Genomic DNA, 57,671 nt, shown 5'->3' on the forward strand with positions numbered 1-57,671 from the left:
TTTCTCAAGGAAAGCTTTTGCAATTTCCCAGGCCACCACATGCTCCATAACGACACTCGCTGCCGGAACAGCACATGCATCAGAACGCTCGACCTGAGCAGTAAATGCTTCTTTAGTATCGATATCCACACTTTGAAGCGGTTTGTACAACGTAGGAATAGGTTTCATAACTCCACGTACCACTACTGGCATACCGTTAGTCATTCCGCCCTCGAATCCGCCCAAACGGTTGGTAGCTCGATGATAACCACGCTCTTCACTATGCACGATTTCATCATGCACTTGAGAACCACGAATCGTTCCAGCTTCGAACCCAATACCAATTTCCACACCCTTGAATGCGTTAATGGACATCACACCCTGAGCAATCCGTGCATCGAGTTTCCGGTCATACTGTACGTGGCTACCAAGCCCTACAGGCACCCCTTCAACGATGCATTCCACGATTCCTCCGATGGAGTCGCCTTCCTGCTTGATCTGATCAATGTAGGCTTCCATCTTTTTCTCAGTTTCGGCATCAGTTACACGTACGGAGGAAGCTTCTGTCACTTCGATCAGTTCATCGATCGGCAGATCCTGATAAGGAGCTTCGATTTCTCCGATACGCAACACACGTCCAGCTACTTTGATTCCGAATTCAGCAAGGAATTGACGTGCAATAGCACCACATGCTACACGCACCGTTGTTTCACGGGCACTGGAACGTTCCAGTACATTACGCAAATCTTTCAGGTTATATTTGAGCCCACCATTCAAGTCGGCATGTCCCGGACGTGGACGATGAACGCGACGTTTCTCTTCGTCACTGCCTTCAATCGGCTCAATATTCATAATATTCTGCCAGTGTTTCCAGTCATTATTTTGAACAACCAACGCTACGGGAGCACCCGTTGTATATCCGTGACGGATACCACCAACGAAATTGGCCTGATCCTTCTCAATTTGCATGCGGCGTCCACGGCCGTATCCCTTCTGGCGGCGGTGAAGCTGAAAATTCAGTTCTTCAAAATCAATATTCAGATTGCTTGGCAATCCTTCAATAATTGCGGTTAATTGGGGTCCGTGCGTCTCCCCTGCGGTTAAATAGCGTAAACTCATAATACGTTCCCCCTTTAAACTGTTAAACTTCACATTGCTAAAATCCCATAATTTCTTTGCTTATTATAGTATAGCTGACCGGCTTTGACAAGAAAGCGGGTCGTTTCTTGTCCGAAATGGATAGGACTCGATTGGGGAGTGATTGAGATTCTGACGTGTCTGAGAAATATCCATTCATCCATTATGCAAATAACCGCCTGGACACATTCACATGTGCATGCCAGACGGTTATGAAATAATTGAAATTATTTTTTGCGATAAAAGAATGTTTCCGCTGTCTCCAGACCATATTGTCCCGGGGAGAAAATTTGTTCCGTACTGCCCACGAACAAAATACCACCTGGACGCAAACTTGTTGCAAACTTGTGATACAACAGGTTTTTGGCTTCCTCAGTAAAATAGATCATGACATTTCGGCACACAATCAGATCATACCCTTCGTCAAAACGATCCAGCAACAGATTTTGCTTCATGAACTTGACTGAACTTTTCAGTTGTTCATCAATACGGTACACCAAGCCATCCTGCTTGAAGTAACGATTGGCCGTTTCCTTCGGAACATCTTTGAGCGAGCGTTCCATATAACGCCCTTCCTTGGCTTTGGCGAGAGCGCCTTCATCCAAGTCACTTGCCGTAATGGAGCTTCCTTTCAGAATGCCCATCGTGTCCAGAATCATCGCCAGAGTGTAAGGTTCTTCGCCTGTGGAACAAGCGGCACTCCACACTTTAACGCCACGCTTCGAACCCAATAACTCAGGCAGGATTTCATCCCGCAGTACTTCCCAGCGATTAGGGTTACGCCAAAATTCCGAGACGTTAATGGTCATTCGGTCCAGAAACTCGTAAAACAGGGACTTGTCCTTTTGCATGGCATCAAAAAAGATAGAAAACGTATGAAATCCGTTTTTGTTACGAAGTGTGGTCAGCCGTCTTTTCATCTGGCCTTCCTTGTATTGAGCAAGATCAATGCCTGTGCTCTCTTTGATTTTCCGAATAAATCCGGCGTAATCCGGGTCTAGTAGTTGTTCCTGCTCCAGCATCGTATCACCCTTCTGGCTAAAAAATTACAACCAGGCTGCGATGCTCTTGTCGTACGTTACCAGCTCATCCGGAGTAAAGAAGTTTGCTGCTTCACGAGTGGCGCTTTCCGGTGAATCCGCCCCATGAATCAGATTATGCGGTGTGTGGCTGGCGAAATCTCCGCGAATTGTACCCGGAGCCGCTTCCTTCACATTGGTTTTCCCGATTACGATGCGCGCAAGTGCCACGATGTCGTCACCTTCCCAGACCATAGCAAATACAGGTCCAGATGTGATAAAACGAACCAGATCATCGAAGAACGGTTTCCCCTCATGTTCAGCATAATGGCGTTTGGCCTGATCTTCAGACATCTGCACCAGTTTGCCTGCCACCAACTTAAATCCTTTATCTTCCAGACGGCTAACGATACGCCCTATCAATCCACGCTGCACACCATCCGGTTTCACCATCAAAAATGTACGATCCATAGACTCACTCCTCACTCACGGTTCAAAGTTATTTCATTATGTAAACGTAATCCCTTTGATTGTAACATACATGTCCAAATCCTCCCAATGAGGAATATCACATGAATGTTATTTTTTTTGAGTGAGAACAGCTAAACGAGGAACTCCATTCAAGAATGACTCCACCCATAGCAGAGTAATGCCCAAACATATTAATGCGTACGTTTGACCACAAAATGAGCGATATCACGCAAGTTTTTGGTGGTCTTGATGTTAGGCAGTTGATCCAGAGCATCGAGCGCTTTCTTCATATATCGGTCGGCCAGGGCTTCTGCTTTAGCAATTCCTTGACTTTGGCGAATCATTCCAATCGCATCGGATGCACTCGCCCGTCCCTCCTCGTGCTGAACGCGGGTTATCTCCTCCAGCAAAGGCTCACGCAAGTCGGCTTCCTGCAATGCATACAGTACAGGCAGCGTAATATTTCCCTGCTTCATATCACTGCCTGGAGGCTTACCAAGCTGCTTCTCAGTCCCAACCAGATCAAGGACATCGTCCTGAATCTGGAATGCCATACCCACATTATAACCGTAGGTGTACAGCAACGAAGATACATGTTCCGGCGCACGAGTAGCAAGCGCCCCCAGCTGGCAGCTGACAGCAATAAGAAGTGCCGTTTTGCGTCGAATTCGCAAGAGATAGTTACGTACACTTTGCCCCGTATTGAAAAAGTCACGAATTTGTTCCATTTCACCAATGGACATCTGCACCATCGCTTTGGCCAGAATACGGTGTATCGCCGGATCGGACAGGCCCGCAGTCATCTCAAGTGCCTTGCCGTAAATGTAATCTCCGGTGTACATGGCAATCCGATTATCCCATTTGGACTTCACCGTTGGTTTACCTCTCCGCGTTGCAGCATTATCAATAACATCATCGTGAACCAGAGAAGCCGAATGAATCAGTTCCAGCGGAACCGCTACCAGCTTCAGTCGTTCAATGTCGTATGTACCAAATTTCCCACCGAGTAACACAAATACCGGACGCAAACGCTTACCCCCTGCCTTGAGCAGGTGAAGCGACGTTTCACTTAGCAGCTTCTGTTCTCCCTGAACACTGCGATACAACTCTTTTTCAATGTAGTCCATGTCTTTTTTTAACAACCCGAAAATATCCAATAGTTTCATTCGTTCACCCGTGTCAGCGTATTGTCAGTCCATAAATCCATGCTTACCTTCCCCTCCAGCAAGTCGGGCCTGCAGGCATAACGAAAAACCAGGGCTTGCCTTTCCTGCTTGTGTTCTTCTAGACGTACTAATCTTCTTCGAATGTCAAGGCCGACATCCGGGAATTAAACTCTGCGACTTGTTCTGAAACATAAGTACAGAAGTTGCCGGAGCATGGGTCAAGGCTGTGGTTCATCCAAACATCACCATCAGCGCTCACCAATACCCCGGGATTGGGGGACGGCAAATTCCCCCTGCAATTCGGTCAGCAGATTCAAAATTGCAGGAAGCTAGGAAGCTATCCCCGTTCATCCGGTTCTCCCCATCTGGTAAACAGTTGATGCGGGATGCGCAGACTATCAAGCACTTTGCCCACCAGAAACAGAATCAACTCATCCATCGTTTGGGGTTTGTAATAAAAAGCAGGCATGGCCGGTATCATCCGGACACCAAGCCGTGAGAGCTTCAGCATGTTTTCCAGATGGATGGCATGCAGTGGCGTCTCACGTGGCACCAAAATCAGCGTTCTTCCCTCTTTCATCATGACATCAGCAGCCCGGGACATCAGATTGTCCGACGACCCTTGTGCAATCGATGAAAGAGTGCCCATGGAGCAAGGCATTATAATCATGCCTTCTGCCAAGAAAGAACCACTTGCGATGGAAGCACCAATATCACTAACGGGATGATAGAGCAGGGAACCCGCACGGTTGCCGAATTTTTCTTCCAGCACGCGGTCCCGATTCGTAACATCCCAGTCCATTTCTTCTTTTAATACACGCCACCCGGCATTGGAGATCACCAGATGCACGGTGTACTCAAGATCAAGCAGCGTTTCAATTAATCTAATGCCATATATACTTCCACTGGCCCCGGTAATTCCGACAACTAGTCGTTTATTGTCCGGCTGCTGCATCTTTATTTCACCGCCAGATCAATTAAAGTAAACGTAAATACAACCAGGCTGAGCACACTGTTCATTGTAAAGAATGCGGTTTGTACCCGGCTCATGTCATTTGGCGATACAATATAGTGTTCATAGAAGAGAATACCATAAGTAATCAACATTCCGGCTCCATACCACCAGCTCAGATCGGTCAACAATAACAAAGCAAGAAAACCGATTGCGGTAATCACGTGAAAGAACTTTGCGATCTGCAATGATTTGTTAAGACCAAAACGGGAAGGTATGGAATGAAGTCCCTCGCCCTGATCAAAATCCAGATCCTGACATGCATAGATGATATCGAATCCTGCAGTCCAGAACACAATCGTAACGTACAGTACAATCGCTGTCCAATCCATCGTACCCGTTACCGCTACCCAACCCCCAAGTGGAGCCAGACCAATGGTCATACCCAGAACTACGTGGCACAACCAGGTGAAACGTTTGGTATATGAATACAATACCAGCATAAATACAGCTATCGGCAGCAGCTGCATGGATAACACGTTAAGGTTGGATGAGGCCCAGAACAAGAGCACAAATGATACTATGATAAAAATAACGACCTCACCGTTTTTCAACAAACCGGCCGGAATTGCTCTCATCGCGGTACGTGGATTTTTCTTGTCTATGGCCTGGTCAATCATGCGGTTCAAGCCAAAAGCAGCGCTTCTTGCACCAATCATAGCCAGTAATACCCACATAATCTGCATCCAGGTCGGGAATGTATCATTCACTACCATGGAACCGAGAATGGCCCCCATAAATGCAAAAGGTAATGCAAAAAGCGTATGTTCAATCTTAATCATTTCTAAAAAGATGCGAATTTTCCTAAACATGCTGATTCTCCTTGGTTCCAATATGCAATGCCGCAATACCTCCGGTCAGAGGATAGGCCTGCACTTGCTTTAATCCGGTTTCTGCAAAAATGTCGGCCAGTTCCTTCCTACCTGGAAAAAGTGCCAGTGAGTCCGGCAGCCATTTATACTGCTCATAACGTTTGGCAAACAATTTGGCAATGTTCGGTAATAGTTGTTCGAAATAAAAATAATAAATAGCTTTGAATGGTTGCCATGTCGGCTTAGACAACTCCAGACAAACTACCATGCCTCCCGGCTTCACTACACGCTTCATCTCTGACAGAACCTGTCTGAGATCCGGTACATTGCGCAGACCAAATCCAATGGTGACATAATCAAATGAATTGTCTTCAAAGGGAAGTGACATCGCATTGCCTTGAACCAGCGTGATCTGTTTCTGACGGTTTACAGCATCAACTTTGGTCTGTCCAACTTCCAGCATATTGCTGCTAAAATCAAGTCCATGCATGTGACCCGTTTCACTTGCCTGAGCCATGGCAAGTGTCCAGTCACACGTGCCGCAGCACAAATCGAGACCGGTATCGCCTTTGGACATATTCATTTTCTTCATGGTAAATTTACGCCAAGCCTTGTGTCTGCGGAAACTCAGAATATCATTCATGACGTCATATTTACCAGCTATACTCTGAAAAACAGAATGGACAAATTCTTCTTTAGGTTTGGTCTCTCCGCTCCCCATTCGTCTGTCTCCCCCTCAATCTTCCCTAACTGCCGCATGTGAAGGCTGCAAATACGTCAGGTAAGGTTCCAGGATTGCATTGATCTCATGCAGACCCAGTTGATCTTCCTCGTCTTGCAGCAACAGTTGTATACGGTGTGTACACTCACGAAGCTTGTCCAGCAAAAACTCGCCGATCCGATACTTCAGCACCATACCGCTCCATGCTCTTGTATCCGGCTCGGACTGACGCAGCATTTTCCGCTCATCGTCATTACCGTACTCGTAAATATGCCAGAAAGCATAACTGTGATAAAAACTCTGTTCGTCATTCATCCGACGCAGCTCTACCATAATTGCCTCGCAGTAGCTGAATTCGGCCAACAGATCGTTCCATAGCGAAGCTTCGTTATCGCGGATCATGCCTGTAAAAGAAAGAAACAGCTGCATCTTCAGCTGTACTGTTTCACGCAAGTATTCTTCAGCCGAAACGAGAAGCTTTTTCATCCGTTCATACAGCGTCATCTTGCGTGCATTCACTTCGGATACAGCACCACTAAGTTTACCGATCATTTCAATTTTGCCTGCATGGGCAAGCAACTGATAGAAACGGCTACTGAAATAATCTCCGGCAAGCACGTTCAGCTGGCGTGAGCGCATCTCCAGTTCTCTACGCTCTCCGGATATCGTATCGATTCGATCATGCGTATCCATGGCCAACTGAACGAGCGAGGTTGCAAGAGCGTATAGCTCATCATGAACCTTTTCGTCTGTGCGGCCCACAAATACCTGCAGCAGACGAGCCCGGCTATCCGGAAATGATGGGATTTCCGTATGTTGTCGAATCATGTCGTAATCCGTATATTTCTTTGCTAGTTGGGGTACGCGATATGAATTCATTCTCAGCCTCCGAGCCTTTGCATTGTTAAACCATTTCTGCACTACAATCTTATATATTATAGCATATGTTTATCGGGCACGCACTGAATCATGCTATTCTATTACCCCTGACTTGACATTTCGAATTGCTTCTTCCAAAGTTCGGTCTCCATCATGTGAAACCAGTCCTTCAATTCGTCCGAGAGGATCGGACTATTCCAGTCTCGAAGCGTTTCGATTGCATACATCGGCCATTCCCCACGTCGAAAATCGGCAGCGAGCAACAGATGTCTTTTGTGAAGCCATTCATCCTCTGCCATAACACGCAGCATCACCTGTTCCACGTTATCGAGACTTCGAAAGCCCAGATCTGCCACAGCGGCCATATTGCCATAGATTTCAGTGTAACTTGTGCTGGTTCCGGTAACCTTTAGATCAAGCGTCAAAATGGATTGTTTCCACTCCACCCTGGCAATGGGTGTCGATAATTTCATGGTGCTCAGCACATCCACCAGATTGTCTTCTGTCAGCTGGACAGGATGCTGCGCCGCAGAAACGGGTTGTACGTTTTCACCGCCCCAGGTACGCATATGTAAGGTTTGTATGGCAACAAGCAGAAGGACCGCCGCAACCGTTGCCAGCAGTGAAGCAGTCACGATCATCCGCGGTTTCATAAATGCCTCCCTGCCCTTACCTGTTAGTGTAGTCTGTCCGGTAAAGGCTCATACCTCATTGTACAATGAAAAAAAGCAGGCTATGCCTGCAATTTTCATTATTCCGACTGAATCTGGCCATGCTTTGTAATCAGGGTAGCTTTTCCACGGATTTTAATGGCGGAAGTATGATTGGTAAACTGGGCAAACATGACTTCTCCCTTATCCAGTTTCTCCGTATGGTGGAAGCGGGTATCCTGACCCCGGGTTAAGCCAATCACCTGAACACCGTTCTCCTCCGCCTTAATTACGATATAATCACTGCCGGTTGGATGATCCATCACGCACATCCCCTCTCCTTGTTCAATAGCGTTAATGATGATAAATATTGTTTCATTTGTCAACCAGCCCTTATGTGAATGGAGCGCAATAATCTGTTACTCCCAGGTCATACTACAAGTGATCCAGCCACAGAAAGGAGAGTCTCTATGAAGTACATTCCCGCAGCACTGACAGACGAGCATATTCACCAGTTAAAAGAAACCGAACAGCATCTGTCCGCAGCCGCTGGAGAAGAACTTATTCTGATTGCCTATGCCCAGCAACCGGATGATCCGGAATCGCAAGATGGCAGGAAGAAAATTAATTAAAGGACAAAAGAAAAGGCCGTGAACAAGTCACGGTCTTTTTGTCGACATATGGAATATGTAGAAATCTTATTTAATTCCGTCTTTGAGCGCTTTACCTGGTTTGAATGCAGGAATTTTGCTCGCAGGAATTTCGATTTCTTCACCTGTTTGCGGGTTGCGTCCTTTACGTGCAGAGCGCTCGCGAACTTCGAAGTTCCCAAAACCAACCAATTGTACTTTGTCTCCGCTTTGAAGAGCCTCAGAGATTGCTTCGAATACGGCATCAACCGCTTTCGTTACATCCTTTTTGGACAATTCAGTCGCTTCGGACACGTGTGTAATCAAGTCTGATTTGTTCATTTGTTTTTTCACCTCCTGAATCAATGTCCTGAATGTTATACTGTGTTTCCGTTTTATAGCGAAATATACGTTCATACACAAAAAATCTACGTACATCTTGAGCGTGATGAACAGAAATCTCGGCCTTCGGTCAACAGTCATTTCTGGCAGAATGTCGCCTGAAACAAAGGTTGTTTCAGACGCCGAACAAATTTTATACTAATACAGACAGCACACAATTTCAAGTGCGGTTGCGGTTTAACACGTAAAATGTAACCGCCAGGGCAAGCACGAGTACCCCACCTTTTACAATATCATGAGTGAAATATTGAACATTCATCATAGTCAAACCGTTCACCAGTACACCAATTAGAACCGAGCCTATGAATGTTCCGATCACGTTTGGTTTACCTGCACCAAATACGGAGAATCCGACAAACACAGCGGCCACGGATTCCATTAACAACGGTGAACCCGCATCAATTTGCCCAGAACCCACTTTAGATGCATAGATAATACCGCCAATTGCAGCAAACACTCCAGCAGCTACATAGGCGAGTGTACGCACCTTTTTCACCTTGATACCGGATAGGCGTGCCGCTTCTTCATTGCCCCCCGTAACGTACATCTGGCGCCCATACTTCGTATACGTCAAAAAGATATGCACACCGATAACTGCAATGAGCAGCAGGATGACGGAAATCGGCATTCCCAGCCATTTTCCCTGCCCAAGCTGCAGAAATGTGGGGTCCATTTCTCCGGCAGCCTTGCTTCCGTCTGGAAACTGCATATGGTTATAGATCGTGTATCCTTGAGCATACGTTTTGTGAATTCCACCGATAATGTACATCGTGGCAAGTGTAGCCAGCAGATCCGGAATACGGAGTTTCACAATTAGCAAGGAATTAAGCCATCCAATTACAGCCCCAATGATCAGTGGGACGATAATGACAACTGCAAGCGGCTGCTGATACCAAATCATTAATGAAGCGGTAACGACAGTAGTCAGCGAGACGGTTGCCCCCACCGAAAGATCAAATCCATCTACAATGAGAGATAAGGTAACACCAATCGCCACAAATGTCACGATAGAGATTGAACCCAAAATATCGGTCAAGTTACTGTACGTAAAGAAATAAGGCAACTTAATACCGAAAAATGCTATAACACCAATAATTACGATAATCGCGCCATAACGGAACGCAAAATCCAATGATTTATCCTTCATGCTTCCACCTCTTGTCCACCGCTTGCATAGTATAGCAGCTGTTCTTGGTTAGTCTCGCCCCGTTTGAATTCCTTTACAATTGTCCCTTCACACATGACTGCAATCCGATCGCCAATGCCCAGTCCTTCATCCAGTTCACACGTGAAATAGATAACAGCTTTACCCGCCAAAGCCAGTTCGTTAATGATGCGAAAGATGTCACTTTTGGCGCCGATATCCACACCTTTTGTCGGCTCATCAAAGATAAAGACGTCTGCATCCGCATTCAGCCATTTGCCAATGGCCACCTTTTGCTGATTGCCACCGCTTAAATACTTCACTTCCTGCCGTACTGACGATGTTTTGATACCGAGCTGCTGCACTAAAGACTCCGCATTCTCTCGCTCTCGCTTTCGACTTACAAAGCCCAATCTACTAAGATGTCCAAGCAAAGGCAGGCTCAAATTCCGTTCCACGTTTTCCTCAATCAGAATCCCTTGTTTCCGCCGTTCCTCAGGTACGGAGACAATGCCCAGAGCCGCAGCATCAGCAGGTTGGGAAAGACGAATTTCACGATTGTTAAGCCGAATCTCTCCACTTTCCAGCCGATCTGCACCAATCAACAAGCGGGAACATTCCGTTTTCCCTGCACCTACAAGCCCTACGACAGCAAGCACTTCACCTCGACGAAGAGAGAGATCCACACCCTTGACACGGACTCCACGCCGAAGTCCTCTTGCTTCCAGCAGCACTTCACCTACCGGTGCTTCTGTCTTGGGGAACTCTTCCTCAAACGGTTTTCCGAGCATCTGCGTCACCAAATCATTAATCGTAAGCTCTTTTGCCTCACGCGTGAACACATGTTGTCCATCTCTCATAACGGTAACGCGGTCACAGTGACTTGTAACTTCAGGAAGACGGTGCGTAATAAAAATACATGCCACTCCACGTTCTTTCAATAAATGAACGATTCGGAAAAAGGCATCTGTTTCTTCCTGGCTCAGCGGTGCAGTTGGTTCATCAAAAATAATGACCTTGGCATCCTGAATCAGGATACGTGCGAGCAGAATCATCTGTTTCTCCGCGAGTGTCAGGTCGGCTACTTTTTTGTGAGCGGATATATCCGCTCCTAATTGCTGCAAAGCTTCAGCCGCACGCTGTTGCAATTTCCGCGGACTTTTCCACCAACCTCCGCCAGGCGACGCCAATTGATCCAGCATAATGTTCTCGGCCGCTGTCAATTGGGGAACCAGCGCAGCATCCACCTCCTGGTACACACAGTGAATTCCACTCGCTTTGGCATCTCCTGGTGAATTCAGATGAAGCGTTTGCCCATTTAATTGGATGGTGCCCTGGTCCAGTTGATAGGCACCAGACAGAATTTTCATCAATGTGCTCTTGCCAGCACCATTCGCACCAAGCAGCGCATGAATTTCCCCGCCTTTGACGGAGAACTCCACATCTTTCAGTGCAGGAATGCCTGCAAACTGCTTGTGGACATGTTTCATTTGAAGCAGAATCGATGCAGTACTCATGACGCCAACCTCCAATCGCTCCCCTCTGGGAGTATCACTTTTCTCATGTAGTTTTTTCATCATGGTTGGAAAAAGCGCGCCTTGCGGCGCGCCTCCGTTACGCTGTTTTATTTGGCAGTAACTCCGTATTCCGACATCCAATCCTTAATTCCCTGTGTACTTCCTCCCCAGCCCTCAACATACTCGGACAGCTCTGAGGTGGAGATTTGTTTGTCAGGCAGTGCATCACGCTGTACATAAACCGGGTTGAGAACCACTTGATCCTCTGTCTCGTCCCCGTTCAGCTTCTGGTATGCATATCGAACCTGAACACGTCCAATGTCTGTTGGATCAACCGCTGCAGAAGCTACCCATGGGTTTTTCGGATCCTGGATCATCTGCAAATCTTCATCACTCATATCAATACCATATACCTTGATCTCGTCACGTCCAGCTTGCTGGATGGCACGCGCTGCACCTTTAGCGAACTCATCCCATGCAGTCCATACCGCCGTGATTTCACCTTTTGGATATTGTTTCAGGATCGCTTCCATTTTGGCTTGTGTATCCAGCGCCGGGTTCTGTGCTGAACCAAACGTTGCAATCTCCTTAATGTCCGGATTCTCTTTCAGGAACTTGCCATAGGCAACTTGACGACGTTCCATTGGTGCAAACCCGGCAACCCATACTTTTACGATATTGCCTTGTCCGTTAATATCTTTTTTCATTTGCTCCAGCGTAAGTTCAGCCATCTTCTGATCATCTTGGGACAACACTGTTGCTCCTGGAACACTAATGTCTGCATCGAACACAACAACCGGGATATTTTGTTCTACTGCTTTTTTCACACCAGGCTCCAGTAGGGAATCCCCGTGATCCGTCAGAATGGCATCGAATTTCTGATTAATTGCGCTATCGAGCAGCGATACCATTTTGGCTTTATCATTATCGGCGACAAACGTAGTCAGTTGTCCTCCGAATTTTTCGATTTCTTCTTTAACGCCTTGAACGTATTGTTGTGAGAACGTACCTGTGTTAAATTCCATAATCAGTGCAATTCGTTTTCCGCTAAGTGGACCTGTTACTGCTTCGGTTTGAGGCTTGTCCTCTGCTGCGCCGGAAGCTGTAGTTGAAGCAGGTTCTTTTTTAATTCCGCAAGCGGACAGCGCTAGTGTAAATACAAGCAACACACTCAACCATACCCATTTTGTATTTTTCCCTCTCATCTCTTTCTCCCCCTGTTCACACTCTCTGTGATCTCGATCACAATAGTTGAATATTAATATAACGGCTAATCCCTAGTATGTAAATGGGTTTTAGCAATTTAAAGCTAAAACTCACTAAGTTTTTATTCGAAACTAAAGCATCTTATCCAGTTCATCCAGAATCATGAAAATAAAACAAGAAAAAGACCGCGAGGGTTACCCCTACGGCCTTTTGGACTTACAGAATTATGGCAATTAATCCACCTGAACCTTCGTTAATGATGCGTCCCAGTGTCTCTTGCAATTTGTATCGTGCGTTATCTGGCATCATTGCAATTTTACCCTGAATGCCTTCTCTCACGATGGAATGCAGCGAACGACCGAACATATCTGAATCCCATACCTTGATTGGATCGTTCTCGAAGTCCTGCATCAAGTACCTCACAAGTTCCTCACTCTGTTTCTCCGTTCCGATAATCGGTGCAAACTCCGATTCCACATCGACACGGATCATGTGAATGGATGGTGCGGTTGCTTTCAGGCGGACGCCGAATTTGGTACCCTGCCGGATGAGTTCTGGTTCATCCAGTGCCATTTCAGCGAGGGATGGAGCCGCAATGCCGTAGCCAGTCGTTTTGACCATCTCCAGGGCCTCAGCAAAGCGATCATACTCCCTCTTCGCATGGGAGAATTCCTGCATCAGTTGCAGCAGATGATCCTTGCCTCGAATCTCAATACCAACAACTTCCACGAGGATCTGATCATATAATTCATCCGGTGCATACAGATCAATTTCTGCCACACCTTGCCCCATGTTCATGCCACTCAGACCGGCTCGGTCGATGAATTCATATTCCATGAACTGAGCAACAACCCGATCCACGTCACGCAGCCTGCGGATATCCTTAACCGTGTCGCGAACGGAATTTTCATAGTTGCTGCGCAGCCAGTGATTTTCATTCAGCACCATCACCCAGCTCGGCAAATTCACATTCACTTCATGTACTGGGAACTCATACAGCACTTCGCGAAGTACACCTGTCACATCATCTTCGGTCATTGTAGCTGCACTGAGTGTCATAACCGGAATGTCATACTTGGCAGCAAGCTCACTGCGCAATTGCAGCGCTTCTTCACTGCGAGGGCGAGTCGAGTTGATCACTAATACAAACGGTTTGCCTACTTCCTTCAGTTCGGCTATGACGCGTTCCTCTGATTCCACATAGGAACTCCGGGCAATCTCAGCGATCGTGCCATCTGTTGTCACCACCACACCCAATGTGGAATGCTCCTGAATGACTTTGCGTGTACCAATTTCGGCAGCTTCCTGGAAAGGAATCGGTTCTTCGAACCAAGGCGTAGAGATCATGCGTGGTCCATTCTCATCCTCGTATCCCTTGGCACCTTCCACTGCGTAACCTACACAATCCACAAGGCGCACATTGACATCAAGTCCCTCGGCGACCTTGATTTGAACCGCGTTATTCGGTACGAATTTGGGCTCCGTAGTCATGATTGTTTTGCCAGCTGCGCTCTGTGGCAGTTCATCTACTGCCCTTCCGCGGTCTGCCTCGTTTGTGATGTTTGGCAGTACAATCGTTTCCATGAAACGTTTGATAAATGTTGATTTACCTGTCCGGACTGCGCCGACAACCCCGAGATAGATATCCCCTCCGGTCCGCTCGGCAATGTCCTTAAAAATGTCCACTTTCTCCAATGAAATCCCCTCCCTAAATTACTCCGAAGGAAAAATGCTAAAGAGCATCCGCTTCGTTTTTTCAATCAGAAGACTGAAATCCCTGCAACGGTAGAGCCGCCTTTGTGAGTGCCCGGAAGTCGTCCGCCGCCGAACGTTGCATTCTGATGAAACCGGCGAAAGCGGCGTTAACTCGTACATGCAATTGGACTAGTATCATCTTATGTATCCGTATGCAGCATTATGACGCGTATTTTTGTTTTTTTCTCAAGGTAGCTGCCTTAAGAGAATCGCCCCGCTCTCGGACTGCGCGTCTTTATTACAATCTACTTTATGAGCGTGCTGAGGCTTTTATGCCGGTTCGTTGATTTGGTTTTCGCGGTACCGCTCAAGCCGTACAGAAGGTATACTGTGAGGGTAAGGTATTATTAGCAGAGAAGAGCATAGATAATGAGCTGAGAAAGGTGAGATGAGCGTGGCACAAATCAAAGTATATGGACTAGGCGAGCACTTGAACCCGTTGAAAGCGGAGCTTTCGCAAGTCATACACTCCGTTATGGTAGATGTTGTGGGGTTACCGGAGAACAAAAAGTTTCATCGTTACTTTCCCATGGAGACGGATGATTTTCTTTTTCCCTCTGATCGTTCAGCCGATTATACTATTATTGAAATCAGCATGTTCGAAGGCCGAACAGATCAAGTTAAAAAAGAACTCATTCATCAATTATTCATACGAATAAATGAACAGTTGAAATTGTCGCCTAATGATGTGGAGATAACCATATTTGAAACACCGCGCAGTCATTGGGGTATTCGGGGATTACCCGGAGATGAACTTGAATTGAGTTATAAAGTCGAGGTCTGAATAAAGTGATCTCAATATAGCTCATGGACGATATACTGTGAACTATAAACAAACATACAAGAAGAGATATCCCGTGATGCGGAATATCTCTTCTTTACCTTAAAGACAATCATTGGATTGCATGCATTCGAATCAAATTAACGCTTATTATTACTTTGTTGCAACCGGGATGTTATTCTGCCAGGTGTAGGCGATCGATTTTACAGGAACAAAATAAGAATGCTCCAGCAAGAATTCACGCATATCTTCCACTTTTGTCGGAGCATTATCGGACTTCTCAACAGCCTGCATAATGTCAAAAGCATAATCCACATAGACATTGCCCTCGTCATCCATCATGAAAGGAAGTTCCTGACCCGAATATACACTATTCAGTGTAACCGCTGGGGCACCAGCCTGTGCGGCTTGTTCCATATCTACAGCGTATAGACCCGGATACAATTCTTCTCCACTTGGTAGTTGATTGTTATGTACGGACTTGTACTGGTTGACCATTCGCTGCACATCATTTACTTTCTGCACGGTTTGAAGATCCATAACTTTGACAGTTGGTTTCACTTCTTCATCCTGAATGAGAAAGTAAGCGCTCCCACCGCTTTCAAACGCAGTGCCGGGTATTTCATCCAGATACCCCTGCTGTTTCAGCTTGGACAGATCTACTCTGAATTTTTCGTATTTCGGTGTTTCTATATCTGCATTAACCATGGGCAAAATCCCCTGATCCTGTTGGAATGCTTCTACCGCAGTTTGAATACGGCTTACGCTTTCCCTATAAGCTATTTTGGGGTCGGGATTACTCTGGGATTGATACATACACCCCGTTGCTGTAAAAGCAAACAATAGGAATAAGAGTAGACAGGACATCTTCTGCAAGTGACGCCTCTGCCCTCTTGGTTTCACGTTCTTCGTCTTATTCTCGTTCATCCGTATCCTCCTTGAAATCGTTCCACTCAGGTATTCTTAGAACCAGTCGTCCTCATCCTGCTGCTGACGCTCCAATTGTTTACGAATCGCTGCTTTCAGCGGGTCCTCCGGAACATGAACTGTCACCGATCCCCGCACCTTCGCCTGACATGACAACCGCGTTCCTGCATCCAGCAGCGAACCTAGCTTACGCTTCTCTGCATCTGTTGGTGGATGCAGCGCTGCAAGATGTTCCGGATCTACTTTCACCTTACACATCAGGCAGGCTGCCTTTCCATCACATCGCGTTGCTATTTTCACGCCTGCACGGCGTGCAGCATTTAGCAGCGTTACCCCTGGCTTTAACCGAATCGTTTTATTTTGCGGTAAAAATGTAATATTGTAATCCATCATTATTCCTCCCAACCTACTGAGGCCATTCGAAGCCAACAAGCTCTTCCACTTCTGCTCTGAATCGGCTTGTCCATATATTTTGCTTCCCCAATAAAGTCATTAGAGGTTGATGTGATTCGGGCATCTGCCGAATCTGTCTTGCAATGGGTTCATAACGATCAGCACGGCCTCTCATTAGATTGAACAACAGCTCATGAGCTAACGGCATTAGACGCAATGTATAAGAACCCACTTTGGCTTCAGGGGCATACTTGGCCAATACATGCTCAATTTCAATGCGGTACCAACTCTTACGTGACCACACTTCGAAACCACCAACCAGCTCCAACGCACAAGTCCCTACCTGATAATGACTGAGCAGCGAGGCATAAGGTCCCGTTTTATCTACGACAGGCTCATCCAGCACCATTCCAGGCGCAGATTTATGAAGAACCTTCGCGGCGGTGATATCAGCGTAAACGTCAATATCTCTGGGAGCCTGCTGTAATTCTACCTGTTGGAGCAACAACCCACAGCTTCCCCCAAGCAGCCACGTATAAGGCTCTGTGTCCCAGGCTTTTGCCGTTTCCAGCAAAGCCGCGTGTAATTCCGGATAACGCTCTGTCCGATCCTCCGTTTCATGCGGCCTCATCGGCTCACCTTCCCTTCATCCGTTTTCGTTGTGTCAGTTCTTATGATGTGTTTATGCGGATGTTATCTATCAGGCGAGAAAGATCAGGTCAGAGAAGCTATTCCGCCGAAAAAGCCAATCAGCATAATGAGAAAAGCAATTAAAGAAAGAATCCCCCGTACAATACCTTTCGTTTTGGATCGAGCAAACGTAATCAGGAATACAGATAGTCCCATAATAAGGATTGCGACTAATGAAAGCCACATCTTGTCCATCGCGTTCATAATCCAGAGTTCTCCCCTTCAGTCCGTTATTCATCACTGACACTGTGACAATTGCAACTATTATAACACGAAACATTGCTCAGCTTTCCAAAAAAAAGACAAAAAGCAAGCCGGCAGATGCCGACTCGACTTTTTGTCTTGCTTGATCGCCTGCACGCAGGCGCGATCTATTATTTTTTCATCATCATTTTCATTAATGATTCCATACTGTTTGGGTTTAACCCGCTTTTTTTGACGGCACTCACGATATCCTGAACTGTATCCTCAGATACCGGCACTTTTGCCATGGCGGATACTTGCTTGATCAGTTGGCGCAATTGAGCTTCATTCTGCATGGTGGACGGTTTTACTGTACTCGCCAATTTCTTGACGGCACCTTCCGTAATCGATTTCCCTGTTTTTTTGTTGATCGCTTTCAGCGCTTCCTTGGAAATGTTGTTAGCCATTCGTCTCCCCTCCTCCGGCAATACTCATGTGTATCATATGAGTGCACCGCAAAAAAGGTGAAGAAGCTTCTCATTTCGGGAAAGCTGCCTACGCTACCATCAGGAATGCCACTGCTCCCAGGTTTCAAGCGTCATGACTTCCATTTCGGTCTTGGGATCACGTCCCATCAAAGCTTCAACCGCATCCCGCGGCTGTCTCTCTTGAAAAAGAACGTGATAAAGCTGATCTGCAATCGGCATTTGCACACCGTATTTCTGAGAAATAAAGTGGGCGGCCTGTGTGGTCCGAATACCTTCCACAACCATGCCCATGGAATTCAAAACATCGTCCAGCTTCTGTCCTTTGCCCAGCAAGGAACCTGCTCTCCAATTACGGCTGTGCTGACTGGTCGCAGTCACAACCAAATCGCCGATCCCTGCGAGTCCGGAGAACGTGAGCGGATTAGCTCCCATCTCCACACCGATGCGTGTGATCTCGGCCAGCCCGCGTGTTAACAAGGCTGCTTTGGCATTGTCACCAAAGTTAAGCCCGTCTGACATCCCTGCTCCCAGCGCGATAATATTTTTGAACGCTCCCGCCAGTTCTACACCGATCATATCTCGATTCGTATACACACGGAAATAAGCATTCATAAATAAACCTTGAGCTGCCTCTGCAGAAGCTTTATCCAGTGATGCCACAACAACCGTCGTCGGGCAACGCTTAACCACTTCTTCCGCATGGCTTGGACCAGAAAGTACAACGACACGGCCTTCTTCACATTCGAGTTCTTCCGAAATGACCGTGGACATACGTTTCAGACTTTCTGTCTCGAATCCCTTGGTTGCATGAATGATTAACATTTCCGGTTTGTAATAGGCCTTAAGCTGATGAGCAACCGAACGCATCGCCGATGAAGGAGCAACAATTAACACAGCAGAAGCCCCTTCAACTGCCGTCGCCATATCCGTGGTTGCCTGAATACGGGGTGACAGCTCTGCATCGGGAAGGAAGCGTTGGTTTGTATGTTTATTATTGATCTCTGCGGCCTGGTCTTCACCACGTGTCCACATGATCACATCCAGATGATTGGCAGCCAATACACTGGCAAGTGCAGTACCCCAACTGCCCGCAACCAGAACAGCAACTTTTTTAGACAACGCGTTTTCCCCCTCCAGGGTTTTTCGATCCCAATTTATTTTCCTGTCCTTTGGCGAGCTTCGCAATATTGGTACGATGTCTCCAGAACGCAAACAGACAAATAATCAGACTTCCCCAGAAGATACTCATCGAATATCCGGGTAACACAAGGATGAAGAGCGGTGTCAAAGCTACAAAAATAAGGGAGCCCAATGAAACATATCGTGTCAATACGATGGACAGGATCGCAAATACCCCGGCGCATAGCGCAGGAATAAGTGCAAGAGTCACGAGCACACCAATCGCTGTCGCAATTCCTTTACCTCCACGGAAACGGAAGTACAGCGGCCAGTTATGGCCTGCAATAGCAGCTATACCACTAAGAGCAGGAATCCAATCGGAACCATTGCTGAACCAGACCCCAATCCAAACGGCCGCAATACCTTTGAGTACATCCAACAGCAGTACCAGAATTGCCGGTCCTTTACCCAATATCCGCAAAGTATTGGTAGCCCCTGCATTTCCGCTTCCGTGTTGACGGATATCGATCCCCCGTAGTGCTTTTGCAAGGAGGACACTAAAGCTGATTGAACCGAGCAGATAGCTCAGTACAATCGCTGCGATTTGTAAAATCACAAACTTCTCCCCTAACCTTCGTCGGACTTCCTCCGAGTAAATATGCGAATTGGCGTCCCTTCAAAATCAAACGCTGAACGAATTTTATTCTCCAGGTAACGTTCATAAGAAAAGTGCATCAATTCCGGATCGTTCACAAAAATAACCATGGTCGGAGGTTTAACTGCAACCTGAGTCACATAATTGATTCTCATTCTGCGTCCTTTATCTGTTGGTGGCGGATTAATCGCCACTGCATCAGACACTACATCGTTAAGCAGATGCGTCTGAACACGCATAGAGTGCTGCTGGGCCACACGTTGCACCACAGGCAACAATTTTTGTAAGCGTTGTTTTGTCTTGGCTGACAAAAATACAACCGGAGCGTAAGTCATAAACAGGAAATGATCCCGAATTTTTTTCTCAAACTCATTCATTGTTTTATCAGACTTCTCTACAACGTCCCATTTGTTCACAACAAACATGGAGGCTTTGCCTGCTTCAAATGCATAACCTGCAATATGCTTGTCCTGCTCGATAATGCCTTCTTCACCATTAATTACAATCAGAACAACATCTGCACGCTCAATGGCACGCATCGCACGCATCACGCTGTATTTCTCCGTGGTTTCATAGACTTTACCACGTTTACGCATACCTGCTGTATCAATCAGCACATAGCGCTGACCGTCTTTTTCAAACGGTGTATCGATCGCATCCCGCGTCGTACCAGCAACATCACTTACAATAACACGTTCTTCGCCTAAAATGGCATTCACCAATGAAGATTTACCCACGTTCGGACGTCCGATCAGGGCTACACGGATGACATCGTCATCGTAAGTCTCTTCCTCAAGTTCAGGCAATTTCTCTACGATGGCATCGAGCAAATCACCTACACCTGTACCATGACTCCCCGATACTCCGATTGGATCACCAAATCCAAATCCATAAAACTCATAAATGAGCTCACTGCGCCCGATATTATCCACTTTGTTAACGGCTACAACGATAGGCTTACCTGAGCGGTACAACATCTCTGCGACTTCTTCATCAGATTGCGTAATCCCTGCTTTTGCATCACACATGAATACAATAACATCCGCTTCTTCAATGGCGAGCTCTGCCTGCATCCGGATTGATTTTAGAATGACGTCCTCGCCGTCGATTTCGATACCACCTGTATCGATAATGCTAAATGGTTTACCGTTCCATTCGCCGATTCCGTAGATACGGTCACGGGTAATGCCCGGCTTGTCTTCCACAATGGCCAATCTGTCGCCGATGATCCGATTAAAAATGGTGGATTTGCCCACATTCGGTCGCCCGACAATTGCCACAACGGGTCTTGCCATACATTCCACTCCTCCTGTCCATACTTACGATACTCATCATAGCAAAAAACGCCTGTCTTGGCTAACGTTTCATGCCGTTATACTCGCAATAAAAACAATCGGCGAACCCGCTGGGGCTCGCCGATCTTGCTTTTATTGTTCAGCAAAATATGCAGTATATAACTAAGAACCATGCATGTATAACTTATTTGAATTTGCTGAGTTTGTCACCGAAGCGTTCGCCGAGCGTAATGCTCAGACCTTGATTGCTCAAGGAAACGTTCGGGTTGTTGATTTCTTCACGTGGAGCGTTGTTTCTTGCTGGACGCTCTGATTTTTGTGGTTGAGCAGGAGCTTCTTCAGTTTCCTTGATGCTCAGGCTCACACGTTGCTCAGAAGGATTCATGTCCAAGATTTTAACTTGAACTTCTTGTCCTTCTTTCAATACTTCGTGCGGAGTGCCAATATGTTTGTGGGAGATTTGCGAGATATGCACAAGTCCCTCAACACCAGGAGCGATTTCAACAAAAGCACCGAAGTCAACCAGACGTTTTACAACACCTGTTACGATATCGCTGGAGTTGAATTTGTCGCCAGCTGTTTCCCAAGGACCTGGTTGAACAGCTTTCATGCTCAGGCTGATCTTACCTTTTTCAGGATCAACTTTCAGCACTTTTACGTTTACTTTATCGCCTTCAGACAGAACGTCCGATGGTTTGTCAACGTGTGTCCAAGCCAGCTCGGATACGTGAACCAATCCGTCTACTCCGCCAACATCAACGAAAGCACCGAATTGAGTCAAACGTTGTACCGTACCTTCGATAACTTGACCTTCTTGCAAACCAGCCATAACAGTAGCTTTGTTTGCTTCGAATTCTTGCTCAAGTACGTCTTTTTGGGAAAGGATCACTTTGTTGTTCTCACGGTCGATCTCTTTCACTTTAACACGCAATGTGCGTCCTTTGTAATCGCTGAAATCTTCAACGAAATGGCGCTCTACCATGGAAGCCGGGATAAATCCGCGTACGCCCACGTCTGCTACCAGACCGCCTTTAACAACGTCAGCTACAACAACTTCGAATACGTCTTGGTCTTCAAAATGCTTTTGCAATTGATCCCAAGCGTTTTCGCTGTCGATTGCACGTTTGGACAGAACGAGTTTTTCTTTCTCGTCGTCGATGCTAAGTACTTTAGCTTCAACTTCTTGTCCAACTTCAACTGCATCAGACGCGCTGTCCACGTGCAGGGAAGACAGTTCACGAATTGGAATTACACCGTCATATTTATATCCAATGCTCACATAGGCTTGGTTATCTTCCAATTTGACGATGGTTCCTTTTACGGTATCTCCTTTTTTCAAGGAAACGAATTGATCCAACTCATCTTGGGTTGCTTCTTGATTTTTCATTTCTTCCGACATGTCAAATACCCTCCTCAATTCAAAAACCCCATTATATTCAAACCTGCCTGTAGCAGAGTTCAAAACACTTTCAGAACTAAATGCATAGCTTAGCTTCCCTCAAAAAAATGGAAACATGCACTCAGTTGTCCGACGTTACCTCACTTACTTGCTCGGCACGCCTGTTTGCACCATTTCATTAATTTTGGACATAATCTTCTCCGTCGCTCTCTCCAGCGCATCGCCAGATGGATCTTCCTTGAACTCGTCCAAATTCACCGGTGCTCCATAAACAACTTTCATCTTACGAAAAACCTTGTAGTTACCGATAATAGCAGTAGGAATAACTGTAGCACCACTTCGGAGAGCGAAGCTCGCTGCCCCTTTTTTACCGATGCCTCCATCATTGTGTCTACTTCCCGAAGGGAAAATACCAAGCACTTCACCGTCACGCAAAATGTTGAGTGAGGTCTTGATGGATTCCTTGCTGACGCCTCCACGTTTAACCGGAAAAGCGCCTACGGCTTTGATAATTCGGCCAAAGACCGGGATATCAAACAATTCGCTTTTGGCCATGAAGCGCACCTGACGACGAATCTTGATACCAACCGTTGGAGGATCAAAGTTACTGATATGATTAGAACATAAAAGTACGCCGCCTTCTTTCGGGATGTTCTCCCGTCCAACTGCCTCCAGGCGAAAAAGAATGGTGTAAATGATCCGCAGTAATGTGCTGCAAAATGTGTAAATCATAGACCGATCTCTCCTCTGACCATTGTGCAATAAGACACGATTTTGTCAACCACTTCATGGATGCTCATCTCGGTTGTGTCAAGCACAGTAGCGTCTTCAGCACAACGAAGCGGGGATATTTCCCTACTTTCATCCAATTTGTCACGGGTGGCAATGTCTCGCTCAAGTTGCTGCAACGTCAGTCCTTCTGAGGGGTCCAGTTCTTTGAAGCGGCGAAGTGCACGCTCTTCCACACTGGCAGTCATGAAGATTTTCACTTCCGCGTCGGGCAATACTGTCGTTCCGATATCGCGTCCATCCATGACGACGCCCTTGCGCAAAGCCATTTGCCGCTGTGTATTCACCATTTGCGTACGCAGCCCCTCGATTTGCGCATATCGGGACACGATTCCCGTCACTTCACGGGAGCGGATTTCCGAGGTTACATCCTCCCCATTACAGAACACTTTCTGTCCGTCGGGATCCGGTTGTAAATCAATGACCAGCTTTTGGGTTTCCTGAAGCACCTCTGGCACATCTTCCGGTGAAATACCTTTTCGAAGCATATGCAGGGTTACCGCACGGTACATCGCGCCAGTATCAACGTATATGTACGCGAGCGCCTCTGCAACCAATCGGGCCACCGTGCTTTTCCCGGCACCGGCAGGTCCGTCAATTGCAACGTTCATCTTCCCGTTCTCTGATGTGTTCTGGCTTGCCAACGGGGCATTCCTCCTCAAACGATAAGCCTCAATAAAAAAACAGGCATTGCCTGCATCGTCAAAATTATACCACACTATACACATGGATGCAAAAACAGACAAATCAGTGACGCTATTGTTCGTGTACCGATTGCATCTGAATTGGTGTTCCTTCCATACGATCAATGGAGGTCATATTCTTTTTCATATCAGGCACAAGAAGTAATAACTGATAGATCACAAGCAGAACAAGAAGAGCCGTAATTAGCATCAGAGCCCTTCTTTCCATTCGCTTGGATAAAACATAATATAGGCGCTCGTATCTGCGGGATGCATGGCGGTTGTTCACAACTTGAACCTCCGTTTTTCCATTACAGTGCCCAGCGCTGTCTCCTTTTATCCCGTAAAATCTCTAATTCTTTATTTCGTTCGATAATCCAATTGCCGTTCAAAACAAAACTTGATGATCTTCTGCCGTTCTGAATCCGTAATCTGCACAAACTTTAACATACACAGCTGTCTGCCTGTTTCCAGTGATTTGATCCGTACCACTTCCGCTTCAAAATTAGCATGCTCAATCGCTGCATTCCGATAAGGAATAAGCAACCAGCATTTCAGCTTCTGTCCTTCAACAATAGCAAAATCAGGTTCACCATAAATGGATAATCCCCCGCCGCCAATATCTTCAGTCAAGCCCACGGCTCGGGTCAGGTCCTCGCTCTGGATGGCCATTTCAAGATTTGCATGAACACGCAGAAAACTGCGACGCTGGATTTTGGTAATGTCGTCCGGCAATGGCTTACGAATTCGTACTAGCCGAACTACATCTTCTTCAAATCCGGTCACATATGTATTGAAATAATGACGAACCCCGTCTTCCGTGATATACGAAATGGACAATTCCTCACCAAAAAACAACCGTTTCAACCGGCTACTTCCCTGCTGCATCGGAACTTCAATCAGAAAACTGTTCTCATCGACATCTGCTATGCGTGATTTATATTCTTTGCTTTCCTCTTTTTCATCTGCAGAGGCAATCTGGATGTATAAAACTTCATTTATTTTGGGAAACAAGCTGTTCACCGCCACCTTAACTTTTTATCTTCGTAAACGTATGTACAAGGACTATTATACCATGACCTTTCTCATAGTGGACAATAAAAAACAGACCACTAGGTGGTCTGTTCAGTAATTTATTTGCAATTTAACAGCATACCGGTTTCTTGATGTTATGTGGTCTCATTCACCGGTTTGATTTCCTCAACGGCTTCTTCCATACCTGTATCAGCGTTGATGTAAATTTTATATTTTGTACCATTGATTCGTCCGCCGAATTCGTAACACAGAACTTCTTTGCTGTAATCATTCTTAATGAGTGATTTGCGAGCGTAGCTCTCCTTGAATTCCGGATTCAGCTTTTTGCGGGCCTGTTCAATCGTAAGTGCAGCTTTCGGAACCTCCCGCTTCTTCTGATGCTCATATACAAAATCACTTGCCTGGAAGCCGGTAACATCCCCATTATCAAGACCTACCCGAACAGACATCTTTTCCGGGTAAATCAATGTATCACCTTGTTTACGGACATAGGTCAGGTTACCGAGATTGCCAAACTCGTCATAATTGACTGCCTTCATATCTTTATAACCCTTATTGGAAAGGAAATGGTCTGCTTTGGCCATTGCTTCCTTACGTGTAACTTTCTTTGTTCCGATTGGACGAGTGTCACTGTAAGAGATGAGCAGACCGCCATTACGCGTAAAGTCCATACTCAATTTACTGTCTTTGGATTGATCAATCGTGGCTGTGTACGATTCCCAATCTGTACCTTTACCATTTTCCTGTATTTGAATCTTGCCCTGTTCAGCATTGGAAAACTTTGCAGCTTTAGTTTGGATCTGCTCTTTGGTCATCGGTAAGCCATCCAGCTTTTTCACCGAACGTTTGGCATAAATGCTGGAGACTGAAGGACCCCAATCAAGTTCAGGATACTCCTGTACCTTTTTGTTCACTGTACGGAATCCATCCACGATGGTATTATCCATCGTTTGCTCTTCCGTTGCCATGGCTGATTCTGCATCCATCCAGCGTAAACGGTCAGAAATGACTTTCTGCTGTACATCCTGCAAATTTTTGGTTATCTCGGATGAATTCGCATACAGCTTTTTCAGGTTGCCCATTTCCTTTTCACTTAAAGGTTCATTCGTCAGATCACGCATGGACGCTTGGTAAGCAAAATTGGAAATGCGGGAGAGAAATTCCTCCGTTTCACTGAATGGCAGCATCGTCAGCGGCAATTGGTTAATCTCATTCTGCGCTTCACTGGTGAGTCTCCATACGTTCATAAGACCTTTTCGATGCATCCCTTGGGACGTAGCATGAACTGCGAGTGTATTCCCAATCTCCGAATGCAATTTGTCCATATGAAAAGATAAATCGTGAAAGGCACGCTGATATTGATTCTCTGCTTTGATCAGAATTGCATTTTTCTCCTGGTTCTCTTGGTAACCCCATACGAGAGCACCGATTAACAGAACTGCAAATATCGGAAACATAACTGAACTTAAACGTTTATACATCGGTAGAGTCTCCTTTCTTCTAAGCCACTACCTCTATTGTGGATCGAAGAAAGACCTCTTATGCATGCGATTTCCAGTCTGTCCAATGACGGGCTTATCTCGCATGGTCCCAAACCATTTGTTTAATTCAACTGTACCCAGGTTGTGCCGCCATCTTCCTCAATTTCGAACTGGTCCCGATTATCACACAAACACTGTTTAAAACCGGTCTCAATTCTCCCTCGTTCCTTCTTGCCTCGCAGCGTAAAACGTTCTCCACATTGTTTGCATCTGATTTTAATTTTGATTCTCATCACGCTTATCCCCGTTTCTATTTGTCTTCCCCCGGGAATTTTTATTTATTTCAACAAAAAAACACACCGGGGCAGGCGCAGGTTGCGCTCCATGTCCACCAGTGTGTCCGTATTTTTTATAATTTAATCTCTTCCTCACGCTTCACAAAACGAAAAGGAGAACGATTGTTGGCCCTTGTAATCTTGCCCATCGCACCGTACCATAGTCCCGCCATCAATGGCGCAATGAACCATAACCAATGATTCACCATCGTATTCATAATGACATCGTATAGAGCATGCCAGAAGAACGGTAAAACAAGTGAGAGCATAAGAAACCAACGTTTTTTCTTGCCATCCGAGAACTTGGCCCGCCCCATGTAATAACCCATAATTACCGCAAACATGGCGTGACCCGATACAGGTAGCAATGCACGAATGAACATAGCTGAGACGGAAGCATTCCCCGCAAAGGCATACAACACATTCTCAACTGTAGCAAATCCGAGTGAAACAGCAACGGAGTATAGAATCCCATCGTAAGGCTCGTCAAATTCGGTATGATTATAAATAATATGGTATATCACAAACCATTTGACGAACTCTTCAACCCCACCTGAAATCAGGATGGCTTCAACATAAGGATTATCTCCAAGCCAGATCATCATGCCGCGCTGAATAATCATCACAGGCAATACCATCAAAATCCCCATGAGGAAGACTCGAAATACCATATGAAGAGGTTCAGAGTCATAACGGTCTTTCAGATAAAAGTATGTTAACAAGGCGAGACCCGGAGCTACTGCTGCCGCTAAAACCGAAAACAAAAGCACCGAAATTCCCTCCTCTGACTTAAGACGCGATTACAACTAGAGCTTACTCCTGACGCTTGAAGTGGGTGCAAATAACCTCAACCGCTTGTTCAGGCATAACAACCTTTCCGTACTCTTCCATGACGGCAGGGGTAACGGAAGAACCTTCACCGAATTCAGCAAGCAAGGCAATCAATGCTGCATGTTTGGTGGAATCCAAGTCATCCGGTTCAAAATGCAAAAACCATTTGTCTTTATAGGAATAAAGTCTTCCAGCATCCGTTACGTGCTGATGCAACATATGTGCAGCCTCAATAAGCACTTCAAAATCTTTGAATGCATAGACGATGGAATCGCTCTGCTCAAGTGTAACTTCCATCTCATATACTTCTTCAGGCAGATCATCCTCATTACCTGAACCATATTGTTGCGGATCATATTTCCCCCGGGTGACAATGACAACCATCCCTTGAGCGGGAAGTGCGAATACTTCGACAGCAAGAGGACCTGTAGCATCAAATCCAAGTTCGGAATAGGCCTGGTCCATCATTTCAGTGAACAGTTCATGAACTTTAGGTATTTCCTGCCACATATCTTCTTTTTGTATTCCGCGCTCGCTCAGATCGTCAAAGGTCAGGAAAATCCGTATCTTATCGTGACTTAATCGTTCTATTTTCATACAGGATCTCCCCTTTATAAGCAAGTCTTATAACAGATTATGAAGCACAAAACAATATGTGCTGAAAATAAATCTATGTAGTTATGTTATCATTTTATACCTGCAAATGCACGAAGTAAAATCGACAAAAAAAGAATCATTCCACATCAAAACAGGACTGTGGATGATTCTAATGGGAGGTTTCTGTTTATAAACCCGGTACTGTTGTGTTTGTTTGAGTTAAAATTTGCTCAACTTCATGTTTAACATCCGGATTGGTGCGAATAAAATCTTTGAGCATGTTCATGTTCTCTTCTTTTTCCTGCGGAGTGATCGGCTTTGCAATTTTTTTATGCGTGCTTTTGTGGGAATCTCCGCTCTGTTCGTTTGGCTTGGAGCTGAATCCGTCCATGCCCGGGAACGTCATCTCCATCATTTTGTGTTTGGCCTGATTCATCATATTGCGGGATGAACCGGAAGACAGCATTGACATTTTACCTTTGGACAGCCAAGAGCTGGCTGCTACGCCAATTACAACACCCCAGAAAAAGGATGACGCCTTCATTACACCAACCTCCTTTTAATGTTAAAATCACAACTAGTGTTTGCGGGAGGGCGACATCTCATTCCGCATAAATACAGGAAAGCGAGTTGAAATCATGATTAGACACACCACCGCCTTAATTATGATCGCATGCATGCTGTTGTCAGCTTGTGGAACCAATGTCGAAACAACACCTGAATCCACGAAGTCCAGCAACGAATCGGTTACTTCCACACAGGAGCAGCAGAACGAACCAACTGGCACCGGCACAGATGAAAGGCCATCCACTGATTCTCCGTCCTCAACGGACTCCAATTCTGATCAACAATCAACAAGTGATGACGAAACATCTTCGACCGAAAAAGAAGGAACTGATAACAGTCCCATGTCACAATCAGCCGAAGATAATATCGAAAAAACGTATCACATGAACGCCAATTACTACATCAAACCCAACGATAAGACGAGCGAAAGCAAGGTTGTATTATTGACATTTGATGATGGGCCCAAAGAAGAAAAAATGATTAATGGATTAATCGACACATTGGATAAACATAGCGCGAAAGCAATATTTTTTGTTAACGGATACCGAGTAAAAAGTCATCCCGAGTTGCTCGAGATCATTCATGAACGCGGTCAAGTTGTTGGAAATCATGCGTGGGATCATGAGGATCTAAAAAAAATGTCCACCACAGCAGCCGCCAAACAGGTAACTGATGTGCAAAAGATTGTGAAAGACACGATTGGAATTGAACCTCAATTCTTTCGCCCTCCGTTTGGTTCTGGAAATGATGCACTAAAGGCCACAGTCAAGAAAAATGGCATGTTATACATGACATGGTCCAATGGTTCACTGGATTGGGATAAGAGCACCAAAAACAAACCGGAGAAGGTCATCCGGAATGTGCTGGATCAATTAAATCCCGGCAGTAATATTTTGATGCATGAGTTGCCATGGACAGTTGAAGCGTTGGATGAGTTGTTAACCAAACTTGAACAGAAAGGCTATACATTTGTCGACCCTCGCTCCATTGAACTGAAGGCCCGCTAAACTTCGACTATTTGCCCAGCATTCAGGTTGAAATCAAAATTGATGAGTTGGAACTGACACGAAGGAGCTAATAAAGTTATAACAAACAGCCTTGATCCTATGCGGATCAAGGCTGTTTGTTTGAGAGCATTCGCAAAGTAATGATATGCATCTCTGCGGGACAACAAAGTCTGAGCGGCAAATGATTTGTTCCGTATCCTTTGCTAACCAATATTTTTCCTTGTTGCTCGGTATCATTATTATCCTTTTTCAAAGAAAACCATCCGCTAGACACGGAGCGGTACGTTTTGTTAAGAAAGACAGGGCCTAAGCCAGGAATTACTAATTGTCCGCCGTGTGTGTGACCACTCAATATCAGATCAACAGGTGCATTCAAGTGAAGAGCTTCTAATGGATCATGGACAATAGCAATCTTGCAATCTTTGCTTTCCAATTCTGCAAGCAGCGAATCGCCTTGCCGTGAACGATAATCAATTCCAACCAGGCATAACATGCTATTCCCTTTACGAAGGTAAGTGGTAGAATCCTGTAAGAGTTGAACGCCCGTATCTCGAAATATACGTTCGAGATGCACAGTTCCTGCTCTTTTGTCATGGTTCCCATACACTGTGAAGGTAGGGGCAATATAAGCTAACAAGTTCATATTATGTCTGACGATAGACCATGAAATCCCTTTTTCTGCCACATCTCCCCCAATGATAACCCAGTCCACCTGATTGCGAAGATGTTCCAAATCATTCTTTTTCAACATACGTTTATGAATATCAGATAAATACAGGATTTTGCTGCCATCAAAAGAAGAGGGCAAATTGGGCACTTCAACCTCATCTGAAACAATATGATGAAGATGCGCCTCACGCCACATATGAACCAGTAACATAATCCCAGCCAAAATAACGGCAACGATCCACGCCAGCACTACCATGGCCATGGAAGGAAAGTATCCAATGAAGGCGCTCCTTTTATCCCCCACCATACCAGACTGATTGTGAGCAATACAAATATAAATATGAGCGAGTTAACAAATCGTTTACTGAGACGTAAACGACGAGAAGGATGAAGTTCAGTCCTTGTAGGAAGTGTACCCGCTTCGGAAACGACTTCTTCTGATGGTTTTTGTGCTTTGTTGGCACGTGCTGGCGCCCGCCGGGGAAGTACCGGACTTTCCAGCGATGATGTATAAGACTTACGTTGTGATCTTGGTATGGAGACCGAGGTAATTGGTGTGAGTCCTCCCACCTCTGAGGCAGCAGCTGGTTCAACAACCAGATTTACTGGAGAAGCTTCAGGACGCTCAGATGTCTCTGTTTTATCCGAGTGACGATGGCGCTGACTGCCGTAAGTCTTCATTCTACTTAATTGCTGATTCATGATCCCCTCCGAAAACGTATCGCTAATCCAGACACCAAATCAATGATAAAATGACATAATATAGGCGCCCATAATGTGCCGGATTGCATATAAATCCAACCCAATCCATAACTCGAAACAAATACCCAGCCAGTCGGAATCCAGTGCCGCAAATAGCGTATATGGATAACTGCAAATAAAATACTTGTCCAGTAAGGACCTAACACATGCTGTATGGCTCCACGAAATAACAATTCTTCACAAACAGCAACGATGGCTGCTATGCATACAATGTGCCAGATTGGACGATTTCGAAACAGCATTTCGTTAATTCCCCCATCGTCCATGCTTTCTTGAGGAATAACATAAGAAAGAACCAAGTCCATAACAAGCATAATGCCAGCAAGACCAAGCCCCCACCATATAAACTGGTAACTGTCTGGCCACGCAAGCACATCAAAGAGATTTCTCTTCTGCAATAAAATCCATACAACCCCAATGATCAAAGTTAACCCTTGTGTAAAGTATAGATTGATCAGAAGCAAACGCTCGGTTAGTTGCTGTGGTTCAGCCTTCTGAATCTTGAACTTGGGAAACTTTAATTTTTTCATCGCCTGTGTCTGTCCTCTTGACTTATATTTGATGGATAACAAATTCGTTGTCCAATCGGATAGTATACTAAATGATAGCCAAAAAACCAAATAGGTTCAAGGCCTGCCCCAAGTCCCGGTTTTTCAGTAGAGCCTTATCCAATGAATTCGTTTCATTAATGTGTTAAAATCCGATTCATAAAACAGCTTGTAATCGAGCTATTTTAATCAACCAAGGAAGTCAATTTTTATCATCTGTACGCTTTCTCCTCCACTTAAGAAAATCACATTAGCAAATCGAATTAAAACATTTAAGCCTATTGACATGCTCATGTCAGCCATGATACATTATGAAAAAATTAGTCACGTTAAACACGATGATGGAAAAAAGACGTTGCTTTGTCTTACAGAGAGCCGATGGATGGTGTAAATCGGTGGCAGGCAGATGATCTTGAGCGCTCCTGAGTTATTGCATTGAAACTGGAGTAGGTGCAATCGGTTTAGACCCGTTATCCTCTTCGGTCTTTATTGACCGCTAAGACTGTCGTTGCGAAACGGCGGTGAATTAGGGTGGTACCACGACAACTCTCGTCCCTTATTGCGCAAGCAGTATGTGGATTGAGAGTTTTTTGATTTATTTTAGAGTACAGACGTGGGAATCGCCCTATTTGCTACACCCTCCTCCTCTACTGCGACACCGCGTTGTTGGAAGGAAGAGTTTCACTGGTTTTAAGGAATGCCTCTTTCGTGAGGTGAAACCTTGACGATATAGATACACATACCTAAGGAGGAAGAAACCATGTACAAAGTGTTAGTGTCGGACCCCATTAGTGATCTGGGAATCCAGCAACTGGTGGATGCAAATGATGTTGTAGTTGAGAAGAAAACAGGTCTTAGCGAAGATGAGCTTGTTGCAATTATCGGCGATTATGACGCCCTTCTAGTTCGAAGTCAAACTCGTGTAACAGATCGAATTATGACGGCAGGTACAAACCTTAAAGTCATCGGACGTGCTGGCGTAGGTGTAGATAACATTGATTTGGAAGCTGCTACCCAACGCGGTATCATTGTTATTAACGCCCCTGACGGTAATACGATTACGACATGTGAGCATACATTTGCCATGATGATGGCACTGGCACGACATATTCCTCAGGCATATGCCAAAACCATTCAAGGTACTTGGGATCGTAAAACCTTCCTGGGTGTGGAGTTAAGAAATAAAACGCTGGGTGTGCTCGGTATGGGACGAATCGGTAGCGAAGTAGCTAAGCGTGCAAAAGCATTCGGAATGGATATTCTGGCTTACGATCCGTTCCTCACTCAAGATCGCGCGGAGAAACTTCAAGTTAAGCTGGCTAGTGTGGATGACATCATTCGCAATGCCGATTTCATGACTGTTCACACACCATTAACACCTGAGACACGCCATATGATTTCCCGCCCACAATTCGAAGTAATGAAAAAAGGTATGCGTATTATCAACTGTGCCCGTGGTGGAGTCGTTGACGAAATGGCACTTGTAGAAGCGATTGATGAAGGTATCGTTGCTGGTGCAGCATTCGACGTATTCGAGAGCGAACCACCGGCTGCTGATCACCCGTTCCTGAATCACCCTAGCATTATTGTGACGCCTCATCTTGGTGCATCCACAGTAGAAGCACAAGAAAATGTAGCAATCGACGTATCCGAGCAAGTCCTGCATATTCTGCGCAATGAACCGTTCAAAAACGCTGTTAACATGCCTGCTGTAGCTCCAACTGTAATGAACAAACTGCAGCCGTACTTTAAACTGGGTGAAACATTGGGCAGCTTTGCAGCTCAGATCACTCAAAATGCAGTTCAGGAAATCCGGATCGACTACGCTGGAGATCTGTCGGAAGTGGATACTTCTCCTTTAACTCGTTACATTGTAAAAGGTATTCTCGCAAGGCATTTAGGCGGAGAAGCCAATATTGTCAACTCCATGCATTTGGCTAAAGTGCGGGATCTCAACGTAGTGGTTAGCCAAACTTCGGCGACGAAAGGATTTACAAATCTGATTACCGTCACACTTGTAACGAATCAGGATGCCGAGGAGCGTCGTGTTGCGGGCACACTGCTTGCAGGTTATGGAGAGCGTATCGTGCGTCTGGACAAATTCCCAGTGGATATTGCTCCGGAAAGTCACCAAGTTCTGATTTCGCATAATGATAAACCGGGGATTATCGGACGTGTTGGAACTTTGCTTGGAGAGAATGAAGTTAACATCGCCTCCATGCAGGTCGGACGTAAAATCATTGGTGGGGCAGCGATCATGATTCTAACTGTAGATAAGGAAGTTCCAAAAGATGTACTTGTGCAACTTGCAGCTCTTCAGGAAATAAATACAGCCGTTGAAATAGTTCTGAATTAATTATTGTCGGACTATTCACTTATTACTTATAAGACAAAAAGAGGCGAACCTTTATCAGGTTCGTCTCTTTTTATAAACTCAAAATTCCTTTTTAAGAGTGTAATTCATGCATTAGGCTAATTGAATAATGTTTATTGTCGCTCCTGGAGGGGAGAGAACAGCTGTAGCAGCTAGCCCAAATAATTGGAACTGGATTGTTGATCCAGCAGTTACCGTCACAATAAAGTCAGACTGCAACTGACTGAGGGAAAGTAATGGCGAAACTACACTCGCCGGAATTGCTGTTCCGTTTAGTAAAATACGGGATTGAATAGCAAGTGCGGCTGTTAGATTTATTTTATAAGAGATATAGTAACGCCCTGCATTGGCAAGAGTGAAAGTATCATTCGCTCCATTGATGGTTATGCCAGTGCCGATATTTTGGTTATTCGGCAATGGAATCAGTGTTCCACCCAAAAGTACAAGAATGGTACCACTTGTGTTCTCACTATATGCCGAGTTAGATGTTACAGAGGTTCCTGTGGCTCCTGTTGCACCAGTTCCCCCGGTGGCTCCTGTCGCGCCTGTGGCTCCTGTGACGCTCACTCCGGTAGCACCTGTTGCTCCTGTTACTCCAGTAGCTCCTGTGGCTCCACTAAATCCAGTCGATCCTGTGCTTCCAGTTACACTAGCTCCTGTTGCTCCTGTTGCCCCTGTAGTACCAGTTCCTCCGCTTGCTCCTGTCGCGCCTGTTCCTCCAGTTACACTGGCCCCTGTAGCTCCTGTAACCCCAGTTGTTCCACTAACTCCTGTAGTCCCTGTAATTCCAGTCACACCCGTGGCTCCAGTGATTCCAATCGCAACGCCCGTTGCACCCGTTAATCCCGTTACCCCGGTGGCTCCTGTCGATCCCGTAACACCGACTCCTGTCGATCCCGTTATTCCCGTTACTCCGGTGGCTCCTGTCGATCCCGTGACACTGACACCCGTGGCTCCCGTTATTCCTGTAACCCCGGTTATTCCGGTCTCTCCCGTCACTCCCGTTATTCCAGTAGCTCCTGTCGATCCCGTAACACCGATTCCTGTGGCTCCCGTTATTCCTGTAACCCCGGTTATTCCGGTCTGTCCTATCACTCCTGTTATTCCAGTAGCTCCTGTCGATCCCGTAACACCGATTCCTGTGGCTCCCGTTATTCCTGTAACCCCGGTTATTCCTGTCTGTCCTGTCACTCCTGTTATTCCAGTAGCTCCTGTCGATCCCGTAACACCGATTCCTGTGGCTCCCGTTATTCCCGTAACCCCGGTTACTCCTGTCTCTCCTGTCACTCCTGTTATTCCAGTAGCTCCTGTCGATCCCGTAACACCGATTCCTGTGGCTCCCGTTATTCCCGTAACCCCGGTTACTCCTGTCTCTCCCGTCACTCCTGAAATTCCAGTAGCTCCTGTCGATCCCGTAACACCGATTCCTGTGGCTCCCGTTATTCCTGTAACCCCGGTTACTCCTGTCTCTCCCGTTATTCCGGTTATTCCTGTTATTCCAGTAGCTCCTGTCGATCCCGTAACACCGATTCCTGTGGCTCCCGTTATTCCTGTAACCCCGGTTATTCCGGTCTCTCCCGTCACCCCTGTTATTCCGGTGGCTCCTGTCGGTCCCGTAACACCGATTCCTGTGGCTCCCGTTATTCCTGTAACCCCGGTGGTTCCGGTTATTCCCGTTGTTCCAGTGACTCCGGTTGCGCCCGATACACCGACGCCCGTTGCACCTGTTACACCCGTAGCTCCTGCGCCCGCTAATAATGTGTAATCCGGAGATGTTCCCGGGGTGCCTGTTGGCGATGCCACGTTTGCAATATACGTACTGCCATCAAACGTCACGACTTGACCCGCTGGATACGTTGGCGCTACTGCTGGGTCGAATGGGACGACGCCTGTCAGGCCCGCACCGGTGGCGCCCGTTGCACCGGGATCTCCGGTTGCGCCCGTTACACCAATGCCGGTTGCCCCTGTGGCACCCGTGGCTCCTGCACCCGCCAATAATGTGTAATCCGGCGATGTTCCCGGGGTTCCTGTTGGCGATGCCACGTTTGCAATATACGTACTGCCATCAAACGTAACCACTTGACCCGCTGGGTAGGTTGGAGCTACTGCCGGGTCGAATGGGACGACGCCTGTCAGGCCCGCACCGGTGGCTCCTGTTGCACCGGGATCTCCGGTGGCGCCCGTTACGCCTACTCCCGTTGCCCCTGTTACACCCGTAGCACCCGCACCCGCCAATAATGTGTAATCCGGCGATGTTCCCGGTGTGCCTGTTGGCGATGCCACGTTCGCGATATACGTACTGCCATCAAACGTAACCACTTGACCCGCTGGATACGTTGGTGCTACTGCCGGGTCGAATGGGACGACGCCTGTCAGGCCTGCACCAGTGGCTCCCGTTGCACCGGGATCTCCGGTGGCGCCCGTTACACCAATGCCGGTTGCCCCTGTGGCACCCGTGGCTCCTGCACCCGCCAATAATGTGTAATCCGGCGATGTTCCTGGGGTGCCTGTTGGCGATGCCACGTTCGCGATATACGTACTGCCATCAAACGTAACCACTTGACCCGCTGGATACGTTGGTGCTACTGCCGGGTCGAATGGGACGACGCCTGTCAGGCCTGCACCAGTGGCTCCCGTTGCACCGGGATCTCCGGTGGCGCCCGTTACACCAATGCCGGTTGCCCCTGTGGCACCCGTGGCTCCTGCACCCGCCAATAATGTGTAATCCGGCGATGTTCCTGGGGTGCCTGTTGGCGATGCCACGTTTGCAATATACGTACTGCCATCAAACGTAACCACTTGACCCGCTGGATACGTTGGTGCTACTGCCGGGTCGAATGGGACGACGCCTGTCAGGCCTGCACCAGTGGCGCCCGTTGCACCGGGATCTCCGGTGGCGCCCGTTACGCCTACTCCCGTTGCCCCTGTTACACCCGTAGCTCCCGCACCAGCTAATAATGTGTAATCCGGCGATGTTCCTGGGGTGCCTGTTGGCGATGCCACGTTTGCAATATACGTACTGCCATCAAACGTAACCACTTGACCCGCTGGATACGTTGGTGCTACTGCCGGGTCGAATGGGACGACGCCTGTCAGGCCCGCACCGGTGGCGCCCGTTACACCGATGCCCGTTGCCCCTGTTACACCCGTAGCACCCGCACCCGCCAATAATGTGTAATCCGGCGATGTTCCCGGGGTGCCTGTTGGCGATGCCACGTTTGCAATATACGTACTGCCATCAAACGTCACGACTTGACCCGCTGGATACGTTGGGGCTACTGCTGGATCAAACGGTACTACTCCATTCAAGCCTACGCCTGTTGCTCCGGTTGCACCTGTAACACCTGCACCTGCAAGCAAAGTGTAATCTGGGGATGTTCCCGGCGTCCCTGTTGGCGATGCAACATTGGTAATGTACGTACTGCCATCAAACGTCACGACTTGACCCGCTGGATACGTTGGCGCTACTGCTGGATCAAAAGGTACAATCCCGCTCAAACCTACTCCAGTCGCTCCCGTTACACCCGTAGGCCCTGTTGGCCCTGCGCCTGCAATCAACGTATAATCCGGGGATGTTCCCGGCGTTCCCGTTGGCGATGCCACATTTGTTATATACGTACTGCCATCGAAAGTTACAACTTGACCCGCAGGATACGTTGGTGCTACTGCTGGGTCAAACGGAACTGCTCCATTCAAGCCCACGCCTGTTGCTCCGGTTGAACCGGTGGCTCCTGCGCCTGCAAGCAATGTGTAGTCTGGTGATGTACCTGGGGTTCCAGTTGGTGGAGCTACATTAGTAATATAGGTACTACCGTCAAACGTCACTATTTGACCCGCTGGATAGGTTGGTGCTACCGCCGGATCAAACGGTAATATTCCACTTAAACCTATGCCTGTCGCTCCCGTTGCCCCTGAAGGTCCTGCACCTGCCAAGAGTGTATAGTCCGGTGAAGTACCGGGAGTTCCTGTTGGCGATGCCACATTTGTAATATAAGTGCTGCCCTCAAATGTTACGACCTGACCCGCCGGATAAGTTGGTGCAACTGCGGGATCAAACGGAACAGAACCACCGAGTCCCACACCCGTTGCCCCAGTAGCTCCAGTAGCTCCGGCCGCTGCTAGCAAAGTATAATCTGTTGAACTGCCTGGTGTTCCCGTTGGCGATGCCACATTAGTAATGTAGGTACTACCGCCAAAGGTTACAATTTGTCCTGCCGGATAACCTTGTGAGAGCGCCGGATCAAACGGAACAGAGCCTGATAAACCTGCCCCTGTTGCTCCAGTTGTTCCGCCTGACAAAAACAACGTGTAGTCTGGAGAACTTCCCGGCACACCCGTGGGGCTATTGACATCTACAACATAAAGACTGCCATTATACGAAACAACTTGACCTAGCACATAGCTAGGTGCCTGAGCGGGATCAAACACGGAAATATCATATAGTCCAGCTCCTGGCAACCCCTGCGGTCCTGGTACGCCTTGAGGACCTACAGGTCCTACAGGTCCTACGGGTCCAGCTGCTCCTCCTGGCCCGGCTGGACCTGGCACTCCAGGTACACCCGGAACTCCTGGAAATCCAGGGGGACCTGGAGGACCAGGGGCTCCCGATGTACCAAATGAACTGGTAGCACGACTCAATGATACGGATATGGATCGAATCAGCCCGACCAGTTTGTCTTTTTCCGTAGGAGGAACTTCCAAAAGTAACGTCACACTTAATAAATCATCGAGTAAATTTTGCAAGTTGCCTGCTAGATTAATAACAGCTACAGGCAGAACTTCAGAACCTGCAATGGTTAGTTCCAGAACGGATTGCAACTCCGCTTTCACTCCAGCTCGGAAACCAGAGGTATTAACAAAGTTGAGCAAGCTCCGTAAACTGTTTTGCAACGCAATTATATTAGTCGCAGTAGGCTGACTGACAGCTGAAGGAATAGTCACTGCCAACGCTTTTAAAATCGATTCAAACTGCTCCACTTCACTCGATGTTATTGGAATAAAGGGTGATCCTGCCCGAAACGATCTTCCTTCCAGAAAAGCTTTAATATTGACCCGTTTTCTTTCATCAGACATGCGTAATCCAATCCTCCTTTTACTTCCTTGTTTTTCAAGCTTATGTTACATAAGAAGCAAAATTATCTTGGACACATGTTTTGACTCAAAAAAAGTGAACATACTGTTCCACGTTGAACAAGATTAAACGGTACTGTTCAACAAAAAAAGCACCCTCATGTTGAGGGTGCTTTCGCAGTTTTTGTATGAAATCGGGCTATTTCGAGGAATCCACAGGAAATTGTAAAATAAACTCTGTACCTTCGCCAAGGACACTATTAACGATAATGGTACCGTGATGCGCATCTACGATGTTTTTTACAATTGCGAGCCCCAGTCCTGTACCGACACTTTCACCCCGAACACGAGCCTTATCTGCTTTGTAGAATCGTTCAAAGATGAATGGCAGATCAGAAGAAGGAATGCCTACACCTTCATCTTTTACAGTCACTTTGCCTACAGGTGTTCGGATATCAGTTAACAGTTCGGCCGATATGACAACATTTTTCCCTGTTGGAGTATGCCGAAACGCATTATCAAGCAAATTGGTAAATACCTGTTCAAGACGATCCTCGTCTGCCTGGTAAAGTTCAATCGAAGTCTGTCTGCACTCAAACGAAAGATGGATACCCTGTTCTTTGGAACGTACAGAGAACTTTCTGTATACTCGTTCCAATAGTTCAACTAGATCCACTTCCTTCACGGCCATATCCGTATGACCCGCTTCCATTCGCGCAAGATCAAGCAGATCTTTAACCAACCTGCCCATACGCAAAGACTCATCATGAATCACTTGAATTAATTCTTCACTTTCTTCTGGGGAAGCCGCCATCCCATCCAAAAGAGCTTCACTATACCCTTGCATCATGGATAGCGGAGTACGTATTTCGTGAGATACGTTAGCTACAAAATCACGGCGCATTTTCTCCAATCGTACTTCCTCCGTCACGTCACGAAGCACAGCTACTGCGCCTCGTACGACACTATCCGCGTACAATGGTGCCATCTGAACAGACCAGACTCCCTGCTGCACATGCACGTTAGAGTTCTGATCGCCGCCCTGCTCCATCACCTTTTTGAACAAAGGAACGAGTGGTTCCGGTACCTCTCGTGAAGAACCCACAGCATTCTCCGAATCTTGACTCTCGCCCATCTGTGCCCAGTCCAAATCACACCAAGCCTGCATGATTTTCTCACCAGGGGGGTTTGTCAAAATAACCTTCCCCTCGCCATCGAATGTTACTACGGCATCGGTCATGCTTCGAAGCACGCTCGCCAGATGTTCTTTCTCATGGTTAAGGTTGCGGATGTTATCTTCCAGCTGTGCAGCCATATGATTAAATGTATTACCCAATTCTCCAATCTCATCGCTCGTTACAAGGGAGAGACGCGTACCGTAGTTTCCTTTTCGAATCGCATTGGCTGCCTGAATTAACTGCTGCATCGGCTGCGTAATTTTCGTAAAAAGAAACAGCGCAAAAAAGGTCGTCAAGCTGAATCCGATAATACAAACATACGTGAACAAACGTTTGATATCTCTCGACTCAGATTCCGCAAAATTCGTATCAATATACGGCAGCAAAAAAAGACCCAATGCTATGAGTACACAGCCCACAAGGCAAATAATCGTAATCCATAACTTCCCGACCAGCGATCTCCAGAAACTAAAACTACTTCGGTACTTCCAGTTTATAACCCACACCCCACACCGTTGTAATCATCGCCGCTGACTCTGGCGATACCTTGTTTAACTTCTCGCGAAGACGCTTCACATGCGTATCCACAGTACGAAGATCACCAAAGAATTCATAATTCCATACATCCTTCAGCAGCTCTTCTCTGGAGAAAACTTTATCTGGAGATGTCGCGAGATAATGCAACAGTTCATATTCTTTCGGTGTTAAACTGATCTCTTCCCCACCTGCGGTTACGCGGTGAGCATCATGTTCGATGACCAAATGAGGAAATACGATATTGTTGCTTGAATTACTCTCTTTGGACAGATATGCTGTCGCAGAAGAACGACGCAGAATCGCCTTCACCCGGTAAATCACTTCACGTGGACTGAACGGTTTAACGACATAATCATCTGCTCCAACTTCAAAGCCCTGAACGCGGTTAATTTCTTCGCCTTTTGCAGTAAGCATCAAAACCGGGGTTGATTTTACCTGACGCAAACGGGTACATACTTCAACGCCGTCCATGCCCGGTAACATTACATCAAGCAAAATCAGACCATAGTCACCTGCAGTTGCTTTTCGCAGCGCAGTTTCCCCATCCTCTGCTTCATCGATTTCATAACCTTCTTTTTCGAGATACATTTTCAAAAGCCGTCGGATTCTTTCCTCGTCATCCACGACTAGTATACGGTTCTCATGTTCAGCCATTCCACTCCAGCCCCTTTGCAATAACTCCTCATCACTTCTATTATGTTCGATCTGGCGAACAATATTTGAATGCCCCATTGAACGTAGGGGCTTACGTATGTGTTTCATGGATTTCTCTCGGGAACTTCACGAAACTACCTATCCTAGTCTGCCCCTGCGTAAGAATGCAACCCGGCGATGATCAAATTCACACCTACGAGCGTAAACATAACGACCAAAAATCCAAGTACTGCAAGCCAGGCAGATTTGCGGCCCTGCCAGCCTCTGGACAAACGCAAATGCAGGTACACACTATAATATAACCATGTTATCAGTGCCCACACCTCTTTGGGGTCCCATCCCCAAAAGCGGCTCCAGGCAATCTGAGCCCAGATCATCGCAAAGATTAATGCTCCCAATGTAAATATCGGGAATCCGATAGCAATTGCGCGGTAACTAATCTCATCGAGATCGTCGGCATCAATTCCATCCAGCATCGGTTGCAAAGCTTGTCCAAGCGGTCTTCTTACAATTAAACGAATAAGTCCATATAAGACCAGCCCTACAATCAAAGACCAGACTACCGTATTCAGTTTACGTCCAGCATTAACTCCGTTCATCCAGGAAGGTGTCTCAAGTAAAGGTTCCTTCATGCCAAGAAACGGTTTTATGCTCTCCACTTCGCTATTATAAGGTGCAAAAATAGGAGGCATGCGATAAATCACTTTCTCTATTGTACTATTTTCCTGTACCTCTGTGTCAATGCTCGTGACTTTCTGAACAAAAACCGCCTCATATCCGGATGCACGGAAAGCAAATACCGACCCGATAAACCCAACCACAACTACGATAGTGATTAAAGTAAACTCAACCCATCCGCGCTGGCGTCTGGATGACTTATCCTTGCCACTGAAATCGACTGTGCGTAACAAGTACATGAATCCTGCCGCAAAGCCTACGGCGAAGAATGCCTCGCCAAGTGCAGCCAACGTCACGTGGATCTTGAGCCATATCGATTGCAATGCAGGGATCAGCGGCTGTACTTCCTGAGGAAATACGGCTGCATATGCCATAATAATGATCGTTAGTGGCAATGCAAATAGTCCTAGCAACGATTTTCGATAAATTGCGTAAACCACAATAAATGCCACCATAATCATCATGGATAGAAAACTCATAAACTCATACATATTACTTACTGGTATATGGCCTGCTCCGGCCCATCGTGTACCAAAGAAGATGAGATGTGCAGCTAGTGCAACAGTTGATGCAATAAAGGCTCGCTTTCCCCATCGTTCTACATGAGCTTGCGGGTCACGATTACTCCATTTCTTGCCCATTACGGCAACGCCATATAACATAAATGCAGCACAATATAGAAAAAAAGATACGATAAATGCGTCGCTGCTGAAATCCAATAAACTCATGTTTGGTTCCCCCCGTTATCCAACGACTTCTCATCCACTTCCACATTCATATGTTTTAACACAGCTGCAACCTCTCGCCTAAATCCAAACCAGTTTTTGTTCGTGTGGCCGCCTAGGGTGAGTTGTCCATCATCAATCCGAATCCAAATACGTCGGTGGTGCCAGTAAAAGCCCATAACCAGACCCAACATAACGATGCCTGCCCCAACCCATACAAAAGGCATGGCCTTATCAATACGGATATTGAGGTAACTCACGGACTGAATGATGTCCACCTTATCCATGCTATCGACCTCTAGCTGCAAAGGAATTTCTCCTCCATTCAGCTGTTTGTTAATTGCGTCCTGTTGAAAACGCTGTTTATCGATCTGCTTCGCAAAATACAAGTACTGCATGCCCTCTGCAGGTAAATCGGGTCCCTTGATGTTAAATAGAAAGGCAGGCGCATTAGGTGAAGGGGACTTTGATTTGGGCTCTCCATTTTCATCCAGCCCAAAATCCATATATTTTTCTTTCACATTCAGACTATAGGGTCCTGCTTCAAACGTTCGCTGCGTATCCACCATAGCAATTTGGATTGCTCCGTACTTCTCACCCGTCTGGGCATTGACCAGATCAGGCGTTACCGAACGAATCGTTGGTGTCAAATCATAATCAAACTGATATGCTTTCAATCCGTGATAATTCAGTGGATGATTCACTTGAACATCATGTCGGTCCACCTCGGTCAATTGAGGTTTTTTCGAAGGATCCGAGCAATCTGCCGTACATTCGTACAACACCACTTTGGTTTCAAACAGTTTTGGAACGGTTTTGTTCAAATTTTTGAACTGTTCTGGAACCTCATCTTCACTGTAAAACTCAACATTAAACTGTTCATTCTTCAAATACATGGAGGTATTCGGTATTTTCTTGATCTCACCTTCGGGAAAAGCAACATGCTCATCCAGATTCAGCCCGGGAAGCCCGCGGGCAAGTACTGCCAGTAGAAAGATAATCAAGCCGATGTGGATAACATAAGGTCCCCAGCGACTGAATCGCTGTTTCTCAGCCAGCAATGCACTACCCTCGGTATGCACACGATAACCTTTCTTTTTAAGCGGCGTAACCGCTTTCTTAATCCAGTCTTCTGATGCCTCTTCTATGGAGCCTTGGTACACCAGTCGCTGGCGTGTAAGAAACTGCATGTGTTTGCGTATTTTCTGTTTATTCAGCGCTTTGTATAGTGGAAGTACCCGGTCTAGACTGCATATGACCAATGAAGCACCGATCAGCACCAGTAACAAAATAAACCACCAGGATTCATATGTATGGGATAGACCCAGCAGATAATAGATATGACCCAACTGACCGTATGTGTCCTTGTAATATACGGATGGATCAATATTCAGAAATGTACTTTCTTGTGGATAGATCGTGCCCAGCATGGAACCAACAAGCGTAAACACAATCATGTAAACGGCAATTTTGACCGATGAGAAAAAATTCCATATGCGGTCGATAATTTTGGGATTCGTACGCTGCGAACGACGAGCCATGCCGTCATAACGCATTTCCAATACTCCATCCGATTTGACCTCGGCCTCCAGCAGCGGCTTGCCGCATGCTTCACACAGCACAGTGCCCACCGGATTCTGGTGTCCGCACTCACATTTCGTATTTTGGAACACGACTAGACCTCCTGTCAGGGCTGTTTCGCCAGTTGTGAAATTTGAGCGTCAAGTGTGTCCAAATCAAGTTGACCGATATGAATGGTGGAGATTTTGCCCGTGTCAGAGACAAAAAATGTCGTTGGCATCGGAGATATACCGAAATCTCGGATCGAGTTTTTGTCACGGTCGAGCATTATCGGAAATGTAACGCCCACCTGGCGAGCAAAATTTTCCACGGTCATCTGGTCTTCCCCAACATTGATACCGACAAATTGCACACCACGGTCCTTCCATTTGTCCGCTTGCGCTTGTAGCGCAGGCATCTCTTTTACACAAGGTTCACACCATGTTCCCCAGAAGTTGATCACCATGGCTTTGCCTTTGTATTCCTCAGACGTATGAACTTGTCCATCCAGGCCCAGCAGTTCAAAAGAAGGAGCTTTATCTCCTTCTTTTGGCTTGCCATTCGAGCCGGATACCGATGTAGTAATCGCATATCCGCCTAACACCAGGATCAATAACAAAATGACGATTTGCACCGCTCTTCTTGATTTCCCCATGTGCTGCTCCCCTTTTAAGTAACTAACATTCGCATATAACGGTCTCGGACAACTGTGAACATCCTATGAACAATTATAGCGAATTTCGTCACAAAACTGCGGCGCTTTTATGAAAATTATGTGTCCTCACATTACCTTTTTTTCATTTTTTTGGCGGGTTCTGATTTTGCGAGCGTAATCAGGTTGTTGACTTCTTCTTTGGTTAGATTACGTGTTAGTCCACGTTTCAGGTTTTGAAGCAAAATACCACCAAACGAAATCCGTTTCAGACGTGTTACCGGATGGTTAATCGCTTCGAACATACGTCTAACCTGACGGTTACGCCCTTCGTAAATCGTAATAGAGATAACAGATTCATTTGCTGCGGTATCCACATCTTTGTACTCAATCTCTGCCGGAGCTGTCATACCGTCGTCCAGCATAATGCCTGTCTTTAATTTCTCCAGAGCCGAACCATGTGGAACACCTTTAACGGTTGCATGATACGTTTTGGGTACGTGATGCTTCGGATGCGTCAACAAATGCGCAAACTCGCCATCATTGGTCAGAATGAGCAATCCTTCTGTGTCATAATCCAGACGACCAACGGGATACACACGTTCTTTGACACCTTTGAGATAGTCGGATACAATTTTCCGACCTTCCGGGTCTGAAGCACTTGTGATAACACCCTTCGGCTTGTTTAACATCATATACACTTTCTTTTCACTGCGGATCGGTTTACCATTAACCGTAATCATATCCTCTTCGGGGTTCGCTTTCGTACCCAGTTCGGTTACGACCTCCCCGTTAACTTCTACTTTGCCGGACAGGATCAGTTCCTCGCTCTTACGGCGGGATGCAATGCCTGCCTGTGCGATAATTTTTTGTAATCTTTCCATGTTTGTCATGTCACCTCACACTAATGATACCCATCAAGACCGGAAATCACAAGGATAATCCATCTATTTTGTTCACGCAGAGGTTCTAAACAGCTTTTGAGCTGCATTTAGCTATTTATTTTGACCAAAAAGCTCACCCTCTCACTGCCTGTTATATGACAGGAGCGTTAAGGTGAGCCGTTCAATTTCAATCATATGTAACCATTACAATGTGAATAATAAGGTTAATTGGCTACTTTACCAGCAACAACGACCTGTTTTTTCGCAGGGGCTGCACTTTCTTTAATGAAGGACTGCAACGTTTTGGAAGTAATATAATAGGTACGTCCTCCGTATACAAAGGTCATCATGCCAATAACCCGATTGTTCTGATCCAGAACAGGACCACCTGAATTGCCTTGTGCCACTGATTTTACGATACTGCCTATGCCCTTCTTGCCTGGAACGTCCGAATCTTGTGAATTAAATACTCGGCTCTTGGCGATCGTATTGTAAGTTGAAGGGAAATCTTCGTCCAACAGCACAAGTTCCCCAGCGGAATTTTTAGGAAATCCGATGGTATATACAATTTGATTATCTTTAGCATTTGCGAACGTCACCGGTTGTGCGTCGATTTCTTTGTCCAGCTTCAGCAATGCCATATCTGTCACCGGATCTGTTTTAATGATTTTGGCTTTAACCGGCTTGTCCAGATGACCTGGGCTTGCTACAGTAAGCGTGCCTTCATCTCCATCAGATAGTTCAGCATAATCCTGAACGACATGATAATTGGTTAGCACCTCATCCTTGGAGATCAGTATTGATGTACCTACATCATAATATACTGAATCGGGTTCATCCTGCTTGACCAGACGTACGTTCACAACTGGAAAAGAATCCGCTGTAACGGCCAACTGAGCACGTAGTTGTTTATCGAAGTAACCCGTAAAATGAATCGTATTAACGGCTTGAGCCGCAGCCAACCCCGTCTGTCCTGCAAGCAACGCAATGGCAAGCATGCCTGACATTCCAAAGCGCAGCATTCTTTTCCAACTCTTTTGCATGGTTCTCACTCTCCTCCGCTATCATTCTAGCATAATTCGTATATCGGAAGGAGAGGACATATTTTTAACCAAATACAATCAAACAAATGACCAAGGCGGCAATGAAACCAATTACATCGGAAAACAACCCGACTTTGAGCGCATAGCGACCATTACGTATGCCTACGGCTCCAAAATAAACAGTCAATACATACAGGGTTGTATCCGTACTTCCTTGAATCGTGGAAGCCATGCGGCCAATCATCGAGTCGGGGCCATAGGTTTTGATCAGGTCGGTTGTAAAGGCAAGCGAGCCTGTCCCGGTCAAAGGACGCAAAATTCCGAGTGGCAATACTTCTCCCGGAACCCCCATCCAGGACACAAGTGGAGCGAATAGGCTGATCACATAATCCAATGCACCGGAAGCACGGAATACACTGATCGCTACCATCATACCTACCAGATGGGGAATAATGCTGATTGCCGTAGAGAAGCCGTCTTTGGCCCCATCAACAAAAGATTCGTAGACCGGGACCTTTTTGGTAAACGCATATAATGGAACAAACGCGATGATAACCGGAATGGCCCAGACGGAAATCCAGTTGATGAAGGTTAACAACGTTGCTCATCCTTTCATACCGGGATTGTCACTTTTATGTACACGCGGCGGCCTGTGAAGTGCCCTGTTTCGGTACCAGCGATCGGCTACGATGGCTGCAAATGTCGCAATAATGGTTGCCATTAGCGTTGTACCTACAATTTCCGTGGCATTCGCGGAATGATAATTGAGTCGAATGGCTATCAGGGTTGTCGGAATAATGGTGATACTCGCTGTATTCAGAGCCAGCAGCGTGCACATCGCAGGGGAAGCCGTTTGTTTATCCGGATTCAGCTCCTGCAGTTGCTGCATGGCTTTGATCCCCATTGGGGTTGCTGCATTGCCGAGACCGAGCAAATTGGCACTCATATTGGATAAAATATAGCCCATAGCTGGATGATTCCTTGGAACATCCGGGAATAAAAAGCCAACAACCGGACCCAGCAGCTTCGCGATTCGTCCCAGCAGCCCGGCATCCTCAGCCATTTTCATCATACCCATCCAGAACACGAGTACACTAATCAGCCCAAAACAGACCGTTACTCCGGTTGCTGCTCCATCAAAAGCCGCCTGCGTAACGACTTCAATTTTGCCTTGTGCTGCTGCAAATGCAAAGCCGGTTACAATCATGAGAAGCCAGATTAGATTGATCAAAGGATAACCCTCCCCTCATTATGGAGATAACAAATGGCTTAATACTGAACGCCATGCGGAAGCCCAGGTAGAAATTTTACCAACACCCCCAAGAGCTGCATCTTCACTCTTTGGCTCAGGCGGAATATAACTTCCTTTGCGATACACAGGAATTGAACCCACAAGTTTCCCATCAAGCTGCATATCAATTCGGCCAGCCAGTCCAAAAGAAGGATCAGTCGTTTTTGCATCTCCCTCTGTACTCTCCTCTGCACGGTTATCGAGTAAAATCAGCTTTTTCGTCAATGAGGCTGTCTCACTCTTCGCCAGAGGATAGGTGAACCCGCGGCCTGTGACCACATCCGTGTTCTGTACAGCTTGTTCCTTTTTTGCGATTTCCACCAAAGGGAAGTTTTCAAAACCGAAATCCAGCATACGTGAATGGTCATTCCAGTCGTCACCATCGTTCAGGGTTACCGCAGCAAGCTGTTGTCCATTGCGAGTAGCAGAGCTGACCAGACAACGGAACGCCTTTTTGGTATATCCGGTCTTGACGCCATCGGCTCCCTCGTACAACCGAAGCATTTTATTTTTGTTTTGCCAGGAGTACTCCCAGCTCTCATTCGGATTTGGAGCAGACTTGTTCTCCGTAGCTACAATTCGTTTGAATACCGGATTCTTGAGCGCATACGCGGTTAAGCGTGCCAGATCATTGGCGGTGGAGTAATGACCCTCTGCATCAAGTCCATGGGGATTCATAAAATGGGAATGGGTCAGACCAATTTGTTCTGCCTTTTTGTTCATTAACATCACGAAACCTTCTTCAGATCCACCGACATGTTCAGCAATTGCAGAGGCCGCATCGTTGCCCGATCGCAGCATCAGCCCATACAGCATGTTTTCCAGCGTCATTTCTTCACCCAGCTTGAGATAGATGGACGAGCCTTCTTTGGCAAAAGCAGAAGAAGTTACCTTAACCTTGTCATCCAGTTTACCGTGTTCAATCGCAACAATTGCTGTCATGATTTTGGTCAAGCTGGCAATTCTGAGTTCCTTGTCTCCATCTTTGCTGTACAATATTCGGCCCGACGTCACATCAATGAGAGCAGCGCTTTGCGCATGGTTTGAAGGGCCAGATATGGTTTCCTGGGCTTCAGCAAACCCAATTGAGGGAAACAGAAACAAAGGTACGAGCATACATGCCATAAATTTCATTAATTTTCGCATCGATTCATTCCTCCGGGTCACTTGGAATCTTGTACTAGCTTATGACAGGACAACCCGAAGTATGTCCCAGTGTTACAAAACAGCAAAAATCCCTCTCGCATGCGCTGCGGAAGGGATTTTTGCTGTTTTAAAAAAATGAGATGCTAGGATTTATTAAATTTATTTTTTGTCCAGCATCTTGGCCACTTTCCGCATAATTCTGGAGACTCGCATCTGGCTAATGTCCTCCATCTCTGCTGTCTGTGTTTGATTAAAACCCTCTACCCGATGCTTCAGGACAGTGACTTCCTTCTCGCTTAACTTGCGTTTCACCGATTCTATAACTGCATCAACATAAATTCTGTCGACCACTCCATCTTCAATATTTTCTCCGCTATAAATGGTATCCATCAATGTAACTGCTTGGGCTTGCTGATCATCTGCTCCGACAGGCTCATCCAGGTATTTAACTCCCTTGCCCACTTGGAGCGCCTTGTTGATTTTCTCCTCTTCCTCGTCAAGCAACAAGGCGATTTCATGAGCGGTCGGGAGATACCCCATATCGTGCTCCAGCCGATTGATTCGGTTAATTAAATCTGTAGCCGTGCGAGTGGGGCGAATAATACTTGCGCTGTCTCTCAGAAAACATCGGATTTCCCTTACAATCGCAGTAACAGCAAACGAACTGAATTTCACACCACGCCCTGTGTCAAATGCTTTGACTGCTTTAATAAATCCAAGGCGCCCCAATTGAAGAATGTCGTCTTTTTCCACACAATGATTTTTGATAATGACTTCCGGTTTTCCAATGTATTTATGTACTGAATGCCAAATCAAATTCTCATTAACCAAAATGCTATCTCCTAGAAAATGTTCATCGACTTGACATCGTTCAATATTTCCTACAAGGTCCATAGAGTAAAATTTTTTGTCCAACTTCAAATTCATGCTAATATGTTCTGAAAATTTATCCATCTTGATCTCCCTATGTAAATGTTGTGGAAGTTCACCAACAATCTAACGTTCTTTATTGATTTTCTTTAATATCTTAACCATTGTGTTATGGTGTTTCTTCACTTGGTTGTAATACCAGGGGCGAGCCTTGCCTTTGTCTACATTTCCCTCCCCTTGACTGTACGCAATTGTTGCTGTACGAAGGTTGCCGTCATACTTTTCCAAAAGATATTCCATATATTCAATACCAGTTTTGATGTTAACTTCCGGCTTGTATAAGTCACTGCCGTTAATACCAAACGATTTGGAAGTACTTGGTAGTATTTGAAGAAGTCCAATGGCTCCATGAGATGATGTGCTATCCTCTAATAAGCGACTCTCCTGCCACATCATGGCCAATATCCACACGGAATCCATATTGGATCCTTCAATATATTGGTCCACCCATTTCACATACTTCAACAGTTTAGTTCGGCTTACCGTCTTCTCCTGATAAGTTTCGATATAATGCTCTAGCATATCTACCATTTCTTTATGGGACGTAGCGTCCGGATCTAACTTCACTTGCTTTAGGGTTTGTTTTGTATTTTGTTCTCCAATCGGATTAGAAGCAGCTGGTACAATCAGCCCTCCATATATCGTTATCGATGCCAGTACCGCCGTAATGATAATCCCGATTTTTTCAAATGTGACCAACGGGATTGCTCACCTCCTTAGGTTAAGCCTTATATAATAGAAGGAAACCGTACTTTTTCACTGCTTGTACGATCTTGTGGTCCAATAATTAGTGGCTCCGCTGTCGAATTAAAGGCTTCCCTTTTTCTATTAAGACGTACCTTGTTCACTAGTCTGACATGCCAAGATTGCTGTATACTCTATTCTGCTATTTGCTGAATCGTAAGAAGAAGTAACATCCAGTCCAATGACCAATATGTTGGGGTTGTCATTCATACAGGTATTAATCTGTTCTTCTAGTTCCAAAGGTGATGGTGATGTAAACATCTTTACAGCGATATCTAAGGCATAATTTTTCATGTCCATTATTCATTACTGATAAGACGCTCAGGGTTTGTGGTTCTTCGTGAAATTCGTCCGCTTGGTAGTTGAATCCAATAACCGCTTTTTCATAACCAGCTACAATACCTGCAAACCACACATTAGCTTTTGTTGTTGCGCCTGTTGGCGTTTGAATCTCATGCACATTTGTTGGTGCATGAATGCATTTTCCAATCAGACTTGCAACCAATTCTTCTGTTAATGTATCGTCTTTTGCTATTATCATTTGTGTCATACAGTTGTTCCTCCACATATTTAAATTGTTTTGGACTCGGATATCCAACTCTTCAATTTCTCTATACGCGTTATATTAATAGTAGTTAACGATGTACTACAGGAGAGACGTTTAGGGCGCCACTTATGAGCGTTTAATGGGTTCGAATATGCTTTTACAGCCCGCTCAAGATCATTAATCCGATTGGACAACATCTCCTCAATGACAGGCTCCCATATTCTAAGTCCTACAGCCATGATTGGTTTGTTCTGAATATACGCATGATGCAAGATCACTACCTCAGTAGGAGTCAGCTTTTCCACATCAAGATTAACTAGCAACGCATCCGCTTGAAAGACAACTTTTTCAATAATCAACGCATACTCCCGGTTACTTAGGTCGGAAGCTGTAGATGAATCATGGTGGGCCATGCAATATCAGAAAATCTCGACAGACTTTCCAACGTAAATCCCAACACAACAACACTGAGCATATTCTTCTGCCACCTTCCATTATCGATTAATTACTCTATACGATATAAAAAAGCACCCCGTTAAGGGTGCTTTAGTTCTATGTAACTTGTTGATCAATCTGCATTAAACTTTGGCTATGAATTGCCACTTTAATTAAAACTACAGAGCTTCGTATTTCTCACGAATCGCTTTCCATAACTGTGATATTCGTGCCTTGGATACACCTAACATTGCTGCAATTTCTACAAACTCGTACCCCGAGGTTCGAAGTTTAAAAATCTCTTTTTCACGGTCATTAAGCTTCATATTCTCCATGATGTCAGTTACGAATTCAAAATTCTCAAAGGCAAACCCGGAGTGCCCAAGCGTTAGCGCTGTATCTGCTCCATCACTTTCATAACTGGCGCCAAGATCAGTACACACTAGCTGGACAGCGTTAACGACACTGAGGTTTTTCTCAGACATGCATTTCCGATACATATCCTTGATTTTATTTTCGATCAGGTGATCAACAAACGTCGACATTTTTGCTTTTTCTGCGTCATACTTGTCCAGCGCGTTATACAACTTAATCATGATCTCCTGCGTTACATCCTCTTTTTCCATCCCTGCAAACGTTTTGCCTCTAAGCTTGTGGCGACATTTTTCCTGTGCTTTGTTTAAGAACGTATCTATATCCCCAATTTCAAATAAATCATCAAACCCCATAGCAGTTGTAGCAGACATCATCATTTTCCCCCAATGACTATTTAGTTGTTTGTTTAAACTCTATAACTTGCATTTCTATAGTTAAAATTTTGATCAATTTTTGCTCACTCTACAATCTAGTATCTCGCACCGTAATTAAACCTCAAATATTACTTGCTGATGTCCAAAAAACCATATCTAATATGTAGTGTTTTCACTTCTTCGTAAATATGAAAACTTTTCTTCAGGCAAAGCTTAAAGCTAGATAAGTCTTTTGCATTAATATAAATTGCGTAGTTAATCCACCTCCCCTTCCAATCCACATCAAGATATAAAACTAACTTTCAAAACTCAGCAATGGCACAATTCATCCAGAGATACTTTTCCAACCTATTACATTCAGAATAACAAATACGAACTAATGTTCGCAACATATTTTTATCAGCTTCTTTTGTACACCATTTACCCACTATATACGAAGCCAAATGCGAAACGTAAAGTCCGTTTTTTGCAAACAAAAAGACCAACACAGAGCGCACCACAAGGAAAATACCAAAATGGTGGAATGTGTCGGTCTTGGTCTGACATCTATTTCGTTCCAATTACCGAAGATATGGTCTTGAAGCCCTTTAATACGATTACAGGCTTCGTCAAGATTATTAATTCTATCCGATCGCCATAAGGGTAGTATAAGGAAATATGTAGGATATTGTCAACATCAAAATTAGTTCCGAAGAACCTATCCAATAAAAAAATGAATTTTAATGGGTCTTAAGGCATGTTTATAGCATCTTTTCTCAGCAACCCCTCAACATCCTTGTTCATTTTAAAGACAGTTACCTGTTCCGCAAAATCAGTGCCAAAGAACATGGTTTCTATATCTTCAATTTTCAAACCCAGGTGAATATAGGAGAAAACAGGACTGAAATCTTCTCTCATCATTTGTGCAAGCTTCAGCTTGTATTCGGCAAAAATCTGACTGGAATGCGATTGCATGTGTTCAAGCATGAACGCTTCAGGTTTGGTGAATTTTGCTGTAAACTTTAGGATGATATAATGATTCATGATGACGACTCTGGTATCTACTGGCCCACGTTCAGTAAAATCTTTTCTTATTCTTGATGCCATTTTCGCGAGCTCTCTTTCCAAGTCTTTTATCTCAATGTTCACATCCCTCCCTACAATCATCCTTTTCCCTCCTATTGCCCCTGAATACAATAATCAAACCTAATTTAATCAAAACTCCTTATGCAAGACAAGTTTCAATGCATTTACGGACTAAGTCCCCACGATCTTTTCATGAAAAAGGAATAGACCCCAGAAGTAGACTTGGGGCATATCACTGGTTTTACTATGGTTTACAAATATGCAAATAAAGCAGCACATTACACTTTGAACTATACTATTTCGTTTTAGCACCTGTGTATAACCTTATTGTTTATTCGTTGCATCAACTTTGAGCAAACTGAATGCCACCAGATTCAAAACCACATTGACACCATATTCCTTTTCGATCACATCGAACGCTTCTTCCGTTGCAACAATTATATCGTCCTTATCCGAAGTCATCTCCATCGTGACAATCTCCTCATGATTCAGCGCGAAGGTCAGAATGTACAGCATCGGTATTCTCCTCGTTATCAGTCAAGTAAGGGATCTGATGATCATTCAAAATTTGTACTGTCTGATCTTCGCTATCGTTCAAAATGTAAAAAAATTGCTTGTTTACTGTCTGTTGTTTGAGCGGCTGCAAGTGCCGCTCCATAATCCATGCCCGGTTTCTCACAGGAGCACCTACGAATACGTTAGCCACCGTTCATCCCTCCCCTTTCACATAGTGTAGACCGATCTTCGCCAATCTTCAGCGTGTCCAACAAAAAAGAACTTTTTTCTGGAAAGAGGAGAGAGAATGAATTGTTTCTTCTATTCTATAAAAGAAGGAGATGATGGAGATGTACAACAAGGACTTGAATCATTTCAATCCGAAAGAGGGTGAAGAGCGTGCTTGGCAGTGTTGAATTAATTCATAACTGGTTCCAAAAGGCTTCGGATGGAGAAGCTCATGCTTCCGTTCGATTCGGGGATGCTTCCAATACAGACCATGCCAGACTGATCTGTGGAGCGAAAGCCTAACAATATTAAGAAGTTCTGGAACGCCGTTACGGTTGGACAGGCATCGTGGCAAGGTATTAGCCATTAAAGCCAAAGAACTTGGCTCTGTAGGTGTTGATTTTGGCTTAGGAGCAGATGTCGTCATTCAGACGGACACCGAAAACCTATATGCTTGGGATTACGAGGGATTTCCGGATTATTGGGAAGGAAGACCCAAAAAATGACCCGTCGAGGGTCTTTTTTGTTGAGCATGGACGGGCTTCAAGTGAAATTTCGTTGCTATAGTAGTTATTGATAAATTGAACTAACTGACTTATTATTGTTAAGATAACTCCTAATCTAGCCTGGTTTAGACTTGCATAAAAGAGGAGCACTACTTAGATTATTCAATCGTTGGAGGGAATGTAATGGCGTACTCGCAGTCAAAGACCGAAGCAGTCGCAACTCACTTAAGAAATAGATTTATGGAAGGCAATGTAGAGGGGTACGAGATCGTTGTTGCTCTGATTAGTATGGTTAAAGCTCAAAAAATTCATATAGACGACGTCGCTCCCGTCCTGTTTAACGTTTTTTTTGATAATCCAGAAGGTATTTTATCCGCTCTAGAAAAAGCCAGTACATTAGTTGATGATGAGTTAATTGATTCAATTATAAATGAAGTGAACGAGAACGCTTAATCCTACATACAAGGGGAGTTTCATTAAAGATCTTCTACTGTTTTTTTCACGTCTTTGTTCTTCCCTCATTTCAAATTTATTTAGTTTATATGGGATCACTTATGTGCTTCGCGTTATTTTCCATCTCACCCTGCTTATTCTAAGAATGTACCTTGGCAGAATGACAGGAGAAAAGGAAATAACGAAGGGAGCAACACGTATGGATCAAGTAAATAAAGCAATTATATTTTAGCAGTCATTGAAACCATGCTTGAAGCACTGCACCATATCGAAGTGGACCAGATAGAACTTGTGGATTCACTAGTTATGCTAGGTTTAGATCCCATTAATATTTTATACGATACCAATACCATTAGATCCTTCCAGAAAGTGTGCAAAGCCTTCGCAGAACTCGATCTTGCAGATGAGGCCCTTTCCGCTTTTTTACAAGAGTAGCTACACCGTTTTAGTAATTACTAATAGATCGACCGAATCCATGTTTCATGGAAATGGAAGCGCAAAAAAAGTAGAGCCTCAAGTCCTTCGACCTGAGGCTCTACTTTTTTTTTCAATTTTAACTTATGACGCCTTAACACCCTTTCTCTGAATTCGTATAGAAATATAGGAGACATCACGGATATCTCCTTCTTCAACATGACCCAATTAACGAAAGGATGGTTATATGAACCAAGAAATATTAGAACATGTTATAGTCGACTTACATCACCCTGTAATTGGAACCGTGGATTCATCCTTGTTCCACTCACAATATGAGCATGAACATCCTAACAAAATTGTGATCATACAAAATTTTTTTTTTTGAAAGATCCAGCTCATTTTAATGATTGGTTAAAAACACGTACCAAATAGCCCCTTTTTCAGCTCGTGTCTTATCTCATCCTTTTTTGCGTCTTCGTTCATCAATTAGAACCTTCAACATGAGTAATTCCTCGTAGGTCAGCTTCTTCTTGCGTACTTTCTCCACCCATGCCCATTCAGCAATGATTTTGTCGTTATAGGCATCTCCTATGTATTTATCAAGTTCATTCCATGTCCATTGAGCATAATCCAACACTTTATTCATATCATCCTCATCCTCCATGACCACTTCTTCCCTAAGTGTGGACTCAATTTAGAATTAAATGCTTGCTTAAACTTTTCATATTCCCCAGGGGTTTTGATCCAAGATAGGGGCATTCCTTCCACCCGACAACTTCTTTATGTGTAAAAAACACATTGGGAAAGCCACGTTCTCTAATCAAATATACTGCCAGGTCTACAACGTTATTAAATGTATCCTCATGGATGCTACCATCCTTCTCAATGCACATTTCAATACCCACCGTACTATTGTTCGGATACGTTCCAAGACGGGCCACAGCGTCCTTTGTGTAAGTCTCGCTACCGCAATGGTATGCAAGTTCATCATCTGGCAGACTGTTATATATGGAGGTTCGATCTACAGAGTAATGTGCACTTGCATAACGACCTTTTCCAACTTGCCGTGCTAAACTTGTGAAATATTTGCTGATGTTTTTGGCTGAGGCTCCAGGGGAAGCGGTATAATGCATAACAATTCCTCGTTTAGCTTTCAGTTTAATTCCCGCTCGACTGTATTTATTAACAGGTATGTAGTCCATTGTAATTGGAAGCATTATATCTTCTCCTTGCTTTCATCTTGATTATCTTCCTCACCCCGAAGCTTGAAAAGAGCAGAAGTGATAAATTTCGGGACGGGAAGTCCCAATTTCCCCATATTCTCGAGAATGCTTATTCCTTCAGTACCGATGATGAACATCAGCATGGCATCTCTCATGAAAGTCATTCGAATTGCCAGCAACAATATCCAGTTGATGAGCAATAATAACGAATACAAATGTTAATGACTTACGGGCAATTCCCCACCATCCGACCCTGCTGGAAAGTTCTTTTTTGTACCATGCAGATAACACACCTGTGATGTAATCGAGCCCCACAAAAATCGTTACTGCAATAAACAGGTGATCCATCCCTCC

General features: G+C 45.5%; 63 protein-coding genes, 1 pseudogene and 1 other annotated feature (2 of these 65 running past the window's edge). Of the genes and pseudogenes, 7 read left to right on the top strand and 57 right to left on the bottom strand.

What is annotated here, in order from left to right; translation table 11 throughout:
* The 10 genes from aroC to mtrB form a co-directional block, all read right to left on the bottom strand.
* Positions 1–1,098 carry the 5' portion of a chorismate synthase gene (gene aroC, locus RS891_RS20450; protein ID WP_063566771.1) on the bottom strand. 72 nt of this gene lie to the left of the window's left edge, so the window shows 1,098 of its 1,170 coding nt (coding positions 1–1,098); its start codon is at positions 1,096–1,098; the stop codon falls past the left edge of the window.
* Between the two features lie 245 nt (positions 1,099–1,343).
* On the bottom strand, positions 1,344–2,138 hold the full coding sequence (locus tag RS891_RS20455) for a CheR family methyltransferase (RefSeq protein ID WP_113051949.1): 795 nt from the start codon (positions 2,136–2,138) through the stop codon (positions 1,344–1,346).
* A 24-nt stretch (positions 2,139–2,162) separates the two neighbouring features.
* On the bottom strand, positions 2,163–2,606 hold the full coding sequence (ndk, locus tag RS891_RS20460) for a nucleoside-diphosphate kinase (protein WP_063566769.1): 444 nt from the start codon (positions 2,604–2,606) through the stop codon (positions 2,163–2,165).
* A 191-nt stretch (positions 2,607–2,797) separates the two neighbouring features.
* Entirely contained in the window at positions 2,798–3,772 is a 975-nt protein-coding gene (locus RS891_RS20465; protein ID WP_113051948.1) for a polyprenyl synthetase family protein, read from the bottom strand.
* A gap of 337 nt (positions 3,773–4,109) precedes the next feature.
* A complete protein-coding gene (locus RS891_RS20470) occupies positions 4,110–4,727 on the bottom strand; it encodes a UbiX family flavin prenyltransferase (RefSeq protein ID WP_113051947.1) in 618 nt (205 codons plus the stop codon).
* Positions 4,728–4,729: 2 nt separating this feature from the next.
* Positions 4,730–5,596, bottom strand: coding sequence for a UbiA-like polyprenyltransferase (locus RS891_RS20475; protein ID WP_063566766.1), 867 nt, complete (start codon positions 5,594–5,596; stop codon positions 4,730–4,732).
* Positions 5,589–6,317: a demethylmenaquinone methyltransferase gene (locus RS891_RS20480; protein WP_076288936.1), complete on the bottom strand. Its 729-nt coding sequence runs from the start codon at positions 6,315–6,317 to the stop codon at positions 5,589–5,591. The genes RS891_RS20475 and RS891_RS20480 overlap by 8 nt, the downstream gene beginning before the upstream one ends.
* A 15-nt stretch (positions 6,318–6,332) precedes the next feature.
* Positions 6,333–7,196 carry a heptaprenyl diphosphate synthase component 1 gene (locus tag RS891_RS20485; protein ID WP_113051946.1) on the bottom strand — a complete coding sequence of 288 codons (864 nt, stop codon included), beginning with the start codon at positions 7,194–7,196 and terminating at the stop codon, positions 6,333–6,335.
* A 101-nt stretch (positions 7,197–7,297) separates the two neighbouring features.
* Positions 7,298–7,849, bottom strand: coding sequence for a hypothetical protein (locus tag RS891_RS20490; protein WP_113051945.1), 552 nt, complete (start codon positions 7,847–7,849; stop codon positions 7,298–7,300).
* Between the two features lie 98 nt (positions 7,850–7,947).
* On the bottom strand, positions 7,948–8,169 hold the full coding sequence (mtrB, locus tag RS891_RS20495; RefSeq protein WP_024630669.1) for a trp RNA-binding attenuation protein MtrB: 222 nt from the start codon (positions 8,167–8,169) through the stop codon (positions 7,948–7,950).
* Between the two features lie 147 nt (positions 8,170–8,316).
* Between mtrB and RS891_RS20500 the strand changes: the two genes are divergently transcribed.
* Positions 8,317–8,478: a hypothetical protein gene (locus RS891_RS20500; protein WP_181586473.1), complete on the top strand. Its 162-nt coding sequence runs from the start codon at positions 8,317–8,319 to the stop codon at positions 8,476–8,478.
* Between the two features lie 66 nt (positions 8,479–8,544).
* On the opposite strand, the gene RS891_RS20505 is transcribed toward RS891_RS20500, so the two are convergent.
* The 5 genes from RS891_RS20505 to spoIVA form a co-directional block, all read right to left on the bottom strand.
* Positions 8,545–8,817: an HU family DNA-binding protein gene (locus RS891_RS20505; RefSeq protein ID WP_024630670.1), complete on the bottom strand. Its 273-nt coding sequence runs from the start codon at positions 8,815–8,817 to the stop codon at positions 8,545–8,547.
* 220 nt (positions 8,818–9,037) lie between these two features.
* The gene (locus RS891_RS20510; RefSeq protein ID WP_063566763.1) at positions 9,038–10,024 is read right to left on the bottom strand and encodes an ABC transporter permease; all 987 of its coding nucleotides are present in this window, start codon (positions 10,022–10,024) and stop codon (positions 9,038–9,040) included.
* Positions 10,021–11,538: a sugar ABC transporter ATP-binding protein gene (locus RS891_RS20515; RefSeq protein WP_315793040.1), complete on the bottom strand. Its 1,518-nt coding sequence runs from the start codon at positions 11,536–11,538 to the stop codon at positions 10,021–10,023. Before RS891_RS20515 ends, RS891_RS20510 begins: the two co-directional genes overlap by 4 nt.
* A gap of 107 nt (positions 11,539–11,645) precedes the next feature.
* On the bottom strand, positions 11,646–12,743 hold the full coding sequence (locus tag RS891_RS20520) for a sugar ABC transporter substrate-binding protein (protein WP_113051943.1): 1,098 nt from the start codon (positions 12,741–12,743) through the stop codon (positions 11,646–11,648).
* 217 nt (positions 12,744–12,960) lie between these two features.
* Complete coding sequence (gene spoIVA / locus RS891_RS20525) at positions 12,961–14,439, bottom strand: stage IV sporulation protein A (protein ID WP_076288931.1); 1,479 nt, start codon at positions 14,437–14,439, stop codon at positions 12,961–12,963.
* A gap of 454 nt (positions 14,440–14,893) precedes the next feature.
* On the opposite strand from spoIVA, the gene RS891_RS20530 reads away from it, so the two are divergent.
* Positions 14,894–15,283, top strand: a complete 390-nt coding sequence (locus tag RS891_RS20530) for a tautomerase family protein (protein WP_315793041.1) — start codon at positions 14,894–14,896, stop codon at positions 15,281–15,283.
* A 150-nt stretch (positions 15,284–15,433) separates the two neighbouring features.
* On the opposite strand, the gene RS891_RS20535 is transcribed toward RS891_RS20530, so the two are convergent.
* The 18 genes from RS891_RS20535 to RS891_RS20620 all read right to left on the bottom strand — a co-directional run bounded on the left by RS891_RS20535 (position 15,434) and on the right by RS891_RS20620 (position 28,724).
* Positions 15,434–16,207 (bottom strand): hypothetical protein, encoded by a 774-nt coding sequence (locus tag RS891_RS20535; protein ID WP_315793042.1) that lies wholly within the window; start codon positions 16,205–16,207, stop codon positions 15,434–15,436.
* A 36-nt stretch (positions 16,208–16,243) separates the two neighbouring features.
* Entirely contained in the window at positions 16,244–16,597 is a 354-nt protein-coding gene (locus RS891_RS20540; RefSeq protein ID WP_113051940.1) for a 2Fe-2S iron-sulfur cluster-binding protein, read from the bottom strand.
* A gap of 16 nt (positions 16,598–16,613) precedes the next feature.
* Positions 16,614–17,231, bottom strand: coding sequence for a hypothetical protein (locus tag RS891_RS20545; RefSeq protein ID WP_315793043.1), 618 nt, complete (start codon positions 17,229–17,231; stop codon positions 16,614–16,616).
* Between the two features lie 83 nt (positions 17,232–17,314).
* Entirely contained in the window at positions 17,315–17,494 is a 180-nt protein-coding gene (locus RS891_RS20550; RefSeq protein WP_053780676.1) for a DUF2768 family protein, read from the bottom strand.
* Between the two features lie 170 nt (positions 17,495–17,664).
* Positions 17,665–17,940 carry a stage VI sporulation protein F gene (locus RS891_RS20555; RefSeq protein WP_024630680.1) on the bottom strand — a complete coding sequence of 92 codons (276 nt, stop codon included), beginning with the start codon at positions 17,938–17,940 and terminating at the stop codon, positions 17,665–17,667.
* Between the two features lie 99 nt (positions 17,941–18,039).
* Positions 18,040–19,080, bottom strand: a complete 1,041-nt coding sequence (locus RS891_RS20560; RefSeq protein WP_113051938.1) for an NAD(P)H-dependent glycerol-3-phosphate dehydrogenase — start codon at positions 19,078–19,080, stop codon at positions 18,040–18,042.
* Positions 19,073–19,696, bottom strand: a complete 624-nt coding sequence (gene plsY / locus RS891_RS20565; RefSeq protein WP_076288925.1) for a glycerol-3-phosphate 1-O-acyltransferase PlsY — start codon at positions 19,694–19,696, stop codon at positions 19,073–19,075. Before plsY ends, RS891_RS20560 begins: the two co-directional genes overlap by 8 nt.
* An 11-nt stretch (positions 19,697–19,707) precedes the next feature.
* The gene (gene der / locus RS891_RS20570) at positions 19,708–21,030 is read right to left on the bottom strand and encodes a ribosome biogenesis GTPase Der (protein ID WP_113051937.1); all 1,323 of its coding nucleotides are present in this window, start codon (positions 21,028–21,030) and stop codon (positions 19,708–19,710) included.
* Between the two features lie 184 nt (positions 21,031–21,214).
* Positions 21,215–22,429: a 30S ribosomal protein S1 gene (rpsA, locus tag RS891_RS20575; protein WP_315793044.1), complete on the bottom strand. Its 1,215-nt coding sequence runs from the start codon at positions 22,427–22,429 to the stop codon at positions 21,215–21,217.
* A 144-nt stretch (positions 22,430–22,573) separates the two neighbouring features.
* Positions 22,574–23,161, bottom strand: coding sequence for a lysophospholipid acyltransferase family protein (locus tag RS891_RS20580; RefSeq protein ID WP_090900627.1), 588 nt, complete (start codon positions 23,159–23,161; stop codon positions 22,574–22,576).
* A complete protein-coding gene (gene cmk / locus RS891_RS20585; protein WP_113051936.1) occupies positions 23,158–23,862 on the bottom strand; it encodes a (d)CMP kinase in 705 nt (234 codons plus the stop codon). The genes RS891_RS20580 and cmk overlap by 4 nt, the downstream gene beginning before the upstream one ends.
* 112 nt (positions 23,863–23,974) lie before the next feature.
* Positions 23,975–24,190, bottom strand: a complete 216-nt coding sequence (locus RS891_RS20590) for a hypothetical protein (protein ID WP_113051935.1) — start codon at positions 24,188–24,190, stop codon at positions 23,975–23,977.
* A 71-nt stretch (positions 24,191–24,261) separates the two neighbouring features.
* Positions 24,262–24,915, bottom strand: a complete 654-nt coding sequence (locus RS891_RS20595; RefSeq protein WP_113051934.1) for a flagellar brake protein — start codon at positions 24,913–24,915, stop codon at positions 24,262–24,264.
* Positions 24,916–25,070: 155 nt separating this feature from the next.
* Positions 25,071–26,417, bottom strand: coding sequence for a germination protein YpeB (ypeB, locus tag RS891_RS20600; RefSeq protein WP_113051933.1), 1,347 nt, complete (start codon positions 26,415–26,417; stop codon positions 25,071–25,073).
* A 122-nt stretch (positions 26,418–26,539) separates the two neighbouring features.
* Positions 26,540–26,710: a hypothetical protein gene (locus RS891_RS20605; protein WP_167666101.1), complete on the bottom strand. Its 171-nt coding sequence runs from the start codon at positions 26,708–26,710 to the stop codon at positions 26,540–26,542.
* Positions 26,711–26,826: 116 nt separating this feature from the next.
* Entirely contained in the window at positions 26,827–27,522 is a 696-nt protein-coding gene (gene prsW, locus RS891_RS20610; protein ID WP_076288920.1) for a glutamic-type intramembrane protease PrsW, read from the bottom strand.
* Positions 27,523–27,565: 43 nt separating this feature from the next.
* Positions 27,566–28,180 (bottom strand): genetic competence negative regulator, encoded by a 615-nt coding sequence (locus RS891_RS20615; RefSeq protein WP_091000230.1) that lies wholly within the window; start codon positions 28,178–28,180, stop codon positions 27,566–27,568.
* Between the two features lie 187 nt (positions 28,181–28,367).
* Positions 28,368–28,724, bottom strand: a complete 357-nt coding sequence (locus RS891_RS20620; RefSeq protein ID WP_113051932.1) for a hypothetical protein — start codon at positions 28,722–28,724, stop codon at positions 28,368–28,370.
* 94 nt (positions 28,725–28,818) lie between these two features.
* Between RS891_RS20620 and RS891_RS20625 the strand changes: the two genes are divergently transcribed.
* Positions 28,819–29,754: a polysaccharide deacetylase family protein gene (locus RS891_RS20625; RefSeq protein ID WP_315793045.1), complete on the top strand. Its 936-nt coding sequence runs from the start codon at positions 28,819–28,821 to the stop codon at positions 29,752–29,754.
* Positions 29,755–29,860: 106 nt separating this feature from the next.
* Here the strand turns inward: RS891_RS20625 and RS891_RS20630 are convergent, their stop codons facing one another.
* Genes RS891_RS20630 through RS891_RS20640 form a run of 3 tightly spaced genes read right to left on the bottom strand, consistent with a single transcriptional unit; the run spans position 29,861 to position 31,715 of the window.
* Positions 29,861–30,685, bottom strand: a complete 825-nt coding sequence (locus RS891_RS20630; protein ID WP_315793046.1) for a metallophosphoesterase — start codon at positions 30,683–30,685, stop codon at positions 29,861–29,863.
* The gene (locus RS891_RS20635; RefSeq protein ID WP_146752101.1) at positions 30,673–31,125 is read right to left on the bottom strand and encodes a hypothetical protein; all 453 of its coding nucleotides are present in this window, start codon (positions 31,123–31,125) and stop codon (positions 30,673–30,675) included. Before RS891_RS20635 ends, RS891_RS20630 begins: the two co-directional genes overlap by 13 nt.
* A complete protein-coding gene (locus tag RS891_RS20640) occupies positions 31,122–31,715 on the bottom strand; it encodes a CPBP family intramembrane glutamic endopeptidase (protein WP_113051929.1) in 594 nt (197 codons plus the stop codon). The genes RS891_RS20635 and RS891_RS20640 overlap by 4 nt, the downstream gene beginning before the upstream one ends.
* 347 nt (positions 31,716–32,062) lie before the next feature.
* Positions 32,063–32,293, top strand: a binding site (T-box leader).
* Between the two features lie 200 nt (positions 32,294–32,493).
* On the opposite strand from RS891_RS20640, the gene serA reads away from it, so the two are divergent.
* Positions 32,494–34,089 carry a phosphoglycerate dehydrogenase gene (serA, locus tag RS891_RS20645; RefSeq protein ID WP_099858410.1) on the top strand — a complete coding sequence of 532 codons (1,596 nt, stop codon included), beginning with the start codon at positions 32,494–32,496 and terminating at the stop codon, positions 34,087–34,089.
* 111 nt (positions 34,090–34,200) lie between these two features.
* Here the strand turns inward: serA and RS891_RS20650 are convergent, their stop codons facing one another.
* The 18 genes from RS891_RS20650 to RS891_RS20735 all read right to left on the bottom strand — a co-directional run bounded on the left by RS891_RS20650 (position 34,201) and on the right by RS891_RS20735 (position 54,701).
* Complete coding sequence (locus RS891_RS20650) at positions 34,201–39,180, bottom strand: BclA C-terminal domain-containing protein (RefSeq protein WP_315793047.1); 4,980 nt, start codon at positions 39,178–39,180, stop codon at positions 34,201–34,203.
* Between the two features lie 196 nt (positions 39,181–39,376).
* Positions 39,377–40,774 carry a cell wall metabolism sensor histidine kinase WalK gene (locus tag RS891_RS20655; protein ID WP_258530695.1) on the bottom strand — a complete coding sequence of 466 codons (1,398 nt, stop codon included), beginning with the start codon at positions 40,772–40,774 and terminating at the stop codon, positions 39,377–39,379.
* A gap of 55 nt (positions 40,775–40,829) precedes the next feature.
* On the bottom strand, positions 40,830–41,546 hold the full coding sequence (locus RS891_RS20660; protein ID WP_017687664.1) for a response regulator transcription factor: 717 nt from the start codon (positions 41,544–41,546) through the stop codon (positions 40,830–40,832).
* A 143-nt stretch (positions 41,547–41,689) separates the two neighbouring features.
* Positions 41,690–42,952, bottom strand: coding sequence for a cytochrome c biogenesis protein CcsA (ccsA, locus tag RS891_RS20665; protein ID WP_315793048.1), 1,263 nt, complete (start codon positions 42,950–42,952; stop codon positions 41,690–41,692).
* Complete coding sequence (gene resB / locus RS891_RS20670; protein WP_315793049.1) at positions 42,949–44,622, bottom strand: cytochrome c biogenesis protein ResB; 1,674 nt, start codon at positions 44,620–44,622, stop codon at positions 42,949–42,951. The genes ccsA and resB overlap by 4 nt, the downstream gene beginning before the upstream one ends.
* A gap of 14 nt (positions 44,623–44,636) precedes the next feature.
* On the bottom strand, positions 44,637–45,164 hold the full coding sequence (locus tag RS891_RS20675) for a redoxin domain-containing protein (RefSeq protein ID WP_315793050.1): 528 nt from the start codon (positions 45,162–45,164) through the stop codon (positions 44,637–44,639).
* A 131-nt stretch (positions 45,165–45,295) separates the two neighbouring features.
* A complete protein-coding gene (locus RS891_RS20680; RefSeq protein ID WP_063568319.1) occupies positions 45,296–46,045 on the bottom strand; it encodes a pseudouridine synthase in 750 nt (249 codons plus the stop codon).
* A gap of 224 nt (positions 46,046–46,269) precedes the next feature.
* A complete protein-coding gene (locus tag RS891_RS20685) occupies positions 46,270–47,088 on the bottom strand; it encodes a S1 family peptidase (protein ID WP_113054039.1) in 819 nt (272 codons plus the stop codon).
* Between the two features lie 64 nt (positions 47,089–47,152).
* The gene (locus RS891_RS20690; protein ID WP_315793051.1) at positions 47,153–47,686 is read right to left on the bottom strand and encodes a spore maturation protein; all 534 of its coding nucleotides are present in this window, start codon (positions 47,684–47,686) and stop codon (positions 47,153–47,155) included.
* Positions 47,687–47,692: 6 nt separating this feature from the next.
* A complete protein-coding gene (locus RS891_RS20695; RefSeq protein ID WP_063568316.1) occupies positions 47,693–48,319 on the bottom strand; it encodes a nucleoside recognition domain-containing protein in 627 nt (208 codons plus the stop codon).
* Between the two features lie 18 nt (positions 48,320–48,337).
* Complete coding sequence (locus tag RS891_RS20700) at positions 48,338–49,525, bottom strand: D-alanyl-D-alanine carboxypeptidase family protein (protein WP_315793052.1); 1,188 nt, start codon at positions 49,523–49,525, stop codon at positions 48,338–48,340.
* Positions 49,526–49,684: 159 nt separating this feature from the next.
* Entirely contained in the window at positions 49,685–50,356 is a 672-nt protein-coding gene (locus RS891_RS20705) for a sigma-70 family RNA polymerase sigma factor (protein ID WP_315793053.1), read from the bottom strand.
* Positions 50,357–50,521: 165 nt separating this feature from the next.
* Positions 50,522–51,154: a lytic transglycosylase domain-containing protein gene (locus tag RS891_RS20710; RefSeq protein WP_315793054.1), complete on the bottom strand. Its 633-nt coding sequence runs from the start codon at positions 51,152–51,154 to the stop codon at positions 50,522–50,524.
* 262 nt (positions 51,155–51,416) lie between these two features.
* Entirely contained in the window at positions 51,417–51,749 is a 333-nt protein-coding gene (locus RS891_RS20715) for a hypothetical protein (protein ID WP_315793055.1), read from the bottom strand.
* Positions 51,750–52,360: 611 nt separating this feature from the next.
* Positions 52,361–52,933, bottom strand: coding sequence for a sigma-70 family RNA polymerase sigma factor (locus RS891_RS20720; RefSeq protein WP_315793056.1), 573 nt, complete (start codon positions 52,931–52,933; stop codon positions 52,361–52,363).
* A gap of 726 nt (positions 52,934–53,659) precedes the next feature.
* Positions 53,660–54,076: a Na-translocating system protein MpsC family protein gene (locus RS891_RS20725; RefSeq protein WP_315793057.1), complete on the bottom strand. Its 417-nt coding sequence runs from the start codon at positions 54,074–54,076 to the stop codon at positions 53,660–53,662.
* A gap of 243 nt (positions 54,077–54,319) precedes the next feature.
* On the bottom strand, positions 54,320–54,463 hold the full coding sequence (locus tag RS891_RS20730) for a hypothetical protein (RefSeq protein ID WP_315793058.1): 144 nt from the start codon (positions 54,461–54,463) through the stop codon (positions 54,320–54,322).
* A gap of 13 nt (positions 54,464–54,476) precedes the next feature.
* Entirely contained in the window at positions 54,477–54,701 is a 225-nt protein-coding gene (locus tag RS891_RS20735; RefSeq protein ID WP_315793059.1) for a hypothetical protein, read from the bottom strand.
* Positions 54,702–54,889: 188 nt separating this feature from the next.
* Here RS891_RS20735 and RS891_RS20740 point away from each other — a divergent pair, with 188 nt between their 5' ends.
* The 3 genes from RS891_RS20740 (at position 54,890) to RS891_RS20750 (ending at position 55,677) form a co-directional block, all read left to right on the top strand.
* A complete protein-coding gene (locus RS891_RS20740; RefSeq protein WP_315793060.1) occupies positions 54,890–55,021 on the top strand; it encodes a hypothetical protein in 132 nt (43 codons plus the stop codon).
* A 32-nt stretch (positions 55,022–55,053) separates the two neighbouring features.
* Positions 55,054–55,224, top strand: coding sequence for a hypothetical protein (locus RS891_RS20745; protein WP_315793061.1), 171 nt, complete (start codon positions 55,054–55,056; stop codon positions 55,222–55,224).
* A 183-nt stretch (positions 55,225–55,407) separates the two neighbouring features.
* Positions 55,408–55,677: a hypothetical protein gene (locus RS891_RS20750; protein ID WP_315793062.1), complete on the top strand. Its 270-nt coding sequence runs from the start codon at positions 55,408–55,410 to the stop codon at positions 55,675–55,677.
* An 874-nt stretch (positions 55,678–56,551) separates the two neighbouring features.
* Here RS891_RS20750 and RS891_RS20755 read toward each other — a convergent pair.
* The 3 genes and pseudogenes from RS891_RS20755 to RS891_RS31730 all read right to left on the bottom strand — a co-directional run.
* On the bottom strand, positions 56,552–56,740 hold the full coding sequence (locus RS891_RS20755; protein WP_315793063.1) for a hypothetical protein: 189 nt from the start codon (positions 56,738–56,740) through the stop codon (positions 56,552–56,554).
* 43 nt (positions 56,741–56,783) lie between these two features.
* Positions 56,784–57,311, bottom strand: coding sequence for a peptidoglycan recognition protein family protein (locus RS891_RS20760; RefSeq protein WP_315793064.1), 528 nt, complete (start codon positions 57,309–57,311; stop codon positions 56,784–56,786).
* Positions 57,311–57,671 (bottom strand): annotated as a pseudogene (locus tag RS891_RS31730) (phage holin family protein); it runs 156 nt beyond the window's last position. The gene RS891_RS20760 and the pseudogene RS891_RS31730 overlap by 1 nt, the downstream one beginning before the upstream one ends.

The sequence above is a fragment of the Paenibacillus sp. BIC5C1 genome (assembly GCF_032399705.1).
In the GTDB taxonomy this organism is placed as follows: domain Bacteria; phylum Bacillota; class Bacilli; order Paenibacillales; family Paenibacillaceae; genus Paenibacillus; species Paenibacillus taichungensis_A.

What these genes read in the sequence shown, in the direction of transcription:
- RS891_RS20535 (WP_315793042.1), bottom strand. Translation starts at nt 16,207, where the DNA reads ATGAACGAGAATAAGACGAAGAACGTGAAACCAAGAGGGCAGAGGCGT.
- RS891_RS20625 (WP_315793045.1), top strand. Translation starts at nt 28,819, where the DNA reads ATGATTAGACACACCACCGCCTTAATTATGATCGCATGCATGCTGTTG.
- RS891_RS20620 (WP_113051932.1), bottom strand. Translation starts at nt 28,724, where the DNA reads ATGAAGGCGTCATCCTTTTTCTGGGGTGTTGTAATTGGCGTAGCAGCC.
- RS891_RS20480 (WP_076288936.1), bottom strand. Translation starts at nt 6,317, where the DNA reads ATGGGGAGCGGAGAGACCAAACCTAAAGAAGAATTTGTCCATTCTGTT.
- RS891_RS20540 (WP_113051940.1), bottom strand. Translation starts at nt 16,597, where the DNA reads ATGGATTACAATATTACATTTTTACCGCAAAATAAAACGATTCGGTTA.
- RS891_RS20485 (WP_113051946.1), bottom strand. Translation starts at nt 7,196, where the DNA reads ATGAATTCATATCGCGTACCCCAACTAGCAAAGAAATATACGGATTAC.
- RS891_RS20505 (WP_024630670.1), bottom strand. Translation starts at nt 8,817, where the DNA reads ATGAACAAATCAGACTTGATTACACACGTGTCCGAAGCGACTGAATTG.
- RS891_RS20520 (WP_113051943.1), bottom strand. Translation starts at nt 12,743, where the DNA reads ATGAGAGGGAAAAATACAAAATGGGTATGGTTGAGTGTGTTGCTTGTA.
- RS891_RS20615 (WP_091000230.1), bottom strand. Translation starts at nt 28,180, where the DNA reads ATGAAAATAGAACGATTAAGTCACGATAAGATACGGATTTTCCTGACC.
- RS891_RS20640 (WP_113051929.1), bottom strand. Translation starts at nt 31,715, where the DNA reads ATGAAAAAATTAAAGTTTCCCAAGTTCAAGATTCAGAAGGCTGAACCA.
- RS891_RS20550 (WP_053780676.1), bottom strand. Translation starts at nt 17,494, where the DNA reads ATGAACGCGATGGACAAGATGTGGCTTTCATTAGTCGCAATCCTTATT.
- rpsA (WP_315793044.1), bottom strand. Translation starts at nt 22,429, where the DNA reads ATGTCGGAAGAAATGAAAAATCAAGAAGCAACCCAAGATGAGTTGGAT.
- RS891_RS20725 (WP_315793057.1), bottom strand. Translation starts at nt 54,076, where the DNA reads ATGATTGTAGGGAGGGATGTGAACATTGAGATAAAAGACTTGGAAAGA.
- RS891_RS20605 (WP_167666101.1), bottom strand. Translation starts at nt 26,710, where the DNA reads ATGAGAATCAAAATTAAAATCAGATGCAAACAATGTGGAGAACGTTTT.
- mtrB (WP_024630669.1), bottom strand. Translation starts at nt 8,169, where the DNA reads ATGGATCATCCAACCGGCAGTGATTATATCGTAATTAAGGCGGAGGAG.
- der (WP_113051937.1), bottom strand. Translation starts at nt 21,030, where the DNA reads ATGGCAAGACCCGTTGTGGCAATTGTCGGGCGACCGAATGTGGGCAAA.
- RS891_RS20755 (WP_315793063.1), bottom strand. Translation starts at nt 56,740, where the DNA reads ATGAATAAAGTGTTGGATTATGCTCAATGGACATGGAATGAACTTGAT.
- RS891_RS20720 (WP_315793056.1), bottom strand. Translation starts at nt 52,933, where the DNA reads ATGATGATGTCTGCTACAACTGCTATGGGGTTTGATGATTTATTTGAA.
- RS891_RS20515 (WP_315793040.1), bottom strand. Translation starts at nt 11,538, where the DNA reads ATGAGTACTGCATCGATTCTGCTTCAAATGAAACATGTCCACAAGCAG.
- RS891_RS20630 (WP_315793046.1), bottom strand. Translation starts at nt 30,685, where the DNA reads ATGGCCATGGTAGTGCTGGCGTGGATCGTTGCCGTTATTTTGGCTGGG.
- RS891_RS20490 (WP_113051945.1), bottom strand. Translation starts at nt 7,849, where the DNA reads ATGAAACCGCGGATGATCGTGACTGCTTCACTGCTGGCAACGGTTGCG.
- RS891_RS20700 (WP_315793052.1), bottom strand. Translation starts at nt 49,525, where the DNA reads ATGCGAAAATTAATGAAATTTATGGCATGTATGCTCGTACCTTTGTTT.
- RS891_RS20580 (WP_090900627.1), bottom strand. Translation starts at nt 23,161, where the DNA reads ATGATTTACACATTTTGCAGCACATTACTGCGGATCATTTACACCATT.
- RS891_RS20760 (WP_315793064.1), bottom strand. Translation starts at nt 57,311, where the DNA reads ATGCTTCCAATTACAATGGACTACATACCTGTTAATAAATACAGTCGA.
- RS891_RS20635 (WP_146752101.1), bottom strand. Translation starts at nt 31,125, where the DNA reads ATGAATCAGCAATTAAGTAGAATGAAGACTTACGGCAGTCAGCGCCAT.
- RS891_RS20455 (WP_113051949.1), bottom strand. Translation starts at nt 2,138, where the DNA reads ATGCTGGAGCAGGAACAACTACTAGACCCGGATTACGCCGGATTTATT.
- RS891_RS20470 (WP_113051947.1), bottom strand. Translation starts at nt 4,727, where the DNA reads ATGCAGCAGCCGGACAATAAACGACTAGTTGTCGGAATTACCGGGGCC.
- RS891_RS20650 (WP_315793047.1), bottom strand. Translation starts at nt 39,180, where the DNA reads ATGTCTGATGAAAGAAAACGGGTCAATATTAAAGCTTTTCTGGAAGGA.
- RS891_RS20680 (WP_063568319.1), bottom strand. Translation starts at nt 46,045, where the DNA reads ATGGAAAGATTACAAAAAATTATCGCACAGGCAGGCATTGCATCCCGC.
- ypeB (WP_113051933.1), bottom strand. Translation starts at nt 26,417, where the DNA reads ATGTATAAACGTTTAAGTTCAGTTATGTTTCCGATATTTGCAGTTCTG.
- RS891_RS20545 (WP_315793043.1), bottom strand. Translation starts at nt 17,231, where the DNA reads ATGAGGCCGCATGAAACGGAGGATCGGACAGAGCGTTATCCGGAATTA.
- RS891_RS20555 (WP_024630680.1), bottom strand. Translation starts at nt 17,940, where the DNA reads ATGGCTAACAACATTTCCAAGGAAGCGCTGAAAGCGATCAACAAAAAA.
- RS891_RS20475 (WP_063566766.1), bottom strand. Translation starts at nt 5,596, where the DNA reads ATGTTTAGGAAAATTCGCATCTTTTTAGAAATGATTAAGATTGAACAT.
- RS891_RS20730 (WP_315793058.1), bottom strand. Translation starts at nt 54,463, where the DNA reads ATGGAGATGACTTCGGATAAGGACGATATAATTGTTGCAACGGAAGAA.
- ccsA (WP_315793048.1), bottom strand. Translation starts at nt 42,952, where the DNA reads ATGAGTTTATTGGATTTCAGCAGCGACGCATTTATCGTATCTTTTTTT.
- RS891_RS20715 (WP_315793055.1), bottom strand. Translation starts at nt 51,749, where the DNA reads ATGACACAAATGATAATAGCAAAAGACGATACATTAACAGAAGAATTG.
- RS891_RS20675 (WP_315793050.1), bottom strand. Translation starts at nt 45,164, where the DNA reads ATGGGGAAATCAAGAAGAGCGGTGCAAATCGTCATTTTGTTATTGATC.
- RS891_RS20660 (WP_017687664.1), bottom strand. Translation starts at nt 41,546, where the DNA reads ATGGCTGAACATGAGAACCGTATACTAGTCGTGGATGACGAGGAAAGA.
- RS891_RS20750 (WP_315793062.1), top strand. Translation starts at nt 55,408, where the DNA reads ATGGCGTACTCGCAGTCAAAGACCGAAGCAGTCGCAACTCACTTAAGA.
- RS891_RS20685 (WP_113054039.1), bottom strand. Translation starts at nt 47,088, where the DNA reads ATGCAAAAGAGTTGGAAAAGAATGCTGCGCTTTGGAATGTCAGGCATG.
- ndk (WP_063566769.1), bottom strand. Translation starts at nt 2,606, where the DNA reads ATGGATCGTACATTTTTGATGGTGAAACCGGATGGTGTGCAGCGTGGA.
- RS891_RS20465 (WP_113051948.1), bottom strand. Translation starts at nt 3,772, where the DNA reads ATGAAACTATTGGATATTTTCGGGTTGTTAAAAAAAGACATGGACTAC.
- RS891_RS20510 (WP_063566763.1), bottom strand. Translation starts at nt 10,024, where the DNA reads ATGAAGGATAAATCATTGGATTTTGCGTTCCGTTATGGCGCGATTATC.
- serA (WP_099858410.1), top strand. Translation starts at nt 32,494, where the DNA reads ATGTACAAAGTGTTAGTGTCGGACCCCATTAGTGATCTGGGAATCCAG.
- RS891_RS20500 (WP_181586473.1), top strand. Translation starts at nt 8,317, where the DNA reads ATGAAGTACATTCCCGCAGCACTGACAGACGAGCATATTCACCAGTTA.